General features: G+C 71.7%; 48 protein-coding genes, 1 tRNA gene and 1 pseudogene (1 of these 50 cut by a window edge). 23 read left to right on the plus strand and 27 right to left on the minus strand.

All coding sequences use genetic code 11. The annotated features are described in order from the left end of the window. The first annotated feature begins 852 nt into the window (after nt 1-852). Nucleotides 853-1,035, plus strand: a complete 183-nt coding sequence (locus VK501_RS23900; RefSeq protein WP_324341974.1) for a hypothetical protein — start codon at nt 853-855, stop codon at nt 1,033-1,035. A gap of 195 nt (nt 1,036-1,230) precedes the next feature. On the opposite strand, the gene VK501_RS23905 is transcribed toward VK501_RS23900, so the two are convergent. The 10 genes from VK501_RS23905 to VK501_RS23950 all read right to left on the minus strand — a co-directional run bounded on the left by VK501_RS23905 (nt 1,231) and on the right by VK501_RS23950 (nt 12,631). Further along, complete coding sequence (locus VK501_RS23905; RefSeq protein WP_324341976.1) at nt 1,231-1,494, minus strand: hypothetical protein; 264 nt, start codon at nt 1,492-1,494, stop codon at nt 1,231-1,233. A 19-nt stretch (nt 1,495-1,513) separates the two neighbouring features. Next, a complete protein-coding gene (locus VK501_RS23910; RefSeq protein WP_324341978.1) occupies nt 1,514-1,690 on the minus strand; it encodes a hypothetical protein in 177 nt (58 codons plus the stop codon). A gap of 732 nt (nt 1,691-2,422) precedes the next feature. Continuing rightward, nucleotides 2,423-3,397 carry a hypothetical protein gene (locus tag VK501_RS23915; RefSeq protein WP_324341980.1) on the minus strand — a complete coding sequence of 325 codons (975 nt, stop codon included), beginning with the start codon at nt 3,395-3,397 and terminating at the stop codon, nt 2,423-2,425. 426 nt (nt 3,398-3,823) lie between these two features. Further along, entirely contained in the window at nt 3,824-3,979 is a 156-nt protein-coding gene (locus tag VK501_RS23920; RefSeq protein ID WP_324341981.1) for a hypothetical protein, read from the minus strand. A gap of 200 nt (nt 3,980-4,179) precedes the next feature. Continuing rightward, a complete protein-coding gene (locus VK501_RS23925) occupies nt 4,180-4,428 on the minus strand; it encodes a hypothetical protein (protein ID WP_324341983.1) in 249 nt (82 codons plus the stop codon). 25 nt (nt 4,429-4,453) lie between these two features. Next, the gene (locus VK501_RS23930; protein WP_324341985.1) at nt 4,454-5,851 is read right to left on the minus strand and encodes a hypothetical protein; all 1,398 of its coding nucleotides are present in this window, start codon (nt 5,849-5,851) and stop codon (nt 4,454-4,456) included. Nucleotides 5,852-6,338: 487 nt separating this feature from the next. Next, entirely contained in the window at nt 6,339-6,998 is a 660-nt protein-coding gene (locus VK501_RS23935) for a hypothetical protein (RefSeq protein WP_324341987.1), read from the minus strand. 13 nt (nt 6,999-7,011) lie between these two features. Beyond that, nucleotides 7,012-11,340: a DUF6531 domain-containing protein gene (locus VK501_RS23940; protein ID WP_324341989.1), complete on the minus strand. Its 4,329-nt coding sequence runs from the start codon at nt 11,338-11,340 to the stop codon at nt 7,012-7,014. A gap of 240 nt (nt 11,341-11,580) precedes the next feature. Then, on the minus strand, nt 11,581-12,204 hold the full coding sequence (locus tag VK501_RS23945; protein WP_324341991.1) for a hypothetical protein: 624 nt from the start codon (nt 12,202-12,204) through the stop codon (nt 11,581-11,583). Beyond that, a complete protein-coding gene (locus tag VK501_RS23950) occupies nt 12,185-12,631 on the minus strand; it encodes a hypothetical protein (protein WP_324341993.1) in 447 nt (148 codons plus the stop codon). The genes VK501_RS23945 and VK501_RS23950 overlap by 20 nt, the downstream gene beginning before the upstream one ends. A 476-nt stretch (nt 12,632-13,107) precedes the next feature. Here VK501_RS23950 and VK501_RS23955 point away from each other — a divergent pair, with 476 nt between their 5' ends. The 6 genes from VK501_RS23955 to VK501_RS23980 all read left to right on the plus strand — a co-directional run bounded on the left by VK501_RS23955 (nt 13,108) and on the right by VK501_RS23980 (nt 21,369). Continuing rightward, a complete protein-coding gene (locus VK501_RS23955) occupies nt 13,108-14,334 on the plus strand; it encodes a beta-ketoacyl-[acyl-carrier-protein] synthase family protein (protein WP_324341995.1) in 1,227 nt (408 codons plus the stop codon). 95 nt (nt 14,335-14,429) lie between these two features. After that, the gene (locus VK501_RS23960; protein WP_324341997.1) at nt 14,430-15,107 is read left to right on the plus strand and encodes a GntR family transcriptional regulator; all 678 of its coding nucleotides are present in this window, start codon (nt 14,430-14,432) and stop codon (nt 15,105-15,107) included. Continuing rightward, nucleotides 15,107-17,746, plus strand: coding sequence for a pyruvate dehydrogenase (acetyl-transferring), homodimeric type (gene aceE, locus VK501_RS23965; RefSeq protein WP_324342000.1), 2,640 nt, complete (start codon nt 15,107-15,109; stop codon nt 17,744-17,746). The genes VK501_RS23960 and aceE overlap by 1 nt, the downstream gene beginning before the upstream one ends. Beyond that, a complete protein-coding gene (aceF, locus tag VK501_RS23970; RefSeq protein ID WP_324342085.1) occupies nt 17,637-19,100 on the plus strand; it encodes a dihydrolipoyllysine-residue acetyltransferase in 1,464 nt (487 codons plus the stop codon). The genes aceE and aceF overlap by 110 nt, the downstream gene beginning before the upstream one ends. Beyond that, nucleotides 19,097-20,866, plus strand: coding sequence for a dihydrolipoyl dehydrogenase (lpdA, locus tag VK501_RS23975; protein ID WP_324342002.1), 1,770 nt, complete (start codon nt 19,097-19,099; stop codon nt 20,864-20,866). Before aceF ends, lpdA begins: the two co-directional genes overlap by 4 nt. Before the next feature lie 8 nt (nt 20,867-20,874). Beyond that, entirely contained in the window at nt 20,875-21,369 is a 495-nt protein-coding gene (locus tag VK501_RS23980; protein ID WP_324342003.1) for an adenylate/guanylate cyclase domain-containing protein, read from the plus strand. Nucleotides 21,370-21,560: 191 nt separating this feature from the next. Here VK501_RS23980 and VK501_RS23985 read toward each other — a convergent pair whose 3' ends face one another. From VK501_RS23985 to VK501_RS23995, 3 genes are all read right to left on the minus strand, one after another. Continuing rightward, entirely contained in the window at nt 21,561-22,745 is a 1,185-nt protein-coding gene (locus VK501_RS23985) for an MFS transporter (protein ID WP_324342005.1), read from the minus strand. Between the two features lie 107 nt (nt 22,746-22,852). Then, the gene (locus VK501_RS23990; protein WP_324342007.1) at nt 22,853-23,455 is read right to left on the minus strand and encodes a TetR/AcrR family transcriptional regulator; all 603 of its coding nucleotides are present in this window, start codon (nt 23,453-23,455) and stop codon (nt 22,853-22,855) included. Between the two features lie 45 nt (nt 23,456-23,500). Continuing rightward, a complete protein-coding gene (locus VK501_RS23995) occupies nt 23,501-25,189 on the minus strand; it encodes an acyl-CoA synthetase (protein WP_324342009.1) in 1,689 nt (562 codons plus the stop codon). 49 nt (nt 25,190-25,238) lie between these two features. On the opposite strand from VK501_RS23995, the gene nhaA reads away from it, so the two are divergent. After that, the gene (gene nhaA, locus VK501_RS24000) at nt 25,239-27,179 is read left to right on the plus strand and encodes a Na+/H+ antiporter NhaA (RefSeq protein WP_324342011.1); all 1,941 of its coding nucleotides are present in this window, start codon (nt 25,239-25,241) and stop codon (nt 27,177-27,179) included. Between the two features lie 27 nt (nt 27,180-27,206). Here the strand turns inward: nhaA and VK501_RS24005 are convergent, their stop codons facing one another. From VK501_RS24005 to VK501_RS24015, 3 genes are read right to left on the minus strand one after another with little or no spacing between them, the layout of a single operon-like run. Then, the gene (locus tag VK501_RS24005) at nt 27,207-27,611 is read right to left on the minus strand and encodes a hypothetical protein (protein ID WP_324342013.1); all 405 of its coding nucleotides are present in this window, start codon (nt 27,609-27,611) and stop codon (nt 27,207-27,209) included. A gap of 59 nt (nt 27,612-27,670) precedes the next feature. Beyond that, on the minus strand, nt 27,671-28,306 hold the full coding sequence (locus tag VK501_RS24010) for a response regulator transcription factor (RefSeq protein ID WP_324342015.1): 636 nt from the start codon (nt 28,304-28,306) through the stop codon (nt 27,671-27,673). Then, nucleotides 28,303-29,649 (minus strand): sensor histidine kinase, encoded by a 1,347-nt coding sequence (locus VK501_RS24015; protein WP_324342017.1) that lies wholly within the window; start codon nt 29,647-29,649, stop codon nt 28,303-28,305. The genes VK501_RS24010 and VK501_RS24015 overlap by 4 nt, the downstream gene beginning before the upstream one ends. Nucleotides 29,650-29,780: 131 nt before the next feature. Between VK501_RS24015 and VK501_RS24020 the strand changes: the two genes are divergently transcribed. Beyond that, nucleotides 29,781-30,014: a hypothetical protein gene (locus VK501_RS24020; protein ID WP_324342019.1), complete on the plus strand. Its 234-nt coding sequence runs from the start codon at nt 29,781-29,783 to the stop codon at nt 30,012-30,014. 29 nt (nt 30,015-30,043) lie between these two features. Further along, nucleotides 30,044-30,841: an aldo/keto reductase gene (locus VK501_RS24025; RefSeq protein WP_324342021.1), complete on the plus strand. Its 798-nt coding sequence runs from the start codon at nt 30,044-30,046 to the stop codon at nt 30,839-30,841. A gap of 83 nt (nt 30,842-30,924) precedes the next feature. On the opposite strand, the gene VK501_RS24030 is transcribed toward VK501_RS24025, so the two are convergent. Then, the gene (locus VK501_RS24030) at nt 30,925-31,866 is read right to left on the minus strand and encodes an acyl-CoA desaturase (protein ID WP_324342023.1); all 942 of its coding nucleotides are present in this window, start codon (nt 31,864-31,866) and stop codon (nt 30,925-30,927) included. A 120-nt stretch (nt 31,867-31,986) separates the two neighbouring features. Here VK501_RS24030 and VK501_RS24035 point away from each other — a divergent pair, with 120 nt between their 5' ends. Next, nucleotides 31,987-32,604 (plus strand): helix-turn-helix domain-containing protein, encoded by a 618-nt coding sequence (locus VK501_RS24035; protein WP_324342025.1) that lies wholly within the window; start codon nt 31,987-31,989, stop codon nt 32,602-32,604. Between the two features lie 18 nt (nt 32,605-32,622). On the opposite strand, the gene VK501_RS24040 is transcribed toward VK501_RS24035, so the two are convergent. Further along, nucleotides 32,623-33,345 carry a hypothetical protein gene (locus tag VK501_RS24040; protein ID WP_324342027.1) on the minus strand — a complete coding sequence of 241 codons (723 nt, stop codon included), beginning with the start codon at nt 33,343-33,345 and terminating at the stop codon, nt 32,623-32,625. 134 nt (nt 33,346-33,479) lie between these two features. Here VK501_RS24040 and VK501_RS24045 point away from each other — a divergent pair, with 134 nt between their 5' ends. Together VK501_RS24045 and VK501_RS24050 are read left to right on the plus strand one after the other, a co-directional pair. Continuing rightward, on the plus strand, nt 33,480-34,193 hold the full coding sequence (locus VK501_RS24045) for a TetR/AcrR family transcriptional regulator (protein WP_324342029.1): 714 nt from the start codon (nt 33,480-33,482) through the stop codon (nt 34,191-34,193). Nucleotides 34,194-34,346: 153 nt separating this feature from the next. Next, nucleotides 34,347-34,484: pseudogene (locus VK501_RS24050) on the plus strand (VOC family protein); the annotation flags it as partial. Nucleotides 34,485-34,490: 6 nt separating this feature from the next. On the opposite strand, the gene VK501_RS24055 reads toward VK501_RS24050, so the two are convergent. The 3 genes from VK501_RS24055 to VK501_RS24065 all read right to left on the minus strand — a co-directional run bounded on the left by VK501_RS24055 (nt 34,491) and on the right by VK501_RS24065 (nt 38,878). Then, on the minus strand, nt 34,491-35,219 hold the full coding sequence (locus tag VK501_RS24055; protein ID WP_324342033.1) for a DUF4389 domain-containing protein: 729 nt from the start codon (nt 35,217-35,219) through the stop codon (nt 34,491-34,493). Nucleotides 35,220-35,429: 210 nt separating this feature from the next. Further along, nucleotides 35,430-37,658: a 3-hydroxyacyl-CoA dehydrogenase NAD-binding domain-containing protein gene (locus tag VK501_RS24060; protein ID WP_324342035.1), complete on the minus strand. Its 2,229-nt coding sequence runs from the start codon at nt 37,656-37,658 to the stop codon at nt 35,430-35,432. Between the two features lie 2 nt (nt 37,659-37,660). Continuing rightward, complete coding sequence (locus tag VK501_RS24065) at nt 37,661-38,878, minus strand: acetyl-CoA C-acetyltransferase (RefSeq protein ID WP_324342037.1); 1,218 nt, start codon at nt 38,876-38,878, stop codon at nt 37,661-37,663. A 93-nt stretch (nt 38,879-38,971) separates the two neighbouring features. On the opposite strand from VK501_RS24065, the gene VK501_RS24070 reads away from it, so the two are divergent. Then, nucleotides 38,972-39,619: a TetR/AcrR family transcriptional regulator gene (locus tag VK501_RS24070; protein WP_324342038.1), complete on the plus strand. Its 648-nt coding sequence runs from the start codon at nt 38,972-38,974 to the stop codon at nt 39,617-39,619. On the opposite strand, the gene VK501_RS24075 is transcribed toward VK501_RS24070, so the two are convergent. Genes VK501_RS24075 through VK501_RS24085 form a run of 3 tightly spaced genes read right to left on the minus strand, consistent with a single transcriptional unit; the run spans nt 39,620 to nt 42,907 of the window. Then, the gene (locus tag VK501_RS24075; protein WP_324342040.1) at nt 39,620-41,710 is read right to left on the minus strand and encodes an MMPL family transporter; all 2,091 of its coding nucleotides are present in this window, start codon (nt 41,708-41,710) and stop codon (nt 39,620-39,622) included. A gap of 8 nt (nt 41,711-41,718) precedes the next feature. Further along, nucleotides 41,719-42,444 (minus strand): hypothetical protein, encoded by a 726-nt coding sequence (locus VK501_RS24080; protein ID WP_324342042.1) that lies wholly within the window; start codon nt 42,442-42,444, stop codon nt 41,719-41,721. 49 nt (nt 42,445-42,493) lie between these two features. Then, nucleotides 42,494-42,907 carry a rhodanese-like domain-containing protein gene (locus VK501_RS24085; protein WP_324342044.1) on the minus strand — a complete coding sequence of 138 codons (414 nt, stop codon included), beginning with the start codon at nt 42,905-42,907 and terminating at the stop codon, nt 42,494-42,496. 51 nt (nt 42,908-42,958) lie between these two features. On the opposite strand from VK501_RS24085, the gene selD reads away from it, so the two are divergent. The 5 genes from selD (at nt 42,959) to VK501_RS24110 (ending at nt 47,318) form a co-directional block, all read left to right on the plus strand. Continuing rightward, nucleotides 42,959-43,987: a selenide, water dikinase SelD gene (selD, locus tag VK501_RS24090; RefSeq protein ID WP_324342046.1), complete on the plus strand. Its 1,029-nt coding sequence runs from the start codon at nt 42,959-42,961 to the stop codon at nt 43,985-43,987. Between the two features lie 16 nt (nt 43,988-44,003). Continuing rightward, nucleotides 44,004-44,100, plus strand: a tRNA-Sec gene (locus VK501_RS24095). Further along, nucleotides 44,100-45,692 carry a selenocysteine-specific translation elongation factor gene (selB, locus tag VK501_RS24100; protein WP_324342049.1) on the plus strand — a complete coding sequence of 531 codons (1,593 nt, stop codon included), beginning with the start codon at nt 44,100-44,102 and terminating at the stop codon, nt 45,690-45,692. Before VK501_RS24095 ends, selB begins: the two co-directional genes overlap by 1 nt. Continuing rightward, entirely contained in the window at nt 45,689-47,044 is a 1,356-nt protein-coding gene (gene selA / locus VK501_RS24105; RefSeq protein ID WP_324342051.1) for an L-seryl-tRNA(Sec) selenium transferase, read from the plus strand. Before selB ends, selA begins: the two co-directional genes overlap by 4 nt. Before the next feature lie 73 nt (nt 47,045-47,117). After that, nucleotides 47,118-47,318: a hypothetical protein gene (locus VK501_RS24110; RefSeq protein WP_324342053.1), complete on the plus strand. Its 201-nt coding sequence runs from the start codon at nt 47,118-47,120 to the stop codon at nt 47,316-47,318. 11 nt (nt 47,319-47,329) lie between these two features. On the opposite strand, the gene nrfD is transcribed toward VK501_RS24110, so the two are convergent. Genes nrfD through fdh form a run of 3 tightly spaced genes read right to left on the minus strand, consistent with a single transcriptional unit; the run spans nt 47,330 to nt 52,871 of the window. Further along, complete coding sequence (gene nrfD, locus VK501_RS24115) at nt 47,330-48,550, minus strand: NrfD/PsrC family molybdoenzyme membrane anchor subunit (RefSeq protein WP_324342055.1); 1,221 nt, start codon at nt 48,548-48,550, stop codon at nt 47,330-47,332. Further along, nucleotides 48,547-49,656 carry a 4Fe-4S dicluster domain-containing protein gene (locus tag VK501_RS24120; RefSeq protein WP_324342057.1) on the minus strand — a complete coding sequence of 370 codons (1,110 nt, stop codon included), beginning with the start codon at nt 49,654-49,656 and terminating at the stop codon, nt 48,547-48,549. The genes nrfD and VK501_RS24120 overlap by 4 nt, the downstream gene beginning before the upstream one ends. Continuing rightward, nucleotides 49,653-52,871, minus strand: a complete 3,219-nt coding sequence (fdh, locus tag VK501_RS24125) for a formate dehydrogenase (protein ID WP_414641200.1) — start codon at nt 52,869-52,871, stop codon at nt 49,653-49,655. Before fdh ends, VK501_RS24120 begins: the two co-directional genes overlap by 4 nt. Before the next feature lie 115 nt (nt 52,872-52,986). Between fdh and VK501_RS24130 the strand changes: the two genes are divergently transcribed. The 4 genes from VK501_RS24130 to VK501_RS24145 all read left to right on the plus strand — a co-directional run. After that, nucleotides 52,987-53,316 carry a multidrug efflux SMR transporter gene (locus tag VK501_RS24130; RefSeq protein ID WP_324342059.1) on the plus strand — a complete coding sequence of 110 codons (330 nt, stop codon included), beginning with the start codon at nt 52,987-52,989 and terminating at the stop codon, nt 53,314-53,316. Next, nucleotides 53,316-53,861 carry a TetR/AcrR family transcriptional regulator gene (locus VK501_RS24135; protein ID WP_324342061.1) on the plus strand — a complete coding sequence of 182 codons (546 nt, stop codon included), beginning with the start codon at nt 53,316-53,318 and terminating at the stop codon, nt 53,859-53,861. Before VK501_RS24130 ends, VK501_RS24135 begins: the two co-directional genes overlap by 1 nt. A 145-nt stretch (nt 53,862-54,006) precedes the next feature. Next, nucleotides 54,007-56,196 (plus strand): MMPL family transporter, encoded by a 2,190-nt coding sequence (locus VK501_RS24140; protein ID WP_324342063.1) that lies wholly within the window; start codon nt 54,007-54,009, stop codon nt 56,194-56,196. Nucleotides 56,197-56,235: 39 nt separating this feature from the next. Beyond that, nucleotides 56,236-57,043, plus strand: the 5' portion of a protein-coding gene (locus VK501_RS24145) for a GAF domain-containing sensor histidine kinase (RefSeq protein WP_324342065.1). It continues 338 nt past the right edge of the window; the window shows 808 of its 1,146 coding nt (coding positions 1-808); its start codon is at nt 56,236-56,238; its stop codon lies beyond the right edge, outside the window.

A 57,043-nucleotide genomic window follows, 5' to 3' on the forward strand; every position in this document is an offset into this window, starting at 1 on the left:
CCGATCGGCCTCGCGCAACTTGCGCACGATCTGCTCCGGGGTGTGCCTGCGTCGCTTCAACTTGTCGTCGTCCTTCTCGCCCATCATCACGGACGCATAGGACTCTCACAAGCACCGGACCGAACCCACGGGGTCACGCCAGTAGAATTGGGTGTTCGAGTCGTCCGACGTGAACACGACTGTCGGCGGCCGGTCGAACTGGTACTTGCTCGGCCCGGATTTGCCCCCGGCCGCCTGCGACGTCGTCGATCCCGTTCGCACGTCGGCAGGGGCCCCACTCGCGCGAGGTGTTCAGGCTGCGCACGACCTTGGCAGCACAGGAGCTGCTGGTGGACGTCCCGTCCGGGACTACGTAGACATTGGCGCACTCGACAGTCGGCCCGTGAGGAACACCGCTGTCCCTCGGTCACAGGTCCCCCTGCCCGGCGTCCGGTCCATGCCGCTCTTGTTGAAGCAGCTATTGCTGCGGACATTCGAGCCATTGGTGCTCGGGAGCTATCGCAACGGCGCGGATCTGGGGGCGCCCGCCTGGGTCCAGCAGATGACGCCCGCGTTCGAGACTGCCCTGCCCGAGCATTGACCGCTTGGTAGACGTGCAGGGCTGGATCTGGCGTGACCGGCCCGACTTCGGCCTGCAGGTCGCCGCCGACGCCGGCTCCCCGACGAAACAGCATCGAGAACGTCAACCGCCCCGCCATAGCCCGGGGCGTCGCCCTGGTACTCCTTCCAGAAAAGGTCGACGGCAGGCCATTTCCACGGATCGCCATCGGTCGACTCAAAGCCGTAGGCCTGCGCCGAGGCCGCCGCCGACGCGCTGGCCGCGTTCGACGACAAGTGGGGCCAGAAATACCGATGATCGCTGACTCCTGGCGCACGCGCTCGGAGAACATCATCCCGTTCCTGGCGCTGCCCGCCGACCTGCGCAAGGCCGTCTACACCACCATCCACGACTACACCGAGCTATTTCACAACACCGGCGCCGACACAGCTCGCGGAATATGCTCACCCCAACCGAGTTCGAAGACCTACACCTAATCAATGTCCCTGACTCCAGAACTCCCGACTCCACGACTTTAGGGGTAGATCAAGGTCTCCGCCAAACCCGGTACGGCTCATGATCGCACCTGAAAAATTCGGACGATCAGTGACACATCTTGGGCGACGTTGATGTCGTGCCCATCAGGTACCGGTAGTGGTGTAGCGCCGAGCCGGCAACGCTCGTTGCGCTGATCAATCGCTGCGCCGGTGGAGCGCGAGATTGATGTCGTCGATGGTGCATCCGGCGTCTCGAGCCTGTTGAGCAGTGACCTCGATCAGATTCTGGCGACCGACAATCCCTGGTTCGGTGGCCAAGGTTTCGAGGGCTACAAGTGCGTGCACGACCTCGTAGTACCGCGCCTGCTCTTGGCTGGAGGACGTAGCAAAGAGCTTCTGCAGCTCGTCCAAGCGTTGCCTGAGCGGCTCGCTGATCTCGACGTGCTCGCCGTCAAACATTTGAGCCCAAGTGGACCAGCTACGAGGCACCCGGCTCCCCTGTGCCGGGCAGCGGGATCCGACAGACCTTGAAGGCCGAACCAATCCTGAGCTTTCCAGGGGTGGAGCTGACGCCGGTCCACGCCCACAGGAAGGTGACGACCTGATTCGTCGTCGTGATGCCTCCGCCACCGCCGTAGTACTGGAACGTACGCATGCTGCCGTGAAAATTGTAGGATGCGGTTCGAAAGTGCGGGCTGTATGGAGGGCTGATAGGCGACGTCGAGACACTGGCGGCAGGCATCGACACTGTTACCTTGCTGGCGAAGCCCGTCCTGTAGGCAGCTCGGAACCGGAAGTCCCACTTCAAGCGCCCGTTGGCGGCACGCCAAAAGTACGAGTAGCTGTGAGGCAGGTACGTCGATCCGACGCAGGGCGGTGGACCGGCTGCGACAGCCAGGCTCGGCGGCTCGCGCTTTGCAGTCCGCCACCGTGTCGCAATTGTCAGACCAGGTGTCCCCGTCCACGGTCGTGTTGTCGTCGTCGTATGGACCCTCGCCCCAGTATTCCCCGGGGTCGCAGACCCACGACAGATCCTGATCGGCGCGCAGGGTGGCCGTCGAGTTCGGTCCCACGTTGCCGACTGCGTCGATGCCAATCACCTCGACCGCGATCGTATCGGTTGGGTCTGCCGCGACCACCGTGGCCCAGCTGTCGGCGGTATCTGCCCATGCTGACCAGCTTCCGCCCTCCACCGAGTACCGGTAGCGATAGAGCGTCGTTCCAGAGCCTGGTGTGCCATCACGCAGGGCGGGATCGACGGGCGAAAGCCAAGAGACCAGCGCGGTGCCATCATGGGCCACGCGTGTTTCGGCTCGCGCAGTTCATAGGCAACTGCAGCGTTACGGGACCTCGTTCGAGACTGCGATGCCGGAGCCCGTACGGCGCATCACGATGCCGGGATCGCGACGATCTGCATCGGGCCCGTCAGCGTGCCTCGAGCGACGATGAGGTTCCCGCCGTCTAGCGCTACGCCGCGCGTATAAGCGGGCAGGGGCTTGTCGGCACCCGGCAGCAATGACGACAGGACGGCTGCTCCGCGCACGGCGCTCTTGACCTGCGTGACCCACTGCACGTCTGAGCCGGCGATGAACGGTCCAAAGACCCCGTAGGCGGTGCATGAGCGAGCCAGGCGCGCGCGGCTGGTGAGAGTCTGGCGCCAGATCTCAGAGGCTTGGGCGTCCCCGCCCGAGTCGGGTTCTCCTTGGCAGCTGCGCAAGTTCGACCAGCCGAACGTCATCGCCGTGCCCGCGAGGTCCAGTCCGGTCGGCGATGGCCCGTCGACCAGCTTGGAGCCGACCCGCGAGAGCGGCCCGCGGGTGCCGCCCGTGAACCGGAGGGTCCGCGCGTGACCGCGAAGGTCTGCAAGATAGAGGCGCCCACCGATGCTGCGGCGGCCGTGTCGCGGCTCGTCGATGGCGAAGTACGCTAGGCGGCTGCCCCAAATGCTAGGCGTGACCTCCGAACGCACGGACGAGCTCGCCACGGCCAGCACCCGATCGCTCCCGTCGGCGAACCGGAAGCGGTGGACGTCGCATCCACGCGCGAATGCCCACTCGGGCAGTTCGTTGAACGCCAGCCCCAGTCCGCCCGTCTCACCGCGACAACGCGAGTACACGACCACTGGCTGTCCAGATGCGTCGGGCCCCACGTCGGCATCAAATGACCCCCTGCGCGCGGGAATCGGCAGTGTGGTGACCTGCCCATTGCGATACGCACGCAGCCGATATGTCTTCGAAGCCTCGTCGAACGTGCTCCAGACTGCAACGCCACCGTAGGCCGACACCGGCGTGCTCGCGTTGACCGTATCCAAGACGGTTTCGGTCGACACGTCTTGCGCAAAGGCCGGGCTCAGGCTGAGCATCGCTACGACGATTGCGGCCCCTGGGAGACGTGCCGCGGCACGGAGGCACGGCGTCACGGTGTGTTGCTTGGGTTGGTCTTTGCTGCGTAGTCGTCGTACATCGGCCGGCGACTCAGGTCGGTGTAGCGGAGCAACCCAGAATCAAACGCGTTGGGCTTCTCTGGTGTCACGGGGTCTCCTAGCAACGCGTAGTAGTACAGCCGCGAGATTCGGGAGCTGCGGTTGACCACGTCGTTGATCAGCCTGACCGTCGCCGTTCGCGCCACGCTCTACGTTCGGCCGGGGAACGGTTTTTCGAGACCGACGGCGTCGCCGCGCTGTCCCACACCACCGGCGCCGCGAAACGAAACCGAGCCCGGCCCTGGCCGTCGCCGAAGGTGATCGACCCGTCGCGCTCGTGCCGCGGCGCCAACCCGGCGCTCGCCGTCACGTCGTACCGGTGACGTCGGGCAACGCCACCAACCAGGTGGCGACGCTGCTCACCCAGCCGGCGCAGAAGTCGGGAACGACCAGGTCGACGATCGCCTCGATCGTGTCCTTGACGAACGCGCCAACGTCGAGGCCGAGGAGAGCGAGCGGCACGTGAGTATGGGCGCGGAAGGGTGGCGCGGCAGCAGCAGCGCACGCGTGCAGGTCGCCGCTCGTGGAGGTGCAAGCCGGCACGTAGCATCGACTCATGGCAATGATGGAGCCCGTGAGCGGACCCGCCGAGTTCGTCGCCGTTCTCGCTGAGCTCCGGTACCGCCAGCCCTCCCTTAACGCTTCTATTGCGCCCTGCTCGGTCAGTCTCGGGGAGGACGGCGCGTCCGCGGACCGCCGAACACCGCGTCGATGACGAGCGCCGCCAGCCCGCCAGCGCACAGGGCGACGATGCCGAATATGAGCCACCAGCCGGTCGGCAGGCTTGATGCCTCGGCGCCGCCGTTGGGGCCGAAAGTGCTCGACGCCGCGAGGCAGTAGAGGACGGCGGCTGCGACGGCCAGCGCGGCGCCCAGTGTGATGAGTGAGCGTAGGAAGGGTTGGCGTGTCATCCGGCGCCTTCAGCCCCCGGCCGCATCAACGCTCGAATAGGGCTTGTCCCGGCGTGCGGAGGACGGTGCCCCCATCCGTCGTCTTCGTGTAACTCGCCGGGAGGACGCCGATGTCGCCGAAGAAGCACGAGCCCTTTTTCTCGTCCTGATCATTGCAGTAGTCGACCTCGTCTTCCCCCGGGACAGGAATTGAGTAACCGTCCCGGGCGTAGTGCGTCGGCTGCACGCTGACTTGGAGACTGTCATTGTCGTCGAGGCGAGTGATGATGTGTGCCCAGCGGTAGCGGAACCGGTTCGACCGCGGTCGGCAGCCCATCCCGACGGTCAGCGAGTAGCTGTGGTAGATGTCGTCGTTGAGGTAGTCGTCGGGGTACGCGCAGCGGTAGCTCGCCGTCCACACGCTCGGAATCCCAGCCTGATCGGGGCCATCGTTGTTTGCCGGAAGGAAGCCCCACGGCGGCGCACCGAAGGACAAGCCATCGTGGTCTTTGTTCGTGTCAACCTGCACCTCGACGCCACGCTGGCCGTCGTCGCGGCGGTACCCGCGGAACCAGTAGTAGCGGTTGGACGACGCACCGAAGCGCCACGCCGCCACGACCTTGTGAAAGCGTCGGTCTTCGTCGTCGCCGTTCGGCCGGCGGTACACGCGGTCGTAGGTGGCGACGCGCACATGGAACGGGCTGTAGCTGTGCTTACGAACGCCAGTCTCAGCCGGCCCGTCGCTGCCCTCGATGCGCAGCTGTGGTGCAGGCTGCGTGGTTCGATCGAGGCTCCGCGCCCGTGCGCCGGACGAGTCAACCGTTGGGCAGCCTTCGCTGTGTTCGCCCGCGACGGTCGTCGTCCGCACGCGCTCCAGTTGGCCGCCGAAGCGATTGGTAATGCGCTGGGCGGCGTCCAGGTTGTGCAGGATCGCGAAGCTCCTTACGGGCACGCCGCCGTAGTTGTCGAAGCTCTGCGCCCTTACGGCGAGGCTGTTCAGTTGCTGGTCGATCACGTCGCGGTCGGTCGGATTCGCAGTGGCTCGAGCCGACTGCAGGTAGTCGACGAAGTCGTCGGTGTCCTCTCGCAGGAACGTCTCCCAGAAGTTCACCGACTGGTCATACGTCATCTCCGGGTTCAACGTCATCGCGCTGGTCTGCGTGTCGACGTCCGTCCCTGGCTGCCGCTCAAGCATGCTGGCCATGGTGGCGCCGTCCGGCAGTGCCGCGCGAACCTCGGCGACCGTCATGGGCTGATCGAAGGTGAACGTATCGACCGGCTGGGCCGAATCCGACAGGTGCAGCGAGGCATCGATGGAGTCGACGGCGTCCGGGTCGTCTTGGCAGTCACCGGCCGATCCAACCGCCACGTCCGCCTCGGCCGTCGTACTGCGATTGCTGGCCGCGTCGATCGCGGTCACCTCGACGTGGACGAACTCGCCCACCAACGCTCCGGGGAATCGGAAACCGGGCTCGGCGGTCGTCGTCACCGCGCTGAGCGGCTGCCCCGGACGGCTATAGCGGTATTCGTACGAGGCAATGCCACTCCCGGGCGATCCGTCGGAGAGCGGCGGGTCCTGTGCCAGCCAATCGATGTCGCCCTCTCCGGTCCTCTTCGTCGAAATCGGCGAGAAAGGCCGAGGGAACAGGCGGTGGCGTATGGTCAACCGACACGGTCCACGGTGCAGAGCTCGATGTGTTGCCGGCGAGGTCTTGGGTGATCTGGCGGAAGGCGTGTGCGCCTTCGCTGAGGGTTGTTGCATCAATGCTGACCGAAGGGTCGACGGTGGTCGGGCATGTGCGGGGCGGGTTGGTGGTGCTGGTGCACGTCGGCGTGGAGGCCGCGATCTCGGGGCCGTCGACTTCTTCGATGGCGACGCGGCGTACGCCCGAGACCGATCCTTGGGCCGCTCCGCGCTCGAAACTCGGCGCTTAGCGGCCTTCCAGGCCACGATTGGTGCACTCGACGTGACCGCGGAAGGCCCCGACTACGTAGCGATGTCCGCCGGGCAGGATGGCTTCGGCTTGGAGTGCGACAGGCGCTCCCGCTGCGAGGGTCGCGCCGGCAGCCGGGCATTGCCGGGTCACCCGCACCAGCGCGTCCGGGGAGTACCGCGATGGACGGGACGGACGGCCGTCTGCTTTGCCTGGACATTCGATGGAGAAGGCGAACTCAGCGGCGACGAGACGGCGCTCGGCCTCGTATAGGCCGAGATCGAACATATCCGGGACGGTTTTCGACTGCCCGGAGTCCCGGCGGGACAGGAGCGAGCACCCGGGGCCGGGAATCGACGACGCCTGCCGCAGACAGGCGCCCGCCCCGTAGCGACGCGCGAGGTAAGTCTTGTTCGGAACCGTCAGGTTGTCGACTAGAACCGACACGCACCGAGCGGCGAGGCCCGTGGTTCGCACGTACACGCCTTGCCGGGCGAGGGGCCTGATGTCAAGGTCGATGCGGTCCTGGAGCCGCTCGAGCTCCGCGCGTGACTGTGACTGCTCACGCGGCGTCTCCGCGGAGAGCACCGTGACCGCCAGGCCCGATATCGCCACGGCGACGGCTCCCCCGATCGCCATCAAGAATCGACGTTTCACGGTGAGTATGTCCTTAGTGGGTCAAGATGGCTGCATCGACAAGATGCTCGGCCTCAGCGGCGCCCTGGAAGTCGACGTGGCAGGGATCGGACTCCGTCGCCTTCTCGGAGAGCTTCACAAGCAGCCCCCTCGCGCTGCCTCGTCTCACGACCGGGCCACCGCTGTCGCCGTGGTCGACACAGGCCTTGAGCGTGCCGTGGTCCTGCGGACCGACGCGGAGTTCCTCGACCTCGCCGCAGTGCCCGCCCGTGCGTACGCCGGACATGCAGAGGTAGTCCCCTTCGGGGCTGGTGTTGACGCTGCGGATCCGGTACTTGGTGTTGCGCCGCGTCTCACCTCTGTCGGTGACGTAGATCCAAGGCCGCGGCGGCGGGACGAGCCAGTTTCCCGACGACGCGACGTTGATGAGGCCGGCGTCCCCCCGCTGATCATGGACGAAGGCCGCACCGGTGCCGAGACTATCGATATCTGCGATCACCGGGTCGCTCCTAAACATGGTCCACTTCGTGGCGCCTGCCGACGACGTCAGCTGGCTCAGGCAATGCCCGGCGGTCATGAGGTAGTAACTGCTTCGGTCCGGCGTGCTTGCCGTAAAGCCTCCCGTGCAGATGCCTGAAACGTTTGAACTGTTCGTATCGCCGTAGAGGAGAAGACCTCCGCGGAGTGGCTTGTCGCAGAGAGGAACCCGGCCCGTGATGGTACCGGACGGGTCCTTCCGCTCCACGCACGCAAGCTCCTCGCCGTGGTGGAAGTTTGGGACATCGCTGTCGGCCACGGTCACGGTCACGGGCGCGTTCGCGGCCGCTGTATTCACCTGGGCCTTCTGCGTCGCGGTCGCGTCGGTGCCGACCTCGATGTGCACGGCGTTGCTTGCATCACGACGGCTGAGCTGGATGAGCCCCTGGCCGACGAGGTCAGCGAGGTCGGCGTCCACGGCGTCATAGCCGTCGTCCAACTCTTGCCGGGTGTAGGAGACCGTCTGGATCCGGCTGTCCGCCGAAAGTCCGGCATTGGACAGGGCCGTCGTGGCCCCTGACGTCGACGTTCCGCTCTTGAGGTTCACGACCACCTGGCGGTTCACGTTGTCCATCCACATTCCCCCGTAGCCAGACCCGGAACTGCCGGCGGAGATGGTCTCGCCCAGCCCATCGGCTCGACCCTGCTTGTCCATCCAGGGCGCAGCAACGGCCTGCGATGTCCCATAGTCCCTTGCATAGGCCGCCGCAGCGGCGTCTTCCATCCCGGGATCCTCGGTGCTCGCGGCGATGGTGATGCTGCCGGTGGCGGTGGCGGAGGTGTGGCCTGCCCCGTCGATCGACCGCGCCTCGATCGCGACCGTCATGCCGACGGAGACGCCAGAGATCTCGATGCTCGAGCCGTCGGCCTCCTGCCAAGCCGATAGCGCGCCGCCGTTGACGCTGTAGCGCACCAAGCTCGTGGCGACACCGGAACCCGGAGAGCCATCCGCCAAATTCGGGTCGCTCGATTCCCAGTTGATGATCACGGCCGGATCAGGGTCGTTGGGGTAGAAGAGGCTCTGCTGGAAGTTCGACGGCGCGCTCGGGGCGGTGCGGTCGACGTGGATGACCCAGCTAGCACTTACCCCGCTGTTGCCGGCCAGGTCTTGGGTGATTTGGCGGAAGGTGTGGGCGCCTTCGCTGAGGGTCGTTGCGTCGATGCTGACCGAAGGGCTGACGGTGGTCGGGCATGTGCGGGGTGGGTTGGTGGTGCTGGTGCACGTGGGCGTGGAGGCGGCGATTTCGGGGCCGTCGACTTCTTCGACGGCGACGCGGCGTACGCCGGAGACCGATCCCGACGTGGTGGTGGGGTCGGTGGAGCCGAGCGTGAGGGTGTGCTGGTCTTGGCCGTTGACGTAGGCGTCGTGGAGGTCGTGCCAGGGGCCGGAGGGTTCGCTGCTGGGGCGGGTGGTGTCCCAGTTGGCGTCGGGGGTGAGCCAGGCGGGGCTGGCCGGGAGTGCTGAGCTCAGCGGGGTCGCCTGGGTGACGTGCAGCAGCTTGTCGTAGGTGTAGGTGGTCTGGCCGTCGTCGGCGACATCTTCGGTGGCGTTGCCGGCCGGGTCGGTGACGACGGTCGTGCGGTTGGCGGTGTCGTAGCTGTAGGTGGTGGTGGGGTTCTTGGTCGGGTCGGTCGGGTCGGTCGGGTCGAGGACGCGGATGATCTTGGTCGCCGGCGATGATCCGGCGGGTACCCATTGCCACTCGATGCGCGTCTGGTGTCCCTCGGGGTCGGTGATCTTGATGAGCGAGCCGTCGGAGTTGTAGGTGTAGCTGGTGGTGTGGTTGCTGTCGTCGGTCACGCCCGTCAGCCAGAGGGGATCGTCGCCGCCCCGTGCGAACGTGGTGGTGTGGTCGCCGTCGGTCATGCTGGTGACCATCTCGTCGGCGTTGAGGTCAAAGGCGACCTGGCCGCCGTGGGTCTCGGAGATCGTCGTCTCCGAGCCGGTCCAGTTGATGCTGACCTGGCTGCCGTTGGCGTCGCGGATCGCTCCGAGCTTGCCCGACGGCCCCCAGTAGTAGTAGTGCCGGCCGCTGGTGTGGTCGGTCAGCTTGTACGTGACGCCGCTGATGCCGTCCCGCGTGCACGAGCTGCCGCTGTTGTGGATCGTGCACAGGCTGGCGTCGAGTCCGCTTGGGCTGATGAAGCCACCGCTGCCGTCGGCGGCGAAGCGGTAGTGGGCGCCGGCGTCGTCGCTGTAGTACAGCGAGCCGTCGGTGTCTTCGTGGATCAGCGTCTGCTCGTAGGTCTGAAACCAGCCCCGGCCGTAGGAGCCGATGTCATAACCGGAGACCGACTCCCAGTTGCGCGTCACCGCTAGGTCAAGGCCGTCGGTGCTGGGCACCGTGGCGTCGTTGACGGTGTACTTCAGGTTGCCGTTGGCGACGTTGACGGCGATCTGGGAGTGGTCGGAGAGCTTCTGGACGTCCTGGGTGTAGCCGGGGTTGTCGCCCTGGTACTCCTTCCAGAAGAGGTCGACGGCAGGCCATTTCCACGGATCGCCATCGGTCGACTCAAAGCCGTAGGCCTGTGCCGGGGAGCCGGCGTCGGCGGCGACCTGCAGGCCGAAGTCGGGCCGGTCACCCCAGATCCAGCCCTGCACGAGCTCGGCCGGCACCGTCAGGTAGTACCAGCTGTTCAGCGCGCCGACCGACGTCGGCGGCCCGACATCATTCGTGCCGCTGCCGACGTCGCCGCCCGCAGTGCTCCACGCATTGGTGCCGTCCCGGGTCGTCCACGTCGCCGCGTCGGTCCAGTCGCTGCTGATCGGTCGCACGCGGAGGTTCGACGCCGGCACCGTGCCCGAGCCGCTGGCGTGCAGCAGCAGCGTGGCATCGTAGATCGCGGCGTCCTGCGGGATCGCCGACCGAGCGTCGAAGTACAACAAGCTCTTGTGGCTGTGCTCGGCATCGCTGCCGACCCACAGCGTCGGATCCGCGCACAGGCTCGTCGCGGCCTGGCTGCCGCCGGCCACCGTGCAGTCGCGTTGCGCACCGCTGTAGCGCATCTCGCCGCCGACGATCCACTGCACGTTGGGATCGACGATCACCGGAAACACCCGCCCGGCGCCGGCCAGCCACTCGCGGTCGACGCGGAGCGTCAGCGTCCACCCGTCCCCGGCGCGTTCGATCGAGAGCCGCGAGGTATGCGACACCGACGGCTCGGTTGCGCTGTCCCACACCACCGGCGCCGCGAACCGAAACCGCGCCTTGCCCTTGCCGTCGCCGAAGGTGATCGACCCGTCGCGCTCGCGCCGCGGCGCCAACCCCGCGCTCGCCGTCACGTCGTAGGCAAACACGCGCTGGGCGCCGCGGCCGCGAAGCGTGAGGAGCTCCTTGACGCCCGTATTGACCGCCTCGTAGCTCGCATCGACGCCGACGCCAACATCGGCGAACGTCGCTCGATCGCCGCGGACCGCGGCAATCGCAGCACTGCCGTGCAGCCTGAAGGTGAGGCTCGCGCCGCCCTTGACCAGCCGAAACGGATCACTGAGCGAGCGTGGGATCAGCGCGTCGCCGTCGTTGGCCGTGCGATGCACATACCCGGCCCGATCGGCAGCGACCAACGTGTTGTCGATCGACACCCACCTCCCGGGGGTCTTCTCGAAGTTCACCGGCTGCGGATAGAGCCGCGTGACCATCCGGCCATCGCCCTGACGAAACGTGCGCGAACTCGCCGTCCGCCGCCAAGCAACCTCGTCGCCCAGCGGCCGCGCCTCACGCGACGCAGCAGGCGCAACACGCTCCGACACCGCCCGTGACACCGACCCACCGGCCGAGCCCACCACCGCCACCACCGCACACCCCACCAACACCACCAGCAGCATCCAACGCGACCGCAAAGCGCCCACACCAACCCCCACCCAGAACCCTCATCCCCCGGGCAGCCCGTCGACCGGTCGTCCACCATTGGACCACCGCCAATCAACACTGAGCAGCACTCGCTGTCAAGACCAAACGGACCATCACGTACCAGTTCGTCCGACGGTCAGCAGCCACCGTCACAGATACCCGGCTCGCGGCTCCCACCCCGCCGCGGGTGGTCTCAGGCGATCCGGGTACCGCGCTCAGCCCGTCGCGACGTGGCAGCCCAGTCGGCGCAGGTACTTGGCATCGGCCTGATCGATGCCGACCGCGCGCGGCGCGACCTTTCGGGCGGCGACGGTGACTCTGTCGCCGTCAATGCCGGGGAAGCGCAAGGTCACGGTCACCAGCTGGCCGTCATGTGGATCCACGAGCTGCGGCGCGACCTGGGGGTTGTCGCCGGCCCCAATCTGGGTGGAGAAGCACGGTGGACGCCGGGATTTGGTCGTCGGTGTTCCGTACGGGCTGGAACCGTCGAGCAGGAAGGTGGCCTTGATCCCGCGAGTAGTACGCGGCAAGGCTCGGTTCATCCGGGCAAAGACGTAGAAGTTGATGTTGGTTTCCGGGTGCGGGTAGGCCGATGCGAACACCACTGTGGGCGGTCGCTCGAACCGGTACTTGCTCAGCGCGGCCTTCTTCGCGGTCGCCTGGGTCGTCGTGGACGCCGTACGCGCGTCGGCTGGAGCCTGCTCGGAGTTGCAGGCGGTGACCGCGGTCGCCACGACGGCCGCGATCGCGGCGATCGGCCACGCCCGAGTTGCTGCAGCGCGCGAGCAGGTCGACCTCGTGCCAGGCGTCATCGTGTGGCTAGCGGGCTCGCCGTTCACGGAGACAGTGGAGGCGGTGCTCGTGGGCGAGGCCTTCGTCGCCGAGACCCTTGGGGTTCCTCTGCACGGGCAGCGGGGCTATCAGCGGCGACACGGCTTGGAGCGTCTGGCTGACGCCGTGGATGTGCAGAGCGAGGGTGGCGGGGGTGCCGAGCGGGACGCCGCTCCACGGCGAGTGCTTCGTTCCTCCGGCGTATTGCATGTAGCAGCGCTCGCTCTTCGGTAGGAACCACACGGCCTTACGGGTCGCGGGCGGCTGGCTGACGACCTCTCCGTAGGAGCCCTTCGGCAGGCGCCGGTTCATGCGGAAGTAGACGGTGACATCGGACGCCTGGTCGGAGAGATCCTGCCGCACGATGAGCGGCGGCTTGACGAATCGGTAGCCGCTGACGCCCTTCGCGATGCTCTTGTGTGGTGCGGGCGTCACCCGGCCCCCTGCGGTCGAGCACACGCCGTCGCGGCGACCGCCAGCAAGACGAAACCCACGCCCACGATGAGGCGCAGATGCCGCCTCTTGGGGCTCATGATCCAGGGTTGTCGGGATGGCATTGGCTTGCGCCATTTCTGCACTTGAAGCCTCGTGCCCGGGCAGGCCGTCGACCGGTCGACCACCATTGGACCATCGCCAATCAACAGTGAGCAGCCCTTGCTGTCAAGGCAAACGGACCATCACGTACCGGTCCGTCCGGCGGCGAGCAGCCACCGTCACAGATACCCGCCTCGCGGCTCCCACCCGCCGCGGTCGCCTCAGCCGATGCGGTAGCCCGCGGCGTGCGGCGGTCGCGAGCCTGTCGGAGGCACGCTCAACGGCGCTCGGGGCCAGCGCCAACTCGAGCGGCCCGCTGATGCGACCACGGGAACGGTACGGTGCCGTCCCATGGTCGTTTCATGCAACCCCCGCGGATGACCCGGACCCCGCGGACGATCGAGCTCCCCGACGTCGTCGTGACCGGCGTCGGCGCCGTGACCGCCCTGGGCACCGGCGCGCAGACGCTGCACCGCCGCTGGCTGGCGGGCGAGGACGGCATCGCCGGCGGCCTCGCGCGCGCGTCGGACTTCGATCCGGAAGCCGGGATGACCGCCAAGGAGGTCCGGCGCAGCGACCGGTACACGCAGCTGGCCGTGGCCGCCGCCGAGGAGGCGCTCGCCATGGCCGGCTGGGGCGCCGATCCGCCTTACGACCCGTTCCGCGTCGCGACGATGCTCGGCACCGGCATCGGCGGCATCGGCACGCTCGAGAGCCAGTTCGACGTCCTGCGCGACAGCGGGCCCCGACGCCTGTCGGCGCTCGGCGTCCCGATGATGATGCCCAACGCGGCCGCGGCCACGATCGCGATGCGGCGAAGCTTCCACGGCCCCGCGCTCGGCACCGTCTCGGCGTGCGCGGCCGGCGCCAACGCGATCGGCACGGCGCTGCGGATGCTGCAGTACGGAGAGGTCGACGCTGCCGTCGCCGGCGGCTCGGAGGCGGCGATCACGCCGTACTCCACGGCGGCCTTCGGCGGCATGGGGACGCTCTCGGCGCTGGGCATCTCGCGGCCGTTCGACGCCCGCCGCGACGGCTTCGTCCTCGGCGAGGGCGCCGGCGTGCTCGTCCTCGAGCGCAAGGCCGACGCGCTGCGCCGAGGCGCGACGGTGCTCGCCGAGCTGCGCGGCTACGCGTCCACCGTCGACGGCTACCACCTCACGGCGCCGGACCCGTCCGGGGCGCCCGCGGCCGCGGCCATGAGCCTGGCCCTCGCCGACGCCGGCCTCCAGCCGGCCGACGTGTCCTACGTCAACGCGCACGGGACCTCCACCCCCCTCAACGACCAGGCCGAGGCCGGGGCGATCCGCACCGCGCTCGGGCCGCATGCCGGCTCGGTCCCGATCTCGTCCACGAAGTCCGCCGTCGGGCACCTGCTGGGTGCGGCCGGGTCGGTCGAGGCCGTGGCGACGGTGCTCGCCCTCCACGAAGGCGTCGCCGGCGCCACGCTCGGCTACGAGGAGGTGGATCCCCTGATCGGTGAGGATCTCGACGTCATCGCGGGCAGCCCGCGCGACCTGCCGGCGGGCGAGCGCGTCGCGCTGTCGAACTCCTTCGGGTTCGGCGGCCACAACGCCGTCCTCTGCCTCTCCAGCGAAGGCTGAGGCGCCCGCGCTCCCGGCGGCGCCGTGCACGTCGTCGTGCACGCCTCCCACGCGGCCCGACACCACTGGTATACTAGTCTACAATGCGGATCCCGATGGAGGAGCGCGCCCTGGGAGGCTCGGTGGGCGACGGGGCCTACGTGGCGCTGCGCACGGCGATCGTCACGGCCCAGCTGGCGCCCGGGCGCCGGCTGTCGGAGAACGAGCTCGCAGGCCTGATCGGCGTCAGCCGGACCCCGGTCCGCGAGGCGCTGCTGCGCCTGCGCGACGAGCGCCTCGTCGAGGTCGTCCCCCAGCTCGGCACCTTCGTCACGTTCATCGACGAGGACGCCGTGGCCGATGCCCACTTCGTCCGCGAGTCGCTGGAGGTCAACGCCCTCCGCCACGCGGCCGGCTCCCTCGACGGCGACGACCTGCGCGCCATCGAGGACAACCTCGACGCCCAGGAGCGGGCCGCGGACGGCGACGACGACCAGGCCTTCGCGCGACTCGACGACGAGCTGCACCACCTGCTCTGCGATCTGTCGGGCCGCGCGGCCGCGTGGCGGTTGAGCGAGCGCGCGCGCGGGCAGTTGGATCGCGTCCGCCGGCTCAGCCTCCCCGACCCCGGGTACCGCCGCCAGATGCTCGCCGAGCACCGGGCCTTGGTCGCCGCCGTGGCCGTCGGCGACGCCGACGCCGCCGAGCGCGAGCTCCGCCACCACCTGCGCATGGTCCTGTCCAGCCTGCCCGACATCCGGCGCGCCCATCCCGAGTACTTCCAGGAGGCCTGATGGCGCTCTACCACGACATCGATCCCGCCGAGACCGCCGAATGGGTCGAGGCCCTCGAGGCCGTCATCCGCAACGACGGTCCCGACCGCGCCCGCCAGCTGCTCGAGCAGGTGTTCGCCGACGCGCGCCTGCGCGGGCTGCACCCCGCCGGCGACCTCAGCACGCCGTACGTCAACACGATCCCGGTCGACGCGCAGGCTCCTGTACCGGGCGATCAGGAGCTCGAGCACCGAGTACGGTCGCTCGTGCGGTGGAACGCGATCGCCACCGTGCTGAGCGCCAACAAGGAGTCGTCCGAGCTGGGCGGCCACATCGCGAGCTTCCAGTCCGCCGCGACGCTCTACGAGATCGGCTTCAACCACTTCTGGCACGCGCCGTCGCCGGAGCACGGCGGCGACCTGGTGTTCATCCAGGGCCACTCCTCCCCCGGCATCTACGCGCGGGCGTTCCTCGAGGGCCGGATCCCGGAGGAGCAGATGCGCCGGTTCCGCACCGAGACCGACGCGGCGGTGCCCGGGCTCTCCTCGTACCCGCACCCCTGGCTCATGCCGGACTTCTGGCAGTTCCCCACCGTGTCGATGGGCCTCGGCCCGCTCATGGCGATCTACCAGGCGCGGTTCATGAAGTACCTCACCGGCCGTGGAATGGCCGACACGACGGGCCGCAAGGTGTGGGCCTTCATGGGCGACGGCGAGATGGACGAGCCCGAGTCGCTCGGCGCCATCTCGATGGCCGGCCGCGAGAGGCTCGACAACCTCATCTTCGTCGTCAACTGCAACCTGCAGCGCCTGGACGGTCCCGTGCGCGGCAACGGCAAGATCATCCAGGAGCTGGAGACGAACTTCCGCGGCGCCGGCTGGAACGTCATCAAGGTCGTCTGGGGCCGGCGCTGGGACGATCTGCTGGCCGCCGACGCCGAGGGCCGCCTCGTCAAGCGCATGGAGGAGTGCGTCGACGGCGAGTACCAGGTGTTCAAGTCCCGCGACGGCGCGTACGTGCGCGAGCACTTCTTCGGCGCCGACCCCGAGCTGGCGCGGATGGTCGAGGACTGGACCGACGCCGAGATCTGGTCGCTGAACCGCGGCGGCCACGACCCGTCGAAGGTCTACGCGGCCTACGCCGAGGCCGTCGCCCACACCGGCCAGCCCACCGTGATCCTCGCCAAGACGATCAAGGGGTACGGGATGGGCGAGTCCGGCGAGGGCCAGAACATCACCCATCAGCAGAAGAAGATGAACGAGAAGGCGCTGTTCGCCTTCCGCGACCGCTTCGAGCTGGACCTCACCGACGACGAGGTCCGCAACGTCAGCTTCCACAAGCCGCCCGACGACGCGCCCGAGATGGTGTACCTGCGCGAGCGCCGCGCGGCGCTCGGCGGCTCGCTGCCCCAGCGCCGAACCGCGGCGCCGCCGCTCCCCGTCCCGGAGCTGTCGGCCTTCCAGGCGCAGCTCGACGGCACCGGCGAGCGCGAGATCTCCACGACGATGGCGTTCGTCCGGATCCTCTCCACGCTCATCCGCGACAAGCAGCTCGGCCCGCACGTCGTGCCGATCGTCCCCGACGAGTCGCGGACGTTCGGCATGGAGGGTATGTTCCGCCAGCTGGGCATCTTCAGCCAGGTCGGCCAGCTCTACACGCCGCAGGACGCCGACCAGCTGATGTCCTACCGCGAGGACAAGTCCGGCCAGATCCTCCAGGAGGGGATCAACGAGCCCGGCGCGTTCTCGTCGTGGATCGCGGCGGCCACCTCGTACGCCAACCACGGCGTCTCGATGGTTCCGTTCTACATCTACTACTCGATGTTCGGCTTCCAGCGCGTCGGCGATCTCGCGTGGGCCGCGGGCGACTCGCGCGCGCGCGGGTTCCTGCTCGGCGGCACCGCGGGACGCACGACGCTCAACGGCGAGGGCCTGCAGCACGAGGACGGCCACAGCCACCTGCAGGCGGCGCTGATCCCCAACTGCGTCGCCTACGACCCGGCCTACGCCTACGAGCTGGCGGTGATCGTCCAGGACGGGCTGCGCCGCATGTTCGGCGAGCACGAGGACGTCTTCTACTACCTGACGATCATGAACGAGAACTACGCGCAGCCGGCGATGCCCGAGGGCGCGGAGGAGGGCATCCTGCGCGGGATGCACGTCATCGCCCAAAGCGACGACGCCGAGGTCCAGCTCTTGGGCTCGGGCACGATCCTGCGCGAGGTGCTCGCGGGTGCCGACCTGCTGCGCGCGGACTTCGGCGTCGGCTCCGACGTGTGGAGCGTCACCTCGTTCACCGAGCTGCGCCGCGACGGCATGGACGTCGAGCGCCACAACCGGCTGCATCCGGCCGGAGAACCCCGGAGCGCCTACGTCGAGCAGGCGCTCGGCGAGCGCAACGGCCCGGTCGTCGCCGCGACCGACTACAACCGCGCGCTGCCCGACGGCATCCGGCCGTGGGTGGATGCTCCATACACCGTCCTCGGCACCGACGGCTTCGGCCGCAGCGACTACCGCAAGGCGCTGCGCCGGTTCTTCGAAGTGGATCGCCATCACGTCGTCGTCGCCGCGCTGCACGCGCTGGGCCGGCACGAGGACGCCGCGAAGGCGATCGAGCAGTACGGCATCGACCCCGAGCTGGAGGCCCCATGGCGGACGTGAAGCAGGTCAAAGTCCAAGGGACCAAGTCAGGACCCTCATGGCGGACGTGAAGCAGATCCTGGTCCCCGACATCGGCGACTTCACCGACGTGGCAGTCGTCGACGTGCTCGTCGCCGCCGGCGACGAGGTGGCCGAGAACGACCCGCTCGTCACGCTCGAGACCGACAAGGCGACGATGGACGTGCCGGCGCCGTTCGCCGGCGTGATCGGCGACGTCCTGCTGAAGGTCGGCGACACCGCCTCGGAGGGCACGCCGGTCGTGACGCTGGCCGTCGCGGCCGACGCGGCGGCCACGGTCGAGGCCGGCGCGCCCAGCGCCGTGCGCAGCGCCGTGGCGGCCGAGGCCTCGTCGCGCCCGGCCCCGCCGGAGAGGCAGCCCCCGCCGCCCAAGGTGCCCGACGCCGTCCCCGCCGGCGGCTCCGTGTCGCCCAACGGGGACGGCCCCATCTACGCGAGCCCGTCGGTGCGCCGGCTGGCGCGCGAGCTCAGCGTCGACCTGAGCGCGGTCCCGGGCAGCGGTCGCAACGGGCGTATCGTCCCGGCCGACGTCCAGGCGTTCGCCGACGGCGGCGGGGCGGCGGCGCGGGCCGCGGCCACCGGTGCCGGAGCGGCGACCGGCGACGGCGGCCTCGACCTCCTGCCCTGGCCGCAGGTCGACTTCGCCCGCTACGGCGAGGTCGAGCGCGTGCCACTGAGCAAGATCCGCCGGATCTCGGCGGCCAACCTGTCGCGCAACTGGGTGCGGATCCCGCACGTCACGCACAACGACGAGGCCGACGTCACCGACCTGGAGGCGTTCCGCAAGCAGCTCAACTCCGAGCAGTCCGACGTCAAGGTGACGATGGTCGCGCTGCTGCTCAAGGCGGCCGCGGCCACGTTGAAGGCCTTCCCCGACGTCAACTCCTCGCTGGACGGCGACGAGCTGGTGCGCAAGAAGTACTACCACTTGGGCTTCGCGGCGGACACGCCCAACGGCCTCGTGGTCCCCGTGGTCAAGGACGTCGACCAAAAGGGCCTGCTCGACATCGCCGGCGAGCTGAGCGAGCTCTCCGGCAAGGCCCGCGCCGGCAAGCTCGGCCCGGCCGAGATGAGCGGCGCGACGTTCACGATCTCCAGCCTCGGCGGGATCGGCGGAACGTCGTTCACGCCGATCGTCAACGCGCCCGAGGTGGCGATCCTCGGCGTGGTGCGCTCGGCGACGAAGCCCGTGTGGGACGGCAGGGAGTTCCTCCCACGCCTCATGCTGCCGCTGTCCTTGTCCTACGACCACCGGGTCATCGACGGCGCGGCCGCGGCACGGTTCGTCGCGCACCTGTCGGGCGTCCTGACCGACCTGCGGAGGGTTCTCCTGTGAGCACCACCACCACGCTCGAAGTGCTCGTCCCCGACATCGGGGACTTCAGCGACGTCCCCGTGGCGGAGCTGCTCGTCGCCGTGGGCGACGAGGTCGCCAGCGACGACCCGCTCGTCGTCCTGGAGTCCGACAAGGCCTCCATGGAGATCCCGGCCCCTCAAGCCGGCACCGTCAAGGAGATGAGGGTCAAGGTCGGCGACGCGGTCGCCGAGGGCAGCGCGCTGCTGGTGCTCGAGGTCGCCGGCGCTGTCGCGACCGAGACGGCGCCCGCCCCCGCCGCGCCGGCGGCCACCGAGCCGCCCGCGCGCCCGACCGGCGAGCCGCCGGCCGCCACCGAGCGCGGCGACGTCCACGCGACGGTGCTCGTCCTGGGCTCCGGCCCCGGCGGCTACGCCGCGGCGTTCCGCGCCGCCGACCTCGGGCTCGACGTCGTCATGGTCGAGCGCCACGAGAAGCTCGGCGGCGTGTGCCTCAACGTCGGCTGCATCCCGTCCAAGGCGCTGCTGCACGTCGCCAAGACGATCGCCGAGGCCGAGACGGCCGCGACGCATGGCGTCGCGTTCGGCGCGCCGCAGATCGACCTCGACGCGCTGCGCTCCTGGAAGGAGGGCGTGGTCGCCAAGCTCAACGGCGGCGTCGCCGCCATGGCCAAGGGCCGCAAGGTCGAGGTGGTCCACGGAGAGGCGCGGTTCACGGGCCCGCACATGCTGGCGGTCACCGGCGCCGACGGAACCACGACCGTCTCGTTCGACCACGCGATCGTCGCGACCGGCTCACGGTCGGTCCGGCTGCCGGGCGTCCCCCACGACGACCCGCGGGTCATGGACTCCACCGGCGCGCTGGAGCTCGCCGATGTCCCCGAGCGCCTGCTCGTGGTCGGCGGCGGCATCATCGGCCTGGAGATGGCCACCGTCTACGACGCGCTCGGCTCGGAGGTCACGGTCGTCGAGCTCCTAGACGGCCTCATCCCCGGCGCCGACCGCGACCTCGTCAAGCCGCTGGCCAAGCGGATCGGCGAGCGCTACGCGGCGATCCACCTCGGCACGCGGGTCGAGTCGATCGAGGCGCGCGACGACGGCCTGCACGCCACGTTCTCCGGCGACGTCGCCGACGCCGTCTTCGACCGCGTCCTCGTGGCCGTCGGCCGCACGCCCAACGGCGCCGGCCTCGGGCTCGACGCCGCGGGCGTGCACGTCGACGAGCGCGGCTTCGTGCCCGCCGACGAGCGCCAGCGCACCAACGTGGAGCACATCTACGCCATCGGCGACGTCGCCGGCGGCCCGCTGCTCGCCCACAAGGCGACCGCCGAGGGCCACGTCGCCGCCGAGGTCATCGCCGGCCACCCGACGGTCTTCGACGCGCGCGGCATCCCGTCGGTCGCCTACACCGAGCCCGAGGTGGCGTGGGTCGGGCTGACCGAGACCGAGGCCGCCGACCAGGGCAAGGCCTATGAGAAGTCGGTGGTCCCGTGGTCGGCCTCCGGCCGCGCGCTGGCCAGCGACGCGTCCAACGGGCTGACCAAGATCCTGCGCGATCCCGAGACGGGCCGCGTGCTCGGTGCCGGCATCGTCGGGACCAACGCCGGCGAGCTGATCGCCGAGGCCGGCCTGGCGCTGGAGATGGGCGCCGACGTCGGCGACGTCGGCCTCACGATCCACGCCCACCCGACGCTCAGCGAGACGGTCATGCTGGCCGCCGAGGTGGCCGACGGCACGGTGACCGACCTGCCCAACAAGCAGGCCGCCAAGGCGCGCAAGGCGGGCTGACCGTGCGCGTGAGCCGAACCTTCGCGTTCCTGGATCTGTGCGGGTTCACGGCGTTCACGGACCTGCACGGCGACCAGGAGGCCGTCGCCGTGCTGGCCCACCTGCGAGCCGTGCTGCGCGCGCAGGCCGAGCAGGGCGGCGTCCGGGTCACGAAGTGGCTCGGCGACGGGGCGATGCTGTCGGGCATCGAGCCTGGCGGCGTCGTCGACTGCGCGTCCCGGGTCCGCGACGTCCTGCAGGCCGACGGGCAGCTCGCCCTGCGCGGCGGCATCTGCACCGGCGAGGTGATCATGTTCGAGGGTGATGACTACATCGGCGCCGCGGTCAACGTCGCGGCCCGTCTCTGCTCGCACGCGCGCCCCGGCCAGCTGCTGCTGACCGCGCGCACCGCCGCGGCGGCCGTCGTGCAGGACCTCAGCCCCACCGCGCTGGGCTCCGTGAACGTCCCCGGCGTGTCGCTGCCGGTGGACGTGCTCGCGCTTGATCCCGCGCCCGCGGCCTGACCGGCCGCCCCAGGAGCGTGGGTCCCTAACCCGCCGCGGGTTTCGCCCCCTGGGCGAAGACCCGCAAGGGAACCTGGCCCTCTGGGCCAGTGTTCCCCTAGGGGTGCCGTAGGCGGCCAGCGAGGCCGAGGCCCACGACGGCCAGCCGTCGCCGCCGGAGGTGGGTCCCCAGTCGCGATAGCGACACAGTCTCAGCGCAGCGTCGCGCGCAGCGTGCGCAGCGCCACCGCGCCGGCCAGGAACGCGGCGCCGGCCACGAGGAACGTCGCCCGCGGCGTGACCGCGCCCGCCACGGCGCCGGCCACCGCCGACCCGAGCGCGATGCCGGCGGTGATCGCCGACGTCTCCCACGAGAAGGCCTCGGTCAGCGTGGCGTCGGGGGCGACGTCGCCCATCGCCGCGTAGAGCACGCCGAACAGCGGCGCGACCGCGGCGCCCGCCAGCACGAGCGCCGCGCCCAGCGGCCACACGCCGGGCACCGCGGCGAGCGCGGCCGACGTGATGCCGAGCACGACCAACAGCATCAACATCGTGCCGACCGCCTCGTGCACACCGGCGTACCGCGCCCACGCAAGGCCACCGGCGAAGCTGCCCGCGCCCCACAGCGCGAACAGGATCCCGGCCATCCCCGAGGCGTCGAGGTGGTCGGCCATCGTGATGATCCCGAGCTCCGTCGCGCCGAACGCGACGCCCATCGAGGCCGCGATCGCCAGCAGCGTCCGGACGCCCGGCACGCCGAGCGCGCTCGAGCCGAAGGTGCGCGGCGCGTCGTCGGCCGCGGGGTCGGCGCCGCCCAGCCGCTGCGTCTCGGGCAGGACCGCGAACAGCGCGCTCGTCGCGCCCAGCAGCACGCCGGTCACCGCCAGCGCCGCCGCCGCACCCAGGAACTGGGCGACGCCGACGAGCAGCAGCGGCCCGATCAGGAACGCGAGCTCCTGCAGCGTGGCGTCGAGCGTCACGAGCGCGGAGAAGTCGGCGGCGTCGAGCATCCTGCGCCAGATCACGCGCACGCACGCGCCGACCGGCGGCTGCGCGAGGCCGACGAGGCCGGCCAGCGCGAGGAACGCCGCGACCGGGGCGCCGGCCGGCAGCAGGGCGAAGGCGACCGAGGCCGCCGTCACGGCGGCGCCCGCCAGCAACAGCACCGGCGGCTGACCGACGCGGTCGATCGCCCGGCCGAGGATCGGCGAGCCGACCGCCATGCCGAGCGCGCACGCCCCGCTGCAGACGCCCGCCAGCGCGTAGGAGTGGCCGAGATGGCGGACCTGCAGCACGAGCAGCAGGCCGATCGCCGCAAGCGGGACGCGGGCCAGCAGCGCCAGGGACATGGTGCGCAGCACGCCGGGGACGCGCACGAGCGCCGTGGTGGTGGCCATGCGCCGTCGCCCTAGGGGTGCCGTAGGCGGCCAGCGAGGCCGAGGTCCACGATGGCCGGCCGTCGCCGCCGGAGGTGGGTCCCCAGTCGCGAGAGCGACACGGTCTCCTACTCCGCCGTCAGCGCCGCGACGAGCCGCCGCAGCGCGGCGACCACGGCAGCGCGGTCGAAGGGGCCGTCGGCGACCAGGCCGTGGCTGATCAGCCCGTCGACCGACGCGGCCAGCAGCGCCGCATCGGCGGCGCGGGCCCGCGCGCCGACGTTGCGCAGGACCTCGGCGCAGAAGGCGACCCACTCGTCGTTCCAGCGCCGCGCCACCGGCCGGAGCTCCGGCCGGCGCAGCGCCTCGAGCCACAGCGCGCCGTCCACGACGGCGTTCTCCCGGCGCGTGGTGCACGCCTCCTGCACCATGGCGGCCAGCTCGGCGGCGAGGGTCGCCCGCGTCCAGCCGCGGGACGCCGTGCGCAGCGTGTCGAGATACCGCAGATCCCGCTCGGCCGCGTGCTCGAGCGCCGCGCGGACCATGTCCTCCTTGGAGGCGAACCAGTAGGTCGTGGCCGCCACGGGCAGTCCGGCCTCCGCGGCGACGAGCCGGTGCGTCAGGCCGTCGGGGCCGACCCGGGCGATGACGGCCAGCGCGGCCTCGGTGATGAGGGTGCGGCGCGCCTCGCCGCGGGGCGGGCGCTCGGTCGTCGAGCCGGCGGCAGGCATCGGTACAACTGTACCGATACCGGCACATCTGTCCCGGTCGATGCCTCAGCGGTTCGGCGGCAGCCGTCCGTCGACCAGCCACCCGCGCAGCTCCGTGCGGCGGATCTTGCCGCTCACGGTCTTGGGGAGCTCGTCGACGAAGTGGATCTCGCGCGGGTACTTGTAGGGCGCGGTGCTGTGGCGCACGAAGTCCTGCAGCTCGGCCGCGAGGCCCTCCGACGGCGTCCGGCCCGGCGCCAGGACGCAGACGCCGACCACCAGCTGCGTGCGCTCCGGGTCGTCGCGCCCGATCACCGCCGCCTCCATCACCGCGGGATGCTCGACCAGCGCGCTCTCCACCTCGAACGGCCCGATCCGGTACGCGCTGGAGGTGATCACGTCGTCGTTGCGCCCCGAGAACCAGAAGTACCCGTCCTCGTCGAGCGCGGCCTTGTCCCCCGTGAAGTAGAACGGCCCGCGGAACGCCTTCTCGGTCGACTCGGCGTCGCCGAGGTAGCCGGGGAACAGCCCGACCGGCCGCTGCGGCGTGCAGCGGACCACGACGTTGCCGACCGCGCCGGTCTCGACCGGCGCGCCCGCGTCGTCGACCACGGTGACGTCCCAGCCCGGCACCGGCCGGCCCATCGACCCCGGGCGCACCTCGACCGTGCGGTAGTTGGCGACGATGCACGTCGTCTCGGTCTGGCCGTAGCCGTCGTAGACCGTCAATCCGCCGGTGCCCTCGCTCCACGCGCGAATGACCTCCGGGTTCAGCGGCTCACCGGCGCTCGTGCAGTGCCGCAGCGCCGAGAGGTCGTGCTTGGAGAAGTCGGCCTGGACGAGCATCCGGTACAGCGTCGGCGGCGCGCAGAAGGACGTGATGGCCTGGCGCTCGAGGATGCCGAGGATCGTGTCGGCGTCGGGCCGGCCGAGCGCCACCTGCACGATGCACGCCCGCTCGTGCATCTGCCCGAACAGCCCGCCCCAGGCGGCCTTGGCCCAGCCGGTGTCGGAGACCGTCCAGTGCCGGTCGCCGGGACGCAGGTCGTGCCAGAAGCGCGCCGTGCCGACGTGGCCGAGCGCGTAGGACTGCGGGTGCTCGACGAGCTTGGGGTAGGAGACGGTGCCGCTCGTGAAGTACAGCAGCAGCGGATCGTCGCGGTGAGTCGGGTCCTGCGGCGTGTCGCCGTCGCCCGCGGCCTGCAGCCGCTCGTCGAAGTCCAGCCATCCGGACGGCGGCGCGGCATCGCCGACGCAGAGCCGCACGCACAGCTCGGCGCGCGCGTCGTCGACCTTGACGGCGCCCGCCGCGTCGGTGATCGCCCCGATCGCCTCGCCCTGCTCGATCCGGTAGGCGATGTCCTTGGGGGTGAGGAGGTTGGGCCCCGGCATCGGCACGGCGCCGATCCGCATGCACCCCAACATGGCGGCATACCACTCCGGGATGCGTGGGAGCATCACGAAGACGCGGTCCCCCTTCGACACGCCGAGGTCCAGCAGTGCGCGCGCGGCCTGGCGCGAGGCGCGCGCCAGCTCGGCCGCGGTCTCCAGCGCGACGACCTCGCCCGCACCGTCGAGCGAGAGCACCGCGGGCGCGTCGGGATCCTCCGCGGCCCAGGGCTCGAGGATCGACAGCACCGCGTTGAAGCGCTCCGGAACGTCGACCCGGTAGCTCGCCCTCTCGGCGTCGTAGTCGCGCAGGTTCGGCGCGGCGCAACGCGAGGGCGGGTCGATCGACCGGCGAGGTTCTGACACCCCGTCAATCTAGTACAGGCGCCAGCGGCGACCAACGGTCACCGGACCTATGGCCGTCGCGCCCCTCCTGCGTCAGGATGCCGTGATCGCCGTCAACACCGACACGACGACCGCGGCGGGGCGCACCGCGTGGGCCCGGAACCTCGCCGCGCCCATCCGCGGCTTCCTGTACGCCGAGATGGGGGGCGCCGTCGTCCTCGTCTGCGCGGCGGTCGCAGCGCTGATCTGGGCGAACGTCGCACCCGACAACTACGCCTCGGTCTGGGAGACGCGGTTCGCGATCTCCCTCGGCGACCACGTGCTCGCGACCGACCTGCGCGGCTGGGTCAACGAGGGGCTCATGACCCTCTTCTTCCTCGTCGTCGGGCTCGAGGCCAAGCGCGAGCTCGACCTCGGCGAACTGCGCGAGCGCACCCGCCTCGCGGTCCCCGTGGTCTCGGCGCTCGGCGGGATGGCGCTGTCGGCCGCGATCTACCTCGCGATCAACTGGGGCGGGCCGGGCGCCCGCGGCTGGGGCATCGCGGTCTCGACCGACACCGCGCTCGCGCTCGGCGCCATGGCGCTCGTCACGCGCGGGCGGGCGATCCGGCTCCGGGTGTTCCTGCTCACGCTCGTCGTCATCGACGACCTGGTCGCGCTGCTGATCATCGCCTTCGTCTACACCGAGCACGTCTCGGTGACGGCGCTGGCGGTCGCCCTCGGGCTGTTCGCGGTCCTCGTCGCGCTGCGCTACGCCGGCCCGTGGCGCGGACCGGCCGCGGTCCTCGCCGGGGTCGGCCTCTGGCTCGCGCTGTTCGAGTCGGGGATCGATCCCGTCATCGCGGGCCTGGCCATCGGCCTGGTCACGAGCGCCTACCCGCCGGCGCGCGACGACCTCGAGCGCAGTACCGAGCTCACCCGCTCGTTCCGCGAGCAGCCGACGCCCGAGCTCGCGTACTCCGCGCGGGCGAGCCTGACGTCGTCGCTCTCGCTCAACGAGCGGCTGCAGTACCGGCTGCATCCCTGGACGAGCCAGGTCGTCGTCCCGCTGTTCGCGCTGGCCAACGCCGGCATCCACCTCAACGGCGATCTGCTCTCGGCGGCGGTCACGTCACCGGTGACGCTGGGCATCCTCGGCGGCTACGTGGTCGGCAAGCCCCTGGGCATCATGGGCGCGGCGTGGCTCGCGACGCGCAAGGCGTTCGGCGGCACGCGCCTCACGATCACGTGGCCGGCGCTCACCGGCGCCGCCGCCTCGGCGGGCATCGGGTTCACCGTGTCGCTGCTCGTCGCGTCGCTCGCCTTCGACGGCCACCCCGCCCTGCTGGACGAGGCCAAGCTCGGCGTGCTGGCGACGGCCGTGGTGTCGCCGATGGTCGCCTGGCTTGCGTTCCGGGTCATGACGCACCTGCCCGCGGAGCTGCGCCGCCGGCAGCTGGACCGGACCGCCGGGCAGCTCCTCGACCTGACCGACGACGTCGATCGCGAGCGCGACCACATCCGTGGCAACCCCGACGCGCCCGTGACGCTCGTCGAGTACGGCGACTTCGAGTGCCCCTACTGCGGCGCCGCGGCGCCGGTCATCCGCAAGCTGCAGGATCGCCTCGGCGACGAGCTGAGCTACGTCTTCCGCCACCTGCCGCTCACCGACGTGCACCCCGGGGCGCAGCTCGCCGCCGAGGCAGCCGAGGCCGCCGCGGCCCAGGGCGCGTTCTGGCCGATGCACGACGTCCTGCTCGAGGACCAGGACGACGTGTCGGTCTCCGACCTCTACCGCCGCGCGTCGGAGATCGGGCTCGACCTCGACCGCTTCTCCGACGACCTGACGCACCGCCACTACGCGCCGCGCGTCGCCCGCGATGTCCAGAGCGCCGACGCGTCGGGCGTCTCCGGCACGCCGACGTTCTTCATCAACGGCCGCCGCCACGAGGGCGTCTACGACGTCGAGACGCTCACCCGCGCGGTCAAGGCCGCGGCGCGGGCCAAGGCGCCGATCGCCGCCCGGGGGTGACGCAGTCGCCCGGCGGCGCGCCCGCGCTCAGTCGCCCGCCAGCGTCGCCGATGCGCGACAGGTGACGCCCGACGGCCCGGAGGCCCGGACGGTCACGCCGTCCGCGCCCGCGTAGTCGCGCAGCCGGCGGTGCAGCGTGAAGGCGCGCGAGCTGCGACCCGTGCGGACCCTTCCGCGCCACGCCACGCGGCCCTCCTGCGCGATCGTGACGCTCCAGGCCGAACCGCCGCGCGCCTGGTGGACCTCGAACTCCGCCTCGATCCCGCCGTCGTCGGACTTGAGCTTCAGCTCCGAGCGCACGCCGCCCCCGCAGGTCCCGTTGACGCGCACCTCGTTGCGGTCGCCGCCACCGCGGGCAGCGGCGCCGGCGGGCAGGGCGGCGGCCAGCACGAGGCTCGACAGCAGGGCGGTGAGGACGGGCGGGCGAAACATCGCCAGGAGCGTCGCGCGCCGGCCGGGCGGGCGCAATGGGACTTCCGTCGCAGCCGGCCTCAGCCGCCGCGGCGGTCGGTGAAGCCGTTGCGCTCGGCCCACAGCGCGGCCTGCGTGCGATCGGTGACGCCCAGCGCGCGGAAGATGCTCGTCAGGTGCGTCTTGACGGTCTTCTCGCTGATCTCCAGCCGGAGCGCGATCAGCTTGTTCGGCAGGCCCTCGACGAGCAGCACGAGCACCTCGGCCTCCCGTCCCGACAGCCGCTCGCCGGGATCGGGCTGGGCCTGCGCCGTGACGAGCGTGCGCGCCGCCCGCGGATCGATCGGCGACTCGCCCCGCGCGGCGGCGCGGATGCCCTCGGCGACCTCGTCGGCGGCGACGTCCTTGAGCAGGTAGCCGCATGCGCCGGCCTCGATCGCGCCGAGGATGCGCGGGCGGTCAGAGAACGACGTGAGCACGAGGACGGCGGTCTGCGGATGGTCGGCCAGCACCTGCCGGGTCGCCTCGATGCCGTCCAGCCGCGGCATGTCGAGGTCCATCAGCACCACGTCGGGCGCCAGCTCGGCGGCGCGCCGCACGGCCTCGACGCCGTCGGACGCCACGCCGACGAGCTCGATGTCGTCCAGCGCGGCGATCAGCCGGCCGAGGCCGTCGCGAATGACGCCGTGGTCGTCGGCCAGGACCACGCGGATCACGAGGCCGGCACCTCGAGCGTGACGCTCGTGCCCGTACCGGCCTGCGCTTCGACGGTCAGCGTCCCGCCCGCCTGGGCGACGACGTCCTCGAGCAGCGTGAGGCCGAGGTGGCCGTCGCCGGCACGGCTCGCGCGACGCGCCGCGTCGAACCCGCGGCCGTCGTCGGCGACCGTGAGCCGGATCGTGCCCGGCGCGGCGCAGCTCACCTCGACCCGTACATGTCGGGCGGCCGCGTGCGCCTGCACGTTGCGCAGCGTCTCGCGGGCCACGCGGTAGACGAGCGCGTCGGCGCCCGAGCCGGCCGCGGCGCGGTCGTCGACGTGCAGCTCGGTCGCGACGCCCGCGGCGGTCAGCGGGCTCAGCAGGTCGCTGAGCGTCGCCTCCAAGCCGGCGGACTCGAGGCTCGGCGGGTGGATCTCGACCAGGAGCGTGCGCAGCGCCCGCACGCCCTGCCGCAGGCGCGCGGCGCTCTCCCGCAGCGCCACGGCGTCGGCCTCGTCGCCGCGGCGCGCGGCGCCGTCGGCCAGCGGCGCGAGCCCGAACGCGACGCCGGCGAGATCCTGGACGACGCCGTCGTGCAGGTCGGCGGCGATGCGGCGGCGCTCGTGGTCGGACGCCTCGATGGCGCGCACCAGCAGCCGCTCACGCTCGCGGTGGCCGCGCTGCAGGCGGCGCGCGAGCGACCAGGAGAGCGGGACCTGGAACAGCAGCAGGACGGCGAGCGCGGCCAGCAGCGTCGGCGCCAGGGTCCGCAGCAGGCGCTGCCCGCTGGCGCTCAGGGCGTCGAAGCGCTGGTAGGTCTCGAACAGGACCGGTGTGCCGTTCGGCGTGCGGATCACCGTGTGGGCCTCCAGGAGCTTTCCCTCCTGGCGCTCGTAGCGGTTCTCGGGCTTCGACAGATCGCTGAGCTCGGCGTCGGAGCGGCCGTTGGTGAACAGCTCCCGCTCGTCGGAACCCAGCCCGAAGCGCTTGCCGATGATCGCCGGCTCGTCGGAGTAGAGCACGCGCCCGTCGCGCGACCAGATCTTCACGCGGACGACCGACGGGCTCAGCAGCCGGCCGACGACGACGTCGTCGACGCCCTGCACCGCCACGCGCTCGCCGCGCAGCAGGCCGTCCGTGAGGGCGGCCGACTCGATCAGCGCGCCCTGCAGCTCGACGCGTTGGCGCGTGTCGCGCTCGGCCTCGCGCACGGTGACCGAGCGCAGCGCGAAGAAGCCGCCGACGACCACGACGGCGATCGCGGCCAGCGAGCCGAGCATGAAGCGCGCGATCGCCGAGGCCGCGCGAGGGGGCGGCCCGGCTGCGGCGCGACCGGTGCCTGGACCGTCGGAGACGAGCATGTGCGGCACATGGTGCCCGGCCGCGCGCGGTCGCGGGGCCCGGTCAGACCTTTGTCCCATGGAAACCCGGACCGACCTGGCCGCACAGTGACGACATCGCACGTCCTGTCACCCGATCGAGGAGGTTCATCATGTTGACCCAGTCCCGGCGCACCATCCCGGCCGCCCTGGCCATCGCGGCACTCGGCCTGGCCGGTGCCGCGCCCAGCGCGCTCGCTCGCCACGGCGCCGACGATCCGGCCGGTCACGCCCGCGGTGCCAGCCACAGCACGCGCGCCGACCACGACGGCGGTGCGCGCAAGCACCGCGGCCACCACGGGCGCCACCACCGTGGCGGCAACGACGACGGCCCCAACCACACGTAGGAGCCCGCCGAGCGGGTAGGACGTGCGCCATGCACGTGCGCCCGCTCGCCCCGCAGCTCGAGGTCGGCGTCGTCGGCCTCGGCACGTGGTCGGTCTTCGACGTCGGCAGCGACCGCCAGCCGCTCGCCGACGAGGTCGTCGCCACGATGCTCGCCGCCGGCGGGCGGCTCTTGGACTCCTCCCCCATGTACGGCAGCGCCGAGCGCGTGCTCTCCGCTGCGCTGGGCGACCGGCGCGACGAGGCGGTCGTCGCCACCAAGATCTGGACGTCCTCGGTCGCCGAGGGCCGCGCGCAGTTCGCCGAGCACCTCGAGCTCTACCGTGGCCGCGTCGAGGTCGAGCAGGTCCACAACCTCGTCCGCTGGCATCAGCACCTCGGCTGGCTGGAGGAGGAGCAGGCCGCCGGGCGCATCCGCGCCCTGGGCGCCACGCACTACAGCCCGCGTGCGTTCGGCGAGCTCGCCGAAGTCATGCGCACGGGACGCATCCAGATGGTCCAGGTCCCTTACAACCCCGGCGAGCGGGAGTGCGAGGCCGACATCCTGCCGCTGGCGCAGGAGCTCGGGCTCGGGGTGCTGGGGATGCGGCCGCTGGGCAGCGGCAGCCTGGGCCGCGGACCCGGCCCGGAGGAGCTCGCCGCGCTCGGCGTGCAGACCTGGGCCGAGGCCGTGCTGGTGTGGGACCTCTCGGACCCGCGCATCACCGCGGTGATCCCGGCGACCTCGAATGCGGAGCACGCCGCCGCCAACGCGCGCGCCGGCGAGCATCCCGGGTTCAGCCCCGAGCAGCGCCACCGGGTCGAGGCGCTGTGGCGAGCGCGGCGCTAGGCGAAGCCTCGCCCAGGGGGCTCGTTTCGCTGCGGGTACTGGCCCAGGGGCTCGTACCCGCGGTCCAGTAGGGACCCGGGCTCCTAGGCGTCGAGCAGCTTGCGCTGCTGGCGCTCGGGGCTGACCTCGACGACGTCCCACGCCAGGCCGGTGCGTCGCAGCCCGCGGATGACCAGCGACGACACGTCGAGCTCCCACCAGCGCAGCCCGTGGTGCGCGGAGGTCGGGAAGGCATGGTGGTTGTGATGCCACGACTCGCCGAGCGAGAAGAGCGACAGCCAGGCCAGGTTGCGCGACTCGTCGTCGATCGCGAAGCGCTGCCGCCCGAAGAAGTGGCAGAGCGAGTTGATGGAGTAGGTCACGTGGTGCAGCACGAGCATCCGCACGGCACCGCCCCACAGCAGCCCGGTCAGCGCGGTCTCCAGCGACCCGCCGATGAGCCAGCCCAGCGCGAACGGCACGGCGAGGCCGGCGAGCACCCAGAGGACGAAGGTGCGGTCGACGAAGCGGATCACCGGGTCCTTCATCAGGTCCGGCGCGTAGCGCTCGCGGTTGGCGCGCTGGGTGTGGATGAACAGCCAGCCGACGTGGGCGTGGAACAGGCCGCGCAGCACGCCGTCGTGCCCGTGGGGGCTGTGCGGATCGCCCTCGCGGTCCGAGAACGCGTGATGCTTGCGATGATCGGCGACCCAGGAGATGATCGGCCCCTCGATCGCCGCCGAGCCGAAGATCGCCAGCGCCGCGCGGATCGGCTGCTTGGTCTTGAAGCTGCGGTGCGTGAAATGCCGGTGGAACCCGACCGTGACGCCGAGCGCCGTGAAGGCGTAGGTGATCGCGAAGACGGCGATGTCGCTCCAGCTCAGCAGGCTCGACCACACCTGCCAGCACACGACGCCGAGCGCGAGGAAGGGGATCACGGTGACGCTCCCGGTGAGGAAGCGGTCCAGGTTCTCGTTGGCCGTCGGCTGCACGTCCTCCGGACCGGGGCCCGGAAGCTGCGCCGTGGCGAGATCGGTCGCGTGCATACCAGCACCCTTTCGCCGTCGCGCGCGCTTGTCCCTGGGGCCTGGGGCCGGATGAGTCGGGGGTTAACCCCCGAGTGCGCCGAGCTGGATCGAAGAACCATCCGTATGTATGGTCGTTCCATGTCGGGGGTGGGCTTCGAGGTGCGCAGCGAGCGCGGCGAGATCGTCGCCGCCGTGGCGCGCGTCATCGCACGCCACGGCTACGAGCGCACGACGGTCGTCGCGATCGCACACGAGGCCGGCACCACCGCCGCCGCGGTGCGCCGGGCGGTCGGCGAGAAGGACGACTGCGTGTTCGCGCTCTTCAGCATGACGTTCCACCAGGCGTTCGCCCACGTGCTCGAGTCCATGCGCGATGTCCCGTGGCCGCAGAGCGTCCGGGACGGCCTCGCGTGCCTCCTGGATCTGCTGGCCGCCGAGCCGGACTACGTGCGCGCCAACGTCGAAGGCATCCGCGCGCTCGGAGCCGACGGTGGCCTGCGCCTGGACGCCGCCGTCGAGGCGTTCACCGCCTTCCTGGCCCCCGGCTACGAGACCTCGGCGCATCGCACGCCGCCGCTGCCGCTGCCGGTGTTCCACGGCCACCTGATCGGCTCGACGGTCGTCCACGTCATCAGCCAGCACGTCCTGGAGGACCGCATCGAGGAGCTGCCGCAGGCGCTGCCGCAGCTCCTCGGCGTCGCCCTCACGCCGTTCTGCACGGCGTCGGACATCGACGCCCTGCTGACCGCGAGCTGACGCGCCTCACGCGCGCCGTCAGGCGTCGCGGCACGTGGCGGCGCCGGAGCGGCGCGCGGCGGTGCCATCGGCGAAGGCGACCGACGCGCGGTAGGGCCATCTCCCGCCGGCAGGGCACGCGGCGACCGTCAGCGCGCGGCCGCGGATGATCGAGAGGCGGAGCTGCTGCAGCCCGAGCGGGACGCCGGCGATCGTCTGCAGGTCGGGCGGGAACGCCAGGTCGATCTGCAGCCCGCCGCCCGGCGGCGCCGTCAGCCTCCCCGGCACCACCGTCTTGACGTAGACGGGGTTGCGGACGGTGGTCGCGAGATAGACGTCGTCGGGGCCGCCGTTGACCACGACGATCCGGCCGACGGTCTTCGCCGCATCGGCGACCCCGATCGCCTCGCCACTGCCCACGATCGCGCCGCGCGGGCAGCCGCCGGGCCCGGCGCTCCGCAGCGTCCGCAGCGAGCAGGTCGGCGCGTCGCCGCCGTGCCAGGCGACGCCCTCGGCCAGCACGAGCCGCGCCGTACGCGCCACCGGGGGATCGACGCCGTCCGGCTGCCGCAGCGCCAACCGGACCTGCGCGCGGGCCGGTGTGAGCGCGACGCTGGTGCCGAGCACCGCGACGGGTGACGCCCGGACCGTGGCCGGCGTCGCGGCCACGCCGTCACGATCGCGCGAGGACGCCGCGCCGCAGCCCGCCGCCGGCAGCGCCACGAGCGCGGCGAGGACGAGGAGCTTGCCCGGCACGTGCATGGGCGCCGAGCGTATCCAGGGCGGGCTCGCGGCGTCCAGAGCCTTCGTCGTCTTCAGATATTCGGGGCACGCCGACACGGAGATGGGGCACGAAATCGGCGACGGAAGGCATCGGGTACAGCTATGTTTGTCCTGTGCCCGAGTCGAAGAAGAAGCGCGCGCGCGAGCCCTACCAGCTGCCGGCCGGCCGGCACGGCCTTCCGCGGCAGTTCGTGGTCTCCAATCAGCGGGAGCGCATCCTGGCGGCCGTCGCCGACGTGTGCAGCACGGCGGGCTACGTGTCGATGAGCGTGGAGGACATCGTCGTCACTTCGGGCGTGTCACGCCGGACGTTCTACGACAACTACCGCGGCAAGGAAGACGTCTTCCTCGCCGCCTACGACGAGATCTCCGAGCGGCTGCTCACGCAGGTCAAGGACGCCTACGACGGGGCCGACGGGCTCGTCGCGCGTGCGCGCGAGAGCCTGGGGGCGCTGCTGGGCTTCATCGCGTCAGAGCCCACGTTCGCGGACATGTGCATCGTCGAGGTGCTCGCGGCCGGGCCGCAGGCCATCGAGCGGCGCAACGCGATCATGCACGCCTTCGCCACCATGATCGACGACGCTGCCGCCGCCGAGCTGCCCAAGAGCAAGCGACCCGCGCCGATCGTCGCCGAGACGCTGGTCGGCGGCATCTACGAGGTCATCTACTCGCGCGTGCTCGCCGGCAAGTACGCCGAGCTCCCCGCGCTGCTGCCCGACCTCGTCTTCGCGCTGCTGCTCCCCTACGTCGGGTCCGAGGCGGCGGGCGAGATCCTCAAGAAGGAGCGCCGCAAGCTGTCTCGGGTGGAGAGCTCCGCCAGCGCCTAGGCGGGGCCGCTACCTGGCGACGTCTCGCCGGGAGACACCCATGGTTTCTCACTGCAACGCCAGATGTCACTGCCGGTGGCAGCGGATCCCGCGACGTGGTGAGATCCGGTCATGAGCCGCGCCGTCGAGCAGTCCAACCGCCGGCTGCTGTGCGAGGATCTCGTCGCCAAGGGGGTCGAGTTCAGCGAGCCGCCGACCGAGCGTCCCTACGGCATCGACTGCGGCCTCCGGGATCCCTTCGGCAACAAGCTGCGGATCTCGCAGATGGCGGAGATGCCGGCCCGGAGCTGAGCGGGCTCAGGACGCCGTGGGCGCGGGCGTCATGGGAGCGGCCGTGGGCGACGAGCTCGGCGGGGGCTCGCTGCCGCCCATGTCCAACCGGAACGGCGGGTACTGGTCGGTCATCAGCGTGGCGTAGGCGGCGACGCGGAACACCCAGCGGTTCATCCCCATGACGAAGTCGAAGATGGCCTTCGGGTAGCGGCCGGTGAACAGCAGGACGATGCCCGCGATCAGGACCAGCAGGAAGATCAGGCCGCCGCCGGAGCTTCCTCCCCCGTTGTCGCTGGCGGCGTTCAAGCCGGCCCACGCGCCGCCGGCGAACACGGCGACGACGAAGTAGTGCGGCAGCGCCAGCAGCCACCACTTGACCAGGACCAGGCCGCGCGAGAGCGCCCGCGGGTACTCGACGTTCAGCTGCGCCGGGTAGTCCGGGACGTCGGCGAGCGTGAACGGCGGATAGCGATCGGTGCCGAGCGCGCTGTAGGAGTAGAAGCCGACCCGCCACGTCCAGCGCAGCACGCCGACGTTGAAGTCGAACAGGGCGCGCGGATAGCGGCCGGTCGACAGGATCGAGACGAATGCGACCACCGTCGCGCCGACGAACGCGATCCAGAGGAACACGAGCACGATGACGTGCGGGATCACCAGGACCCACTTGACCAGCCACAGCGCGCGGCTGGGCGCTGGGTCGACCGCGCCCTCGATGTGCAACGGATAGGCGGAGGCGGCAGGGGCGGTGGGCATGGGCTCACCCTCCCAGCATCGTGGCTCCCATCCCGTGTGGTGCCAGGCCTCTGCTCGGGATGCCTCCCACCGCCTTGGCGGGGGCAGACCGCACCGCGGCGAGCGCGGCCCGCTCCGCCCCTCGCCCCACCCGACCGGCCGCGTCGAAGGACGACTCACCCGGGGATATACCTGGTGAGTCGTCCCTCGATGGCCCCTGTGGTGCCCTGGCTAGGCGCCGGCGCGCGCCAGCGCGGGAGCGTCGGTGTACGTCTCGCCGCGCTCGGCCTTCTCGACCAGCGAGGCCGGCGGCTCGAAGCGCTCGCCGTAGGTGGCCGCGAGCTCGCGCGCGCGGGCGACGAAGCCCGCCACGCCGGTGTGGTGGGGGTGGGTGGGGTGGACGTATCCGTTGATGTACTGCAGCACGCCGCCGGTCCAGCCCGGGAACCCGATCCCGAAGATGGAGCCGATGTTGGCGTCGGCGACCGACTCGATGACGCCCTCGTCGAGGCACTTGACCGACTCCAGCGCCTCGGCGAAGAGCATGCGCTCCTCGAGGTCCTTCATCGAGATCGCCGACGGGTCGGCGACCGGCGGGAACGCCTCGCGCAGGCCGGCCCACAGCCCGCTGCGCTTGCCGTCGGCGTATTCGTAGAACCCGGCGCCACGCAGCTTGCCCGCGCGGCCCTCGGCGAGCATCCGGTCCACGACCTGCTCCGACGCGTGGCCGACCCAGGTCCCGCCCTCGGCCTCGACGGCCTCCTTGGTCGCCTTGCGGATCTTCGCCGCCAGCTCCATGTTGAGCTCGTCCATCAGCTGGAGCACCGGCGCCGGGTAGCCGGCCTGCGAGCTCGCCTGCTCGATCGTCGGCGCGGGCACGCCCTCCAGCAGCATCGCGATGCCCTCGTTGATGAACGTGCCGATGACGCGCGAGGTGAAGAACCCGCGCGAGTCGTTGACGACGATCGGCGTCTTCTTGATCTGCTTGGCCACGTCGAGCGCGCGGTACACCGTCGCGTCGCCGGTCTGCTCGCCCTTGATGATCTCCAGCAGCGGCATCTTGTCCACCGGGCTGAAGAAGTGCAGGCCGATGAAGTCGGCCGGGCGCGACACGCCCTCGGCCAGCTGCGTGATCGGCAGCGTCGAGGTGTTGGAGCCCAGCAGCGCGGGTGGGTGGGCCGTCGTCAGGAACGGCTCGATCTCGGCGAAGACCTGCGCCTTGACCTTCGGGTCCTCGAACACGGCCTCGATGACGAGGTCGGCGCCGGCCGCGTCGGCCGGGTCGGCCGTCGGGTGGATGAGGGCCAGCAGGGCGTCGCCCTTCTCCTGCGTGGACCGCCCGCGGGAGATCGCCTTGTCGACCAGGTCCTTGGAGTAGCCCTTGCCGCGGTCGGCGTTCTCCTGCGAGACGTCCTTGAGGACCACCTCGATGCCGGCCTTCGCGCAGACGTAGGCGATCGCGGCGCCCATCATGCCGGCGCCGAGGACGACGACCTTCTTGGAAACGAACGTCTCGACGTCGTCCGGCCGGCCGCGCTTGCCGTTGACCTGCTGGAGGTCGAAGAAGAACGCCTGGATCATGTTCTTGGCGACCTGGCCGGTCGCGAGGTCCACGAAGTAGCGGCCCTCGATCTCGATGGCCGTGTCGAAGTCGACCTGCGCCCCCTCGACCGCCGCGGCCATGATGTGGTGCGGCGCGGGGTAGTTGGCGCCCTTGAGCTGCTTGCGCAGGTTGGCCGGGAACGCCGGCAGGTTCTGCGCGAGCTTCGGGTCCGACGGCAGGCCGCCGGGCATCTTGTAGCCCTTGACGTCCCACGGCTGGACGGCCTCCGGATTCGCCGCGATCCACGCCTTGGCGGCGGGGATCAGGTCGTCACGCGTGGCGACGACCTCGTCGACCAGGCCCATCTCCTTGGCCTGCGCCGGGCGGACCTCCTGGCCCTGCAGCAGCAGCTGCATGAGCGCGTTGACGATGCCGAACATGCGCACGCTGCGCACGACGCCGCCGCCGCCGGGCAAGAGCCCCAACTTGACCTCGGGGAAGCCGAGCTTCGCCTTCGCGTCGTCGACGATCACGCGATGGTGCGTGGCGAGCGTGATCTCCAGCCCGCCGCCCAGCGCCGCGCCGTTGATCGCCGCGACGACCGGCTTGCCCAGCGTCTCCAGGCGCCGCAGCTGCGACTTGACGAGGCGGATGCCCTCGCCGAACTCCTCGGCCTGGTCCTTGGTGACGGCGAGCAGGTCGTTGAGGTCGCCCCCGGCGAAGAACGTCTTCTTGCCTGAGGTGATGACGACGCCCTTGATGTCGTCCTTCTCGGCCTCGAGGCGGTCGACCGTCGCGCCCATGGACGCGATGTACGCCGCGTTCATGGTGTTGGCGCCCTGGTTGGGGTCGTCGATCGTCAGGACGACGATCCCGTCGTCGCCCTTGTCGTAGCGGATGGTGGTGGACTCGGCCATGCTCAGATCGCCTCCACGACGGTCGCGATGCCCATGCCGCCGCCGACGCAGAGCGTGCAGAGGCCGTACTTGCCGCCGGTGCGGTGCAGCTCGTCGACGATCGTGCCGAGGATCATGCCGCCGGTCGCGCCGAGCGGATGGCCCATGGCGATCGCGCCGCCGTTGACGTTGACCTTCTCCATGTCCAACCCCATGTCCTTGACGAAGCGCAGCACGACGGCCGCGAACGCCTCGTTGATCTCGACGAGGTCGAGCTGGTCGGCGGTGATGCCGGCCTTCTCCAGCGCCTTCTTTGACGCGGGCGCCGGGCCGGTCAGCATGATCGTCGGGTCGGCGCCCGAGACCGCGGTCGCCATGATGCGGGCGCGTGGCGTGAGGCCGAGCGCCTCGCCCGTCTCCTCGTTGCCGATGGCGACCAGCGACGCGCCGTCCACGATGCCCGACGAGTTGCCCGGCGTGTGGACGTGCTCGATCTTCTCGATCCAGTGGTACTTCTGCAGCGCGACGGCGTCGAAGCCGCCCATCTCGCCCATCACGGCGAACGAGGGCTTGAGCTTGCCGAGCGTCGCGACCGTCGTGCCCTGGCGGATGAACTCGTCGTGGTCGAGCACGACGTGCTCGTTGAGGTCCTTGACCGGGACGACCGAGCTCGCGAAGCGGCCCTCGGCCTGCGCGACGGCTGCGCGCTCCTGCGAGCGGGCGGCGTAGGCGTCGACGTCGTCGCGCGTGAAGCCCTCCACGGTGGCGATGAGGTCGGCGCCGACGCCCTGCGGGATGAACGACGTGTCGTAGTTCGTCTCGGGGTCCATCGCCCACGCGCCGCCGTCGGAGCCCATCGGCACGCGCGACATCGACTCGACGCCGCCGGCGAAGACGAGGTCCTCCCAGCCCGAGGCGACCTTCTGCGCGGCGATGTTCACGGCCTCCAGGCCGGAGGCGCAGAAGCGGTTGAGCTGGACGCCGGCGACGGTGTCCGGAAGACCCGCCTTGATCGCGGCGGTCTTGGCGATGTCGGCGCCCTGGTCGCCGACCGGCGAGACCACGCCGAGGACGACGTCGTCGACCTTGTTGGGATCCATCCGCTCGTTGCGGATCAGCATCTCGTGCATCAGGCCGACGACGAGGTCGACCGGCTTGGTGCCGTGCAACGACCCGTTGCTCTTGCCCTTGCCTCGCGGGGTGCGAATCGCGTCGAACACCAGCGCTTCGGTACGTGCCATCGGTTTGTCTCCTCTGGGAAAGGTGGCGGAAAATGTAGCAAGAACATTCATGCGTGAACGCAAACTCGTGGATCGGGCTACGATGCGCCGTGCATGGCCGCCACCCCCACCAGCCGGCGCCGCACGCAGGCACAGCGCAGCGCCGCCACCCGCGAGGCGCTACTGGACGCGACACTGGCCTGCCTGGTCGAGGACGGCTTCTCGCGGACCACGACCACGCGCGTGTGCGAGCGCGCCGGCCTGTCGCGCGGCGCGCACCTGCACCACTTCCGCACCCGCAACGCCCTGGTCGCGGCCGCGATCGGCCACCTCGCCGAGCGCCGCAGCGAGGAGCTGCTCGCCGCCGCCGAGGAGCTGCCGGCGGGTCGCGAGCGCCTGGCCCAGGGACTGGACCTGGTGTGGAGCAGCTACGCCAACCCGCTCTTCCAGGCCGCGCTGGACCTCTGGACCCAGGCGCGGACCGACGCCGACCTGCGTGAGCTGCTCGTCGAGGTCGAGCGCCAGCTCGATCGCCAGACGCTCGAGCTGGCCCGGCGCCTGTTCCCGGATCTCGCCCCCCGCCCGGACTTCGACCGCCTGGTCGAGATGTCCATCGCGACGATCCGCGGCCTCGCCCTGCTCGACACGCTCCATCCCGGCGGCGCGCGCAACCGCAAGCAGTGGACCGACTGCCGCGCGCGGCTCGTCGCGCTCTTCGAGGCCGAGCCGGCGCCCGGCGGCCGGGAGCTGGACATCCGGTGATCATCGGCGACCCGCGTGAGAGCCGGCTGGGCGCTTGCCGAGCCTCCACCGGGACGTCGACGGCGCCCACCAGGCGCGCTCGCCGAGGAGCGTGAGCGTCGCGGGCACGACGACGAGGCGCACGAGCGTCGCGTCGAGCGCGATCGCGACCGCCGCGCCCAGCCCGATCTCGGCGATGACCGGCACGCCCGTCGCCGCGAAGCACGCGAAGACCACCACCATCACGAGCGCGGCGCCGGTGATCGTGCGCCCGCTGCCGGCGATGCCCTCGAGCACCGCCGACCGGGCGTCGTGGCCGGCGTCGTGCAGCTCGCGCACGCGGCTCAGCAGGAACACCTCGTAGTCCATCGACAACCCGAAGACGACGGCCAGGATGACGGGGATGGTCACCGTGTCGAGGTAGCCGGGACCGCTCCAGACGAAGACGGCGGTCAGCACGCCGAAGCTCGCGGCCACGCTGAGGACGTTGGCGGCGATGGCCTGCAGCGCGAGCGGCACCGAGCGCAGCATGACCAGCAGCAGCACGACGGTCGCCAGCAGCGTCCAGGCGACGATCTTCCACAGCGAGCCCGTGATGGCGTGGTTGAAGTCGACCTCGGCGGCCGTGTCGCCGCCGACGAGGCTGCCCCGCGGCAGCTGCGCCCGCAGGCGGTGCACGAGCGCCTTGGCCTGCGGCGAGTCGGCGTCGTGGCGCAGCGTGACGACGAGGAAGATGTACTTCTTGTCGGTCGTGCGCGTCCGCACGCCGGTCCGGACGATCTCGTCGTCGGCGCGCAGCAGCGCGACCGAGCGGTCGAGCGTGCTGGTCGGCACCAGCACCTTCAGCGGCGATCCGTCGCCGCGCCCGCGCACCTTCGCGGCCGCCTCGAAGCCCGTGCGCGTCTCGTTGCCCTCCGGGAACTGGCGCAGCGCGCCGTCGCCGGTCTTCAGCCCGAGCACCGGCGCGGCGAGCGCGAGCAGCACCAGGAGCGAGAGCACCAGCGCCGCCGCCGGCCGCGCCGTCACGCGCTGGGCCCAGCGGCGGAACCCGCCGCCGCCGCGTGGCGCGCCGAGCCGCCCGCCCACCACCGTCAGCAGCGCGGGCAGGAGCGTCACGCAGGCCAGCAGCGAGACGAGGACCACGATGATCGCTCCCAGCGCCATCGACCGGATCGCCGTCGTCGGCACCAGCAGCAGGCCCGCGAGCGCGACGACGACGGCCGCGCCGCTGAACACCACGGCGGTGCCGGACGTGGCCATCGCGGTGGCGCGCGCCTGCTCGGGCGTCGCGCCGTCGCGCAGCTCCTCGCGATAGCGGACCACGACGAAGAGCGAGTAGTCGACCGCCACGCCGAGCCCGATCATCGACGCCATGTTCGGCACGTAGAAGCTCATCAGCGTGTGGCGCGCCAGCAGCGCGATCAGCGCCGCGGTGAGCAGCACCGACACGCCGCCCATCGCCAGCGGGAGCGCCGCCGCGGCCAGCGAGCCGAAGACGCCGAGCAGGACGAGCAGCACGAGCGGGAAGCCGACGCGCTCGGCGTGGGCGAGGTCGTCCTTGGTCAGGTCGACCATCCCGGCCCACAGCGCGCCCTGGCCGACGAGGTGCACCTGGACGGCGCCGTAGCGCCCGCCGCCGTCGTCGCCGAGGTGCAGCCGGCGCCGCAGCTCGCGCGCGGTGTCGGGTGCGTGGAACGTGTCGACCGCGAGCGTGAGCGGCACGACGACCGGCCGGCCCGGCTTCGTGCGGGCCAGGTACACCCCGACCTGCCGGGCCGCGTCGTCCATCTCCACGCCGGGCGTCGCGTGCGCGGCCGCGCTCACGGCGGCCAGCGCGGACCGGTAGTCGGCCAGCGGCGTCCCGCGGTCGGCGACCAGCACCGCCCCCATGACGTTGGGCCGGAAGATCAATGGCACGGTCTGCTGCACCGCCGCGTCGGCACGGGCCGACTGCGAGCCGGGCACCTGGAACCCGCCGCCGGTCAGGTGGTCGGACTGCGTCAGCGCCAGCGGCACCGCGGCGGCGACCAGCGCCAGCCACGCCACCAGCACCACGGCGCGATGGCGCCCAACCCAGCGGTCGATCGCGACGACGACGCTGCTCGCTCGCATGCGCCCGACTAGCGACGGCACGGGACGCGGCCGTCGTACTTGACGACCTGCCCCGACTCATACGTCGCCTCGACGTGGTAGCTCCAGCGGTTGCCGGCGGGGCAGGACGTCGTGGCGATCCAGTCGCCGCGCCCCGACACCACGTGGAAGCTCTGCAGCCGCAGCGGGATGCCGGCGACGATCTGCAGCGAGCGCGGCACCACGGCGTGCAGCTTGTAGGCCCACTTGCCCGATCGGAGCCGGGCGATGTCGACCGGGATCGGCTTGGCGACGCGGGCCGGGTTGGTCAGGACGACGAACAAGTACATCTTCCGCGCGCCACCGTTGACGACCGTGATCCTCGGGTAGCTCGGCACCGTGTCGGCCAGGGCGCGCGCCGTGCCGTGGCCCATGATCGAGCCGCGCGGGCACGCGCTGAGGCCGCGGTGCTCCATCCCGCTCTGCGAGCAGGTCGGGAACTTCGCGCCGTTGTAGACGCCGCCGCGCGAGATCCACACGTCGACCGTCTTGGTGATCGGCGGGTCGTAGTCGAACGGGATGTCGACCGTGCCGCGAACGTCGACCACCACGCCTTGCGGGTGGCTCGGCGTGCCCGCCTTGTTCGGCGTGACCTTCACGACCGCCGAGATCTTGATCGGCACGACGCCCTGCGCGAGCGCCACGGCGGCGCCGACCAGCACGGCGCCGAAGGCGCCGAGGATCAGCAGGATCCGGAGCCGTCGGCGCGCAGGCATGCTGCTCAAACTAGGGCAGCACCAGCCCCACTGCAAACAGCACCATGTCTCAACCGGGGTCCGGCGCCGGCTCCACCGGCAGCCCGGCCGCCCGCCACGCCTGGAAGCCGCCGACGAGGTCGGTCGCTCTCGCGAAGCCCAGATCCTGCAGCGTCGCGGCGGCCAGGCTCGACTGGTAGCCCTCGTGGCACACGACGACGATCACGCGATCCAGGTCGGCCGACAGCTCGGGGTCGTGGTGGTCGGAGGTGGGATCGACGCGCCACTCCAGGACGTTGCGCGGGTGGACGCGGGCGCCGGGAATCGCGCCGTAGCGGGCGCGCTGGGCGTCCGGGCGTATGTCGACCAGCACGGCGCCCTCGCCGGCCACGGCGCGGGCGGCGGCCTGCGCATCGAGCCGGTCCAGCCGCGCGCGGGACTGCTCGAGCAGCTCGTGGATCGTCGTGCGGGTCGTGCGCGCCATGGATCCCATCATGCCCGCTGCACCACCCGGGTAGGCTCGAAGGCGATCCCCATGACCGCCGTCTCCAGCCCGGTCCCGCTCACATCGCTCTCCAGCGGCGCCGGCTGCGGCTGCAAGCTGGCCGCCGCCGACCTCCTGCCCATCGTCATGCGGCTGCCGGCGGCGACCGATCCCCGGCTGCTGGTGGGCACGCCGACCGGCGACGACGCCGCGGTGTTCCGCCTGACCGACGACCTCGCGCTCGTGCAGACCATCGACTTCTTCACGTCGCTGGTCGACGATCCCTACGACTTCGGCCGGATCGCCGCGGCCAACGCGCTGTCGGACGTCTACGCGATGGGAGGACGACCGATCACCGCGATGAACGTCGTCGCGTTCCCGCTCGAGCAGCTCGGCGGCGAGGTGCTCGGCGCGATCCTGCGCGGTGGCCTGGACGTCGTCACCGCGGCGGGCGCCTCGGTCGTCGGCGGCCACTCCATCAAGGACGACGAGCCCAAGTACGGGCTCGCGGTGACGGGGACGATCGATCCGCGCGCGATCGTCACCAACGCCGGTGGCCGGGCCGGCGACGTGCTGGTGCTGACCAAGCCGCTCGGCGTGGGCGCGATCGTCACGGCCGCCAAGCGCGGCGCCGCCGGGCCGGAGCTGGTGCGCGCCGCGGTCGACGTCATGGTCGAGCTCAACGCCGCCGCGTCCGAGGCGGCGCTGCGCGCCGGCGTCCGCGCGATGACCGACGTGACGGGCTTCGGCCTGCTCGGCCACCTGCACAACGTGGCGCGCGAGAGCGGCCTGGCCGCCGAGCTCGACGCCGGCGCCGTGCCGGCCATCGACGGCGTCGAGGCCCTCTTGGCCGACGCCGGCGCCGTGTCGGGCGGCAGCGCCCGCAACGCCGAGTGGGCCGCCACGTTCTCGACCGTCGCCGGCGGGGTCGCGCCCTGGCGCGCCCGCCTGATCACCGACGCGACGACGTCTGGCGGCCTGCTCGCCGCCGTCGACGCGGAGGCGGCCGCGACGATCCCCGGCGGCACCGTGGTCGGGCGGCTCGTCGAGGGCGCGCCTGGCACCATCACCGTGCGGTGATCGACATCGCCCTCTTGGAGCGGCCCGGGGCCGGTGCCCCGAACGGCCTTCAAAGCCGTTGGCGGCGCCTCGACCGCGCCGGGAAGGTTCGACTCCTTCGCCGCTCCGTCCCATGACCACGCCCGGCCCCCTCACGCTCGGCACGGCGGGCCACGTCGACCACGGCAAGACCGCCCTGGTCGCCGCGCTCACCGGCGTGGACACCGACCGGCTGCCCGAGGAGCGCGAGCGCGGCATCTCGATCGCACTCGGCTACGCGCCGCTGGCGCTGCCGTCGGGGCGCCGGATCTCGCTGGTCGACGTGCCCGGGCACGAGCGCTTCGTGCGCACGATGGTCGCCGGCGCGTCGGGGATCGACCTGTACCTCATGGTCGTGGCCGCCGACGACGGCGTCATGCCGCAGACCGTGGAGCACGCGGCGGTGCTGGAGGCGCTCGGCGTGCGCGAGGGGGTCGTGTCGGTGACCAAGGCCGACGTCGCCGACCCCGCGCGGGCGATCGCGGAGGTCCGGGAGCTGCTGCCGGGGGCCGGCGCGGTGGTCGCCTGCTCGGCGGTGACCGGCGCAGGCGTGACCGACGTCGCGGCCGCGCTGGAGCGCGTGGCCGCGGGCGTCCCGAGCCGCGCGGGCCGCGACGGCGAGGCCCTGCTGCACGTGGACCGCGCCTTCACCGTGGTGGGGATCGGGACCGTCGTCACCGGGACGCTGTGGGCGGGGACGCTGCACGGCGGCGACGCGCTGGCCCTGCTGCCCGGCGATCGCGAGGTTCGCGTGCGCGGCCTGCAGGTGCATGACGAGCCGGTGCACGAGGCGCGCGCCGGTCAGCGCGTCGCGGTGAACCTCGCAGGCGTGCGCGCGCGAGACGTCGAGCGCGGCGACGCGCTGACCGTGCCGGGAGCGCTGGCCGAGACGTCGGTGCTGGACTGCACGCTCCAGCTGCGCGGCGCGCGCCACGGCGAGCGCGTGCAGATCCACCACGGCACCCGCGACGCCGCCGGCCGCTTGGCCGATCTCGGCGACGGCCTCTGGCAGCTGCGGCTGGAGCGCCCGCTGCTCGCCGCGGCCGGCGACCGCGTCGTCGTTCGCCGCCTGTCGCCCCCGGACACGCTCGGCGGCGGCACCGTCCTCGACGCCGCGGCGCACCGGCACGGGCGACGGCTCGAGGCGCTGGAGCGGCTGCGGGCGCGCCGGGACGGACGCCCGGTCGCGGGTGGGGGACAGTCCCTCACTGCCGAGGTCGATCGACGGTCCGCCACCGCAAAGCGAGGGGGACTGTCCCCCACCAGATCGGAGGGGGGACTGTCCCCCACCCGATCGGAGGGGGGACTGTCCCCCTCGTCGTCCGCCGCTCTGCTCGATCGGGCCGAGGCGCGGCTGCGCGCGGCGGGGATCGGGCTGCTCAGCGAGGCGCAGCTCGGCGACGACGCCGCGGCGCTGCCGGCGCTGCGCGCGGGCGGCAGGGCGGTCCGGGTCAGCGGTCAGCTCTACGCCCACGCGGAGGTCGCCGCCGACGTGCGGGCGAGGATCGTCGCGCTGCTGGCGGCCCACGGCTCCGTCTCGCTCGCCGAGGTCCGGGACGCGCTGGCGACTTCGCGCAAGCCCGCGCAGGCCTTCCTCGAGCACCTGGACGCCGAGCGCGTCACGCGCCGGATGCCCGACGACCGGCGCGTGCTCCGCACGCGGCGCGACGCAAGGACACCAACATGACCGACGCGCCCGATCCCGCCGTCCGCGAGCGCCTGCGCGCGCTGCCGGCCGTCGACCAGCTCGCGGCCGCAGTGACCGGCCCCGCCGCTACGCCGGTCGAGGCCACCGCCGCGGCCCGCGCCGTCCTCGACGCCCGCCGCGACGAGCTGCTCGCCGGCGCCGACGGTCCCGAGCCCGATCTCGTGGCGCGCGCCCGCGCCCACCTGCGCCCGTCGCTGCGCCGCGTCCTCAACGGCACGGGTGTCGTCATCCACACCAACTTGGGTCGCGCGCCCCTCGCCGGCGCCGCCGCCGACGCCGTGGCCGACGCTGCGCACGGCTACATGAACCTCGAGCTCGACCTCGCCACCGGCCGGCGCGGCGCACGCGACGCCCACGTCGCGCAGCTGCTCGTCGAGCTCACCGGTGCACAGGACGCGATGGTCGTCAACAACGGCGCCGCCGCGACCCTCCTCGCCGCCGCCGCCCTGGCCGGCCCGGGCCGGTCGATCGTCGTCTCGCGCGGGCAGCTCGTCGAGATCGGCGGCGGCTTCCGCGTACCGGACGTCGTCGCACAGGCGGGCGCGCAGCTCGTCGAGGTCGGGACGACCAACCGCACCCGCGCCGCCGACTTCCGCGCCGCCCTGGACGCGGGCGCCGACGTCGTCCTGCGCGTCCATCAGTCCAACTTCCGCACCGTCGGCTTCGTCGAGGACGTCCCGATCGCCGAGCTGACCGCCCTCGGCGCGCCGGTCATCGACGACCTCGGCTCCGGCGTCCTGGCCGGCGGCCTCGACGACGTCCTCGCCGACGAGCCGCCCGTCCGCACCTCGGTCGCCGCCGGCGCCGCGCTGGTCTGCTTCAGCGGCGACAAGCTCCTCGGCGGCCCGCAGGCCGGGATCCTCGTCGGCACGCGTGAGGCCATCACGACCTGCCGCCGCCATCCCCTCGCACGCGCGCTGCGCGTCGGCCGGCTCCCGCTGGCCGCCCTGGCCGCGACGCTCGCGCTCTACCGCGACCCCGAACGGGCCCGCGCGGACATCCCCGTCCTCGCGATGCTCACCGCCGCACCCGACGCGCTCCTCGCGCGCGCCCGGCAGCTGGCCGGCGCGACCGGCGGCGACGTCGTCGACGCCGTGGCCCGCGCCGGCGGTGGCGCGCTGCCGCTGCTGGAGCTCCACGGCCCCGCCGTGGCCGTCGGGCCCGACGGCGCCGGGGCCCACGACCTCGCGGCGCGGCTGCGCGCCCACGATCCGCCGCTGCTGGCGCGCATCACCGACGGCCGCGTGACCGTCGACCCCCGCACGCTGCACGGCGACGGCGAGCTGGAGCAGGCCGCCGCGGCGATCAGCGCCGCGCTGTCGGGCTCCTGACGGCGCGAAAGATCTCATCCCGCCCACAGCTGCGGTTGATCACAGGTTCAGGTTCGCGACTGATCATCGATGCGTGCAGCACGAGCTCACCATCCAGCAGGCGCGAGAGATCGCCCACCTGCGCCGGAACCATCCCGGTGCCGAGCTGCGTGCCCACCAGAAGCCGTGGGGCGTCATCGTCGAGGTGCGCCACCACGGGCACACCGTCGCGCTCGAGCGGTTCGACTGGACCGGGGCGGCCGTGCCCGACCGCCCCATCCAGCTCGCCGCCTGAGCGCGGGTGAGTCACCGGTGCTGCACGACCGGCATCTCGAGATCGGGCTCGTACCGGGTCGCCCGTGCGCGGGCCATGCGGGCGACGGCTTCGTCGTCCTGCGCCGAGGACCGGCCGGACCGGACCCAGGCGAAGCGGAAGCAGAGGGCGGCCGCCATGAAGCACACGCTGGCGGCGTGCTCGGTCCACGGGCCGGTGCGGCGCCGCGCGAAGCGCAGCGCCAGGCCGCCGCGGGCCAGCCACTTGGCGCGCTTGAACCAGCCGGCGCCGGCGCCCTCCTCCAGCACGGACGCGAGCCGCCCCAAGTGATGGTGGTTGATCTCCGACAGCAGCAGCTCCGCCGCCATGGCGCCGCTCTCGACGCGCCCGAGCGCCACGGGCGTCGGATGCCCCACGGGCGTCCCGTCGGCGACGAGCACCAGGCGCGTCGCGGCCGCTCCGGTCAGCGTGGCCGTCGCGACGAAGATCGGGCCGAGCGACAGCCGGCTGCGCGCCCAGACCGGCACGGCGGTCGAGGCCAGCAGCACGCCGGTGTAGGACCCCAGGTAGCCGCCGACGACCGCGGTGCCGCAGCCCAGCCGGCGGGCGACCTTGTCGCGTCCGAGCAGGTCGGCGGCGACCGCCGCGGAGCTCAGGCCGCCGAAGACCGTCAGGCACCACGAGCCCATCGACATCGGCGAGCGCGGCTTGAAGATGCGCAGCATGTTGGAGAAGCGCTCGGGCCGGCCCAGGTCCATGATCAGCAGCGGCGGCGAGGGCGCCAGCGCGCCGAGCGCGACCATCCGCGCCACGCGGGCGGAGCGGTGGTCGCCCGCCAGATCGCAGGCGAAGCCGACGAACGACGCGCCCGCGGCCATGCCGCCGAACCAGAAGTAGAGCGGGACCTCCCACGTCCACACCGGCGGCTTCATCATCGGCCCCTGGACGACGGCGGGCGGCTCGCCGCGCCGCGCGCGCCGGTTGGCGCCGGCGATGCGCTCGGGGTCGGGCATCTCGGGCGACGCGTAGCCCGAGTCGCGCCGGAAGATGTTCGACCACCGCGCGTCGCGCCAGCCGCGCTGATGCAGCCCGACGGCGGCGCCGGCGACCGCGCGCTTCCATGACGCGGGTCCGCCGGGCGTGCCGACTGCGGGCGTCATGTCGCGGTGCTCGGAGTGGGCGACCGCCGAGCGCTCGCGCTCCTGGGCCCGCGACTCCTCCATGCGGCGGGCGTCGCCTTCGCGCGCGGTCATGAAGCCCGCCGCGCCTGCCCGCGGGCGCGGAGGTCCCGCACGACCTCGAAGGCCCCCGACCCGGCGGCCAGCAGCGTCAGCGCGCCGACGCCCTGGGCCTGCCGCGGCACCTTGAAGGCCAGCGCGACGCCGGCCGCCGCGGCCAGCCCGGCGCCGACGGCCGCCAGCGTCGCCGGCACGACGTTCTCCTGGATCGGCGAGTCGGCCTCGGCCGGCAGCCCGTAGCGCTCGGGCGGCTCGGTGAGCAGGAAGAAGGCGCCGAGGCCGCCGGCGATCTCGTCGCCGGGCGCGTCGCCGGCGCCGTAGAGGTAGGCGCCGGCGAGGCCGCGATCCTGCAGCGTGACCACGCGGCGCTGCGCGGTGTCGACCAGCTCGTCGTAGGGCCCGAACTGGATCGAGTCGGTGGGGCAGGCCTTCGCGCAGGCGGGCTCCAAACCGTCCTCGAGGCGGTCGTAGCAGAGGGTGCACTTGGCGGCCCGGCCATCCTCGGGCGAGCGGTCGACCACGCCGAACGGGCAGGCCGGGATGCAGTAGCCGCAGCCGTTGCAGACGTCGGGCTGCAGCACGACGGTCTCGAACTCGGTGCGGATCAGCGCGCCGGTCGGGCACGCGTCCATGCACCCCGCGTTGGTGCAGTGCTTGCAGACGTCCGACATGAAGACCCAGCGGTCCATGTCGGCGACGGCGGCCGCGACGTCCACCTCCCCGCGCTGCTGCGCCATCTCCACGAGGTCGGGGATCTCGCTCTCGGTGACCCCCGCGCCGGCGTCGGCCAGCGCCGCCGCCGGGATGTGCGGGACCGAGCCGCCCCCTCCGAGGGCCAGCGCGGCCGCGGCCTCCTCGCGCTGGATCTCCGACGGCTCCAGCAGCTCCACGAACCGCACGTGGCGCCACGTGGACGCGCCGAGCGACGCCGTGTGGTCATACGAGCCGCCGCGCCGGAACGACGCGCCGTCGGACGGCAGGTCGTTCCACTGCTTGCACGCCACCTCGCAGGCCTTGCAGCCGATGCACACCGTCGTGTCGGTGAAGAAGCCCATCCGCTGGGCGCCGTCGCGGTGGATGGAGATCTCGGTGGGCGCCGCGTGCGGGATGACGTCGATCACGGGGTGTGCCTGGTCCGGAGCATCGGCAGCTCGGCCGGATGCTCCTCGTTGGTGGCGACATGCCCGTGCGGCGCATTCGTCACGCGCGAGGTCGCCGGGCTGGTGCGGCGGCCGGCGCGCACGTTGCACGTCAGCGCCTTCGTCGTCTCGATCGTGGTGTTCGGGTCGCCGGACAGGTGGAGCAGGTCGTTGGCGCTGTCGCCCTGGTTGAGGCCGGAGAAGCCCCAGTGCCACGGCAGGGCGATCTGGTGGATGGTGCGGTCGCCGAGGCGCAGCGGGCGCATGCGCTCGGTCACCTTCGCGCGCGCCTCGATCTCGCCGCGCGCGGTCTCGACCACCATCCACCCGCCGTCCTGGATCCCGTGCTGGGCCGCCAGCATCGGGTCGAGCTCGGCGAACATCTCCGGCTGCAGCTCGTTGAGCCATGGCAGGTTGCGGCTCATCCCGCCGACGGTGTGATGCTCGGTGAGCCGGAACGTCGTCATCACGACGGGCCACCGCGGGTCCTCGGAGACGTTGACGGGGTTGTCGGGCCGGTCCCAGCGGATCGCGACCGGGTTGGCCGCCACCGCCGGGTAGAGCAGGTTCGGCATCGGCGACTCGATCGGCTCGTAGTGCGTGGGCATCGGCCCGTCGAGCAGGCCCGACGGCGAGAACAGCCACGCGCGCCCGTCGCCCATCATCATGAAGGGCTCGTCGCCGGAGATCGCGTCCATGCCCTTGGCGTCGTCGGCCGCCTGGTAGTCGGGGCGCTTGTCGACCGGGAAGTCGGGCACGTCGTAGCCCGTCCACCTGCCCGTCTCCTCGTCCCACCAGATGTACTTCTTGCGCTCGCTCCACGGCCGGCCCTGCGGGTCGGCCGACGCGCGGTTGTAGAGGATGCGGCGGTTGGCCGGCCAGGCCCAGCCCCACTCCGGCGAGACCCAGCCGCCCTCGGCGTCGATGTCGCCGGGGTCGCGCCGGCGGGCCTGGTTGGTGCCGTTGGCGTAGACGCCGCTGTAGATCCAGCAGCCGCACGCGGTCGAGCCGTCGTTCTTCAGCTGGGCGAAGCCCGGCACCGGCGCGCCGGTGGCCACGTCGTAGCCGTTGATCTCGCGCAGGACGTCCAGCGCCTGCGGCTCGCGCTCGGGCCCGTGCTCGGCGTAGTCCCAGTTGAGGTTGACGATCGGCCAGTCCTTGGGGTCCTCGGAGCCGGCGTAGTGCGCCTTGACCCGCTTGGTCAGGTGGTGCATGAACCACAGCTCGCTGCGCGCGTCGTCCGGCGCGTCGATCGCCTTGTCGCGCCACTGCACCATGCGCTGGGTCTGGGTGAACGACCCCTCCTTCTCCACGTGCGTCGCGCCGGGCATGAGGAACACCTCGGTCTGGATGTCCTCGGTGCGCACCTCGCCGGAGGCGATCTCCGGCGCATCGCGCCAGAAGGTCGCCGTCTCGATCTCGTTGAAGTCGCGCACGACCAACCACTTCATGTTGCGCAGTCCGCGGCGCATGAGGCCGCCGTTCTGCGACCCGATCGCGGGGTTCTGCCCCATCGCGAACAGCCCGTCGAGGCCGCCGTCGACCGCACGCATCATGGTCGGGAAGTGCGCGTGGTTGCCGGTGATCTTCGGCAGGTGCCCGAACCCGAAGTCGTTCTCCGGGGTGGCGGCGTCGCCGAACCACGCCTTCAGCAGCGAGATGATGTACTTGTCGAAGTTCGACCACCAGCCCTTGTCGGCGCCGCCCGACTTGATGTAGGCCTCGAGGGTGAGCTCCTCCTCCCGCGCACGCGGCATGTGGAGATAGCCGGGCAGCAGGTCGTACAGCGTCGGGATGTCGCTGGAGCCCTGGATCGTCGCGTGGCCGCGCATCGCCATGATGCCGCCGCCCGGGCGCCCGATGTTGCCCAGCAGGAGCTGCAGGATCGCGCCGGTGCGGATGATCTGCACGCCGATCGACTGCTGCGTCCAGCCGACGGCGTAGCAGAGCGCCGTCGTGCGCTCGCGCCCCGAGTTGTCGATGAGCGTCTGGGCGACCTCGTGGAACTGCTGCTCGGGGATGCCGCAGATCTCCGACACCATCGCGGGGGTGTAGCGGGCGTAGTGCTTGCGCAGCAGCTGGAAGACGCAGCGCTCGTGCTGCAGCGTGTCGTCGCGCCGGACCGCGCCCTCGAGCATGCCGGCACCCGTGTGCTCGTCGAAGGCCTGGGTCGCGTGCTCGCGCATGCCGGCGGCCGAGGCGACCTCGCCGCCCTCGTACATCCACGTGCTGCGGTCGTACGTGCGGGTCTCGGGGTCGAAGCCGGAGAAGACGCCGCCGAGGTCCTCGGTGTCGGCGAACTTCTCGTTGATGATCGTCGAGGCGTTCGTGTAGTGGAGGACGTACTCCTTGAAGTACGACTCGGTCTCCAGCACGTGCCGGATGATGCCGCCGAGGAACGCGATGTCGGTGCCCGCCCGGATCGGGACGTGCACGTCGGCCGACGCGCCCGTGCGCCCGAACCGCGGATCGACGTGGATCACCTTGGCGCCGCGCTCACGGGCGCGCATGACCCAGCGGAACCCGACGGGATGCGCCTCGGCCATGTTGGAGCCCTGGATGAGGACGCAGTCGGCGTTCTGCAGGTCCTGCTGGAAGCCGGTGGCGCCTCCGCGCCCGAACGAGGTCCCCAGACCGGGGACCGTGCTCGAGTGTCATATTCGGGCCTGGTTCTCGATCTGCACGGCGCCCATCGCCGTGAAGGACTTGCGGATGAGGTAGTTCTCCTCGTTGTCCAGCGTGGCGCCGCCGAGGTGGGCGAACCCGAGCGTGCGGTCGACGCGCTTGCCGTGCTCGTCCTCGGTCTGCCAGCCGTTCTCGCGGGCGGCGATGACGCGCTCCGCGATCATGTCCATCGCCGACTCGAGGTCGAGGTCCTCCCACTCCGTGCCGCCGGGGCGCCGGTAGCGGACCTTCGTGATGCGCCCGGGCTGCTGGACGAGCTGGCGCGACGCCGAGCCCTTGGGGCACAGCGTCCCCTGGTTGACCGGCGAGCGCGGGTGGCCCTCGATGTCGACGAGCTCGCCGTCGCGCGTGTAGACGACCTGGGCGCAGCCGACCGCGCAGTACGGGCAGACCGACTCGGTGGTCTGCAGCCCCGCGACGCGCGCGCCGGCGTTCTTGGTCTTGCGTGACACGGCGTAGCCGCCCATCCCCCAGTCGGCCGCGCGGCCGACCACCGGCAGGTCGCGGAGCATCTGGAAGGGCTTGGGACGGGCCACCTCCGTCCATCATTCCACCGGTCGACGGGTTTCCAATCACGATCTCGCGCCGTGCGCGCGACTGTACCGTCCAGACGGTATAGTGTGGGACATGCCTTCCGCGATCCTCCTCTCCCTCGCGATCCTCTCCGAGGTCGCCGCCACCGTCGCTCTACGGATGTCGCACGGCTTCAGCCGACCCATACCGGTCCTCGTGGTCGTCGTCGGCTACGGCCTGTCGTTCTGGCTCATGGCCCTCGTGCTGAAGGACATCCCCGTCGCGCTGACCTACGCGATCTGGTCGGGCGTCGGCACCGCCCTGATCGCCGTCGCCGGAGTCACGTTCTTCGACGAGTCGATGAACGTCTTCAAGGTGCTCAGCCTCGGGCTGATCGTCCTCGGCGTCGCCGGCCTCAGCGCCTCCGGCGGAGGCGCGCACTGATGGCAAGCCGTGCCGCGGGCGAGACCCGCGACCGCCTGCTGGACGCCGCCGCGCGCCTGCTCCTCCGCGACCCGTCGAAGCTCACGCTCGACGCGGTCGCCGAGGAGGCCGGCACCTCCAAGGGCGGCCTGCTCTACCACTTCCCGTCCAAGGCCCAGCTGCTCGACGCCGTCGTCGACCGCTGGGAGGCGAGCTTCCAGGACCAGATCGACGCGGCCGCCGACGACACCCCCGGCGGGTGGGTCCGCGCCTACGCCGACGTCAGCGCCCTCGACGGCGAGGACGAGCACGCGCGGGAGATCGACAGCGGCATCCTCGCCGTCCTCGCCCTGCAGCCCGAGCGTCTCGAGGCCGTGCGCGCCCGGTACGAGCGCTGGCAGGAGCGGATCGCCGACGACGGGATCGACGCCGTCGACGCCACCGTCGTGCGCCTCGCCGCCGACGGCCTGTGGTTCTCGGAGCTGATGGGCCTCGCACCGCCGCGCGGGGAGCTGCGCACGCAGGTCGTCGAGCGCCTGCGCGCGCTCACGCGCGACGTGCGCTGAGGCACCCACATCGGCGGTCGCCCGACAACTCGGGATGACCTCGGCCCGCTCGCGGGCTAAGGTTGCGCGTTGGCGCGCGCGAACCGGGCGCCGACCCCGACCCCCGAACCCCTCCCCAGGCTCTCCCCAGCCGCCCCTTTTTCATATGCGCAAACTTGCTCGCTGGTGCTTCCGGCACCGTTGGATCGTCCTCATCTCCTGGATCGTGGCCCTCGTCGGGCTCTCGGCCATCCACGCCGGCGCCGGCAGCAACTACCGCGACGAGTTCAAGCTCAGCGGTACGGACAGCTTCGACGCGCTGCACCTGCTGCAGCGCAGCGCCCCGAAGGCCTCGGGCGATCAGGAGACGATCGTCGTCAAGGCCAAGGACGGCACGGTCACCGACCCCGCCGTCAAGCAGCGCGTCGAGTCGATGCTCGGCCAGGTCGGCAAGCTGCCGCACGTGGCGTCCGTCGCATCGCCCTACGCCAAGGGCGGCGCGACGCAGATCTCCAAGGACGGCAAGATCGCGTTCGCGACGGTCACCCTGGACGACGACGTCGTCACCGTCCCGATCGACGCCACCAAGAAGCTCGTGTCGACCGCGCAGAAGTCGGCCGACGACCAGCTGCAGGTCGAGCTCGGCGGCCAGGCGATCGAGCAGGCGCGCCAGCAGGGCGGCGGCGGGCTGCTGATCGGCATCGCCTTCGCGCTGATCGTGCTGTTCATCGTCTTCGGCTCGTTCCTCGCCGCGCTGCTGCCCATGATCGGGGCGATCGTCTCGCTCGGCGTCGGCGTCGCGGTGATCGGGCTGCTCTCGCACGCGATCACGATGGCGTCCTTCAGCCAGGAGCTGTCGCTGCTCATCGGCCTCGGCGTCGGGGTCGACTACGCGCTGTTCATCGTCACGCGATATCGCCAGGAGGTCCTGCGCGGCGTCCAGCCCGAGGACGCCGCGGTCAACGCGCTGGACACCTCCGGCCGCGCCGTGCTCTTCGCCGGCATCACGGTGTGCATCGCGCTGCTGGGCATGTTCGCGCTGGGCGTGAGCTTCCTCTACGGCGTCGCGACCGCGGCCAGCATCGTCGTCGCGTTCACGGTGCTCTCGGCGCTGACGCTCCTGCCCGCGCTGCTGAGCTTCTTCGGCCGCCGCGTGCTGACCGGCAGGCAGCGCCGCGCCGTCGAGGCCGGCGAGCTGACGACGACCGACGAGTCGCCCTCGTGGGCGCGCTGGGCCGGCGTCCTGCAGCGGCGTCCCGCGGTGATGGCCGCCGCGGCGACCATCGTCATGCTGCTGCTCGCCGCGCCGTTCCTGTCGATGCGCCTGGGCTCGTCGGACGCGGGCTCGGACCCGACGGCCTCGACCACCCGCAAGGCCTATGACCTGCTGGCCCAGGGCTTCGGCCCGGGCTTCAACGGCCCGCTGCAGCTCGTGGCGCAGACGCCGGCGGCCGAGCAGAAGGCGGCGTTCAAGCGCGTCGTCGACGCCGTGGCCAAGAGCCCGGGGGTCGTGGCGACCACGCCGCCGGTGACGGTCGGCAAGGACATCTCCCTGGCGCAGGTCTACCCCAAGGACTCGCCCCAGGACAAGGCCACCAACGACCTCGTGCAGAAGCTGCGCAAGGACGTGGTGCCGGCGGCCGGGAAGGGGCAGGTCCACGTGCTCGTGGGCGGCTCGACGGCGATCGGCATCGACTTCTCCAAGGTCCTGTCCGACAAGCTGCCGCTGTTCATCGGCATCGTCGTGCTGCTGTCGTTCCTCCTGCTGATGGCCGTGTTCCGCAGCCTGGTGATCCCGCTGATGGCGGCGATCATGAACCTGCTGTCGGTCGCCGCGGCGTTCGGCGTGGTGGTCGCGATGTTCCAGTGGGGCTGGGGCGCGGAGCTGATCGGCGTCGACCGCACGGGGCCGATCGAGGCGTTCCTGCCCGTGATGGTGTTCGCGATCCTGTTCGGGTTGTCGATGGACTACGAGGTGTTCCTCGTCAGCCGCATCTACGAGGAGTGGCACAAGCGCCGCGACAACCGCGAGGCCATCGTCCACGGGCTCGCGGCGACCGGCCGCACGATTACCGCGGCGGCCGCGATCATGGTCCTGGTGTTCGGGGCGTTCGTCCTCGGCGGCGAGCGCGTGATCAAGCTGTTCGGCATCGGCCTGGCCAGCGCCGTGCTGCTCGACGCGCTCATCGTGCGCTCCGTGCTCGTCCCCGGGCTGATGCTCATGGTGGGCAAGTGGAACTGGTGGCTGCCGGGGTGGCTTGACCGCATCTTGCCGCGCCTCAACGTCGAGGGCTCGACCGACGAGCCGACACCCCCGGCGACGGCGCAGCAGCCGGCGGTGCCCGAGCACGTCTGATACGCGGCCGCCGCGGCTCTAAGGTCCATCGGAGACCCAATGGCCGCTCCCCTGCATCCCGCGCTGAAGGCCGTCAGCGACGCCGTCCTGGCCGTCGCCCGCCAGCACTCGGTCGACGACGTGCTCCAGCGGCTGGTCGACTCGGCGCGGGAGCTGGCGGGCGCGCGCTACGCCGCCCTCGGCATCCCGGATGGCGAGGGCGGCTTCCGGCGCTTCCTCGTCGCGGGCATGAGCGACGAGCTGATCGCCCGGCTCGGGCCGCTGCCCCGGTCGCACGGCGTGCTCGGCGCGATGCTCGAGTCGCCCGCGCCGGTGCGCACCGAGGACCTGCACGAGCACCCGCGCTTCGGCGGCTGGTGGCCCGACGGCCACCCCGACATGCGCTCGTTCCTCGGCGTGCCGATCGTCGCGCCGGAAGGCGTGATCGGCGCCTTCTACCTCACGCACAAGGAGGGCGCGCCCGCCTTCGACGACGGCGACCAGGAGCTCATCGAGCTGCTCGCCGCCCACGCCGCGATCGCCATCACCAACGCGCGGCTCTACGAGCGCAGCCGCGAGCTGTCGATCCTCTCGGAGCGCAACCGCCTCGCGCTCGAGCTGCACGACGCGGTCAGCCAGAAGCTCTTCGGCCTCGTGCTCACCGCGGAGTCCGCCGGCACGCTGCTGGACCGCGACGCCGACGGCGCCCGCGCGCAGGTCGACCGCCTCGGCCAGCTCGCCGGCGAGGCGCTCGACGAGCTGCGCGCGCTCATCCTCGAGCTGCGCCCGCCCGACCTCGTCCGCGACGGGCTGTGCGGGGCGCTGCGCAAGCACGTCGAGGCGCTGGACCGGCTGCACGCGACCGAGA

This window comes from Baekduia sp. (assembly GCF_035318805.1).
Lineage (GTDB): Bacteria > Actinomycetota > Thermoleophilia > Solirubrobacterales > Solirubrobacteraceae > Baekduia.

Excerpts from the sequence above, each read along its gene's own strand:
- VK501_RS24025 (WP_324342021.1), top strand. The coding sequence starts at position 30,044 with ATGCACGTGCGCCCGCTCGCCCCGCAGCTCGAGGTCGGCGTCGTCGGC.
- VK501_RS24055 (WP_324342033.1), bottom strand. The coding sequence starts at position 35,219 with ATGCCCACCGCCCCTGCCGCCTCCGCCTATCCGTTGCACATCGAGGGC.
- nhaA (WP_324342011.1), top strand. The coding sequence starts at position 25,239 with ATGGCCGTCGCGCCCCTCCTGCGTCAGGATGCCGTGATCGCCGTCAAC.
- VK501_RS23915 (WP_324341980.1), bottom strand. The coding sequence starts at position 3,397 with ATGCTCAGCCTGAGCCCGGCCTTTGCGCAAGACGTGTCGACCGAAACC.
- VK501_RS24135 (WP_324342061.1), top strand. The coding sequence starts at position 53,316 with ATGGCAAGCCGTGCCGCGGGCGAGACCCGCGACCGCCTGCTGGACGCC.
- VK501_RS24140 (WP_324342063.1), top strand. The coding sequence starts at position 54,007 with ATGCGCAAACTTGCTCGCTGGTGCTTCCGGCACCGTTGGATCGTCCTC.
- VK501_RS24035 (WP_324342025.1), top strand. The coding sequence starts at position 31,987 with ATGTCGGGGGTGGGCTTCGAGGTGCGCAGCGAGCGCGGCGAGATCGTC.
- VK501_RS23925 (WP_324341983.1), bottom strand. The coding sequence starts at position 4,428 with ATGACACGCCAACCCTTCCTACGCTCACTCATCACACTGGGCGCCGCG.
- VK501_RS24020 (WP_324342019.1), top strand. The coding sequence starts at position 29,781 with ATGTTGACCCAGTCCCGGCGCACCATCCCGGCCGCCCTGGCCATCGCG.
- VK501_RS24005 (WP_324342013.1), bottom strand. The coding sequence starts at position 27,611 with ATGTTTCGCCCGCCCGTCCTCACCGCCCTGCTGTCGAGCCTCGTGCTG.
- VK501_RS24130 (WP_324342059.1), top strand. The coding sequence starts at position 52,987 with ATGCCTTCCGCGATCCTCCTCTCCCTCGCGATCCTCTCCGAGGTCGCC.
- VK501_RS24060 (WP_324342035.1), bottom strand. The coding sequence starts at position 37,658 with ATGGCCGAGTCCACCACCATCCGCTACGACAAGGGCGACGACGGGATC.
- VK501_RS24075 (WP_324342040.1), bottom strand. The coding sequence starts at position 41,710 with ATGCGAGCGAGCAGCGTCGTCGTCGCGATCGACCGCTGGGTTGGGCGC.
- VK501_RS24065 (WP_324342037.1), bottom strand. The coding sequence starts at position 38,878 with ATGGCACGTACCGAAGCGCTGGTGTTCGACGCGATTCGCACCCCGCGA.
- VK501_RS23955 (WP_324341995.1), top strand. The coding sequence starts at position 13,108 with ATGACCCGGACCCCGCGGACGATCGAGCTCCCCGACGTCGTCGTGACC.
- VK501_RS24085 (WP_324342044.1), bottom strand. The coding sequence starts at position 42,907 with ATGGCGCGCACGACCCGCACGACGATCCACGAGCTGCTCGAGCAGTCC.
- VK501_RS24040 (WP_324342027.1), bottom strand. The coding sequence starts at position 33,345 with ATGCACGTGCCGGGCAAGCTCCTCGTCCTCGCCGCGCTCGTGGCGCTG.
- selA (WP_324342051.1), top strand. The coding sequence starts at position 45,689 with ATGACCGACGCGCCCGATCCCGCCGTCCGCGAGCGCCTGCGCGCGCTG.
- nrfD (WP_324342055.1), bottom strand. The coding sequence starts at position 48,550 with ATGACCGCGCGCGAAGGCGACGCCCGCCGCATGGAGGAGTCGCGGGCC.
- VK501_RS23990 (WP_324342007.1), bottom strand. The coding sequence starts at position 23,455 with ATGCCTGCCGCCGGCTCGACGACCGAGCGCCCGCCCCGCGGCGAGGCG.
- VK501_RS23960 (WP_324341997.1), top strand. The coding sequence starts at position 14,430 with ATGGAGGAGCGCGCCCTGGGAGGCTCGGTGGGCGACGGGGCCTACGTG.
- VK501_RS24015 (WP_324342017.1), bottom strand. The coding sequence starts at position 29,649 with ATGCTCGTCTCCGACGGTCCAGGCACCGGTCGCGCCGCAGCCGGGCCG.
- selD (WP_324342046.1), top strand. The coding sequence starts at position 42,959 with ATGACCGCCGTCTCCAGCCCGGTCCCGCTCACATCGCTCTCCAGCGGC.
- aceE (WP_324342000.1), top strand. The coding sequence starts at position 15,107 with ATGGCGCTCTACCACGACATCGATCCCGCCGAGACCGCCGAATGGGTC.
- VK501_RS23900 (WP_324341974.1), top strand. The coding sequence starts at position 853 with ATGATCGCTGACTCCTGGCGCACGCGCTCGGAGAACATCATCCCGTTC.
- VK501_RS24070 (WP_324342038.1), top strand. The coding sequence starts at position 38,972 with ATGGCCGCCACCCCCACCAGCCGGCGCCGCACGCAGGCACAGCGCAGC.
- VK501_RS24030 (WP_324342023.1), bottom strand. The coding sequence starts at position 31,866 with ATGCACGCGACCGATCTCGCCACGGCGCAGCTTCCGGGCCCCGGTCCG.
- selB (WP_324342049.1), top strand. The coding sequence starts at position 44,100 with ATGACCACGCCCGGCCCCCTCACGCTCGGCACGGCGGGCCACGTCGAC.
- VK501_RS23905 (WP_324341976.1), bottom strand. The coding sequence starts at position 1,494 with ATGTTTGACGGCGAGCACGTCGAGATCAGCGAGCCGCTCAGGCAACGC.
- VK501_RS24080 (WP_324342042.1), bottom strand. The coding sequence starts at position 42,444 with ATGCCTGCGCGCCGACGGCTCCGGATCCTGCTGATCCTCGGCGCCTTC.
- VK501_RS23940 (WP_324341989.1), bottom strand. The coding sequence starts at position 11,340 with ATGCTGCTGGTGGTGTTGGTGGGGTGTGCGGTGGTGGCGGTGGTGGGC.
- VK501_RS23985 (WP_324342005.1), bottom strand. The coding sequence starts at position 22,745 with ATGGCCACCACCACGGCGCTCGTGCGCGTCCCCGGCGTGCTGCGCACC.
- VK501_RS23910 (WP_324341978.1), bottom strand. The coding sequence starts at position 1,690 with ATGCGTACGTTCCAGTACTACGGCGGTGGCGGAGGCATCACGACGACG.